Annotated in this window: 53 protein-coding genes and 2 CRISPR repeat arrays (2 of these 55 cut by a window edge); of the genes, 22 read left to right on the top strand and 31 right to left on the bottom strand. The window is 52.8% G+C overall.

The window, feature by feature from the left end; genetic code table 11:
- Window positions 1-7 carry the 5' portion of a transposase gene (locus AWR27_RS14775; RefSeq protein ID WP_077131875.1) on the bottom strand. It extends 614 nt beyond the left edge of the window, so the window shows 7 of its 621 coding nt (coding positions 1-7); its start codon is at window positions 5-7; the stop codon falls past the left edge of the window.
- Between the two features lie 139 nt (window positions 8-146).
- Complete coding sequence (gene lgt / locus AWR27_RS14780) at window positions 147-1,007, bottom strand: prolipoprotein diacylglyceryl transferase (protein WP_077131876.1); 861 nt, start codon at window positions 1,005-1,007, stop codon at window positions 147-149.
- 99 nt (window positions 1,008-1,106) lie between these two features.
- On the opposite strand from lgt, the gene yidD reads away from it, so the two are divergent.
- The 3 genes from yidD to AWR27_RS14795 are packed head-to-tail and all read left to right on the top strand — an operon-like array spanning window position 1,107 to window position 2,174.
- On the top strand, window positions 1,107-1,316 hold the full coding sequence (gene yidD / locus AWR27_RS14785; protein WP_077131877.1) for a membrane protein insertion efficiency factor YidD: 210 nt from the start codon (window positions 1,107-1,109) through the stop codon (window positions 1,314-1,316).
- A gap of 16 nt (window positions 1,317-1,332) precedes the next feature.
- Window positions 1,333-1,710: a co-chaperone GroES gene (locus AWR27_RS14790; protein WP_077131878.1), complete on the top strand. Its 378-nt coding sequence runs from the start codon at window positions 1,333-1,335 to the stop codon at window positions 1,708-1,710.
- Between the two features lie 35 nt (window positions 1,711-1,745).
- Window positions 1,746-2,174: a DUF4174 domain-containing protein gene (locus AWR27_RS14795; RefSeq protein ID WP_335695388.1), complete on the top strand. Its 429-nt coding sequence runs from the start codon at window positions 1,746-1,748 to the stop codon at window positions 2,172-2,174.
- Window positions 2,175-2,309: 135 nt separating this feature from the next.
- Here the strand turns inward: AWR27_RS14795 and AWR27_RS14800 are convergent, their stop codons facing one another.
- Window positions 2,310-4,262 (bottom strand): sialate O-acetylesterase, encoded by a 1,953-nt coding sequence (locus AWR27_RS14800; protein ID WP_077131880.1) that lies wholly within the window; start codon window positions 4,260-4,262, stop codon window positions 2,310-2,312.
- A 73-nt stretch (window positions 4,263-4,335) separates the two neighbouring features.
- On the opposite strand from AWR27_RS14800, the gene AWR27_RS14805 reads away from it, so the two are divergent.
- Entirely contained in the window at window positions 4,336-5,232 is an 897-nt protein-coding gene (locus tag AWR27_RS14805; protein WP_077131881.1) for an SDR family oxidoreductase, read from the top strand.
- A 46-nt stretch (window positions 5,233-5,278) separates the two neighbouring features.
- Here the strand turns inward: AWR27_RS14805 and AWR27_RS14810 are convergent, their stop codons facing one another.
- Together AWR27_RS14810 and AWR27_RS14815 are read right to left on the bottom strand one after the other, a co-directional pair.
- Window positions 5,279-6,136 (bottom strand): hypothetical protein, encoded by an 858-nt coding sequence (locus tag AWR27_RS14810; protein WP_077131882.1) that lies wholly within the window; start codon window positions 6,134-6,136, stop codon window positions 5,279-5,281.
- Between the two features lie 205 nt (window positions 6,137-6,341).
- Complete coding sequence (locus tag AWR27_RS14815; RefSeq protein ID WP_077134009.1) at window positions 6,342-6,866, bottom strand: DUF2911 domain-containing protein; 525 nt, start codon at window positions 6,864-6,866, stop codon at window positions 6,342-6,344.
- Between the two features lie 154 nt (window positions 6,867-7,020).
- Between AWR27_RS14815 and AWR27_RS14820 the strand changes: the two genes are divergently transcribed.
- Window positions 7,021-8,841, top strand: a complete 1,821-nt coding sequence (locus tag AWR27_RS14820; RefSeq protein ID WP_077131883.1) for an acyl-CoA dehydrogenase — start codon at window positions 7,021-7,023, stop codon at window positions 8,839-8,841.
- Between the two features lie 10 nt (window positions 8,842-8,851).
- Here AWR27_RS14820 and AWR27_RS14825 read toward each other — a convergent pair whose 3' ends face one another.
- Window positions 8,852-9,094 carry a hypothetical protein gene (locus tag AWR27_RS14825; RefSeq protein ID WP_077131884.1) on the bottom strand — a complete coding sequence of 81 codons (243 nt, stop codon included), beginning with the start codon at window positions 9,092-9,094 and terminating at the stop codon, window positions 8,852-8,854.
- Window positions 9,095-9,133: 39 nt separating this feature from the next.
- Here AWR27_RS14825 and AWR27_RS25100 point away from each other — a divergent pair, with 39 nt between their 5' ends.
- Window positions 9,134-9,556 carry a hypothetical protein gene (locus AWR27_RS25100; RefSeq protein WP_083732865.1) on the top strand — a complete coding sequence of 141 codons (423 nt, stop codon included), beginning with the start codon at window positions 9,134-9,136 and terminating at the stop codon, window positions 9,554-9,556.
- A 353-nt stretch (window positions 9,557-9,909) separates the two neighbouring features.
- A CRISPR array of direct repeats spans window positions 9,910-10,764; the repeat unit is 37 nt; unit sequence GTTTCAATCCTGCTTTTCAATGGATTAGCTCTCGAAT.
- A 99-nt stretch (window positions 10,765-10,863) separates the two neighbouring features.
- Window positions 10,864-14,067: a CRISPR direct-repeat array (repeat unit 37 nt; unit sequence GTTTCAATCCTGCTTTTCAATGGATTAGCTCTCGAAT).
- A 199-nt stretch (window positions 14,068-14,266) separates the two neighbouring features.
- On the opposite strand, the gene cas4 is transcribed toward AWR27_RS25100, so the two are convergent.
- The 8 genes from cas4 to AWR27_RS14870 all read right to left on the bottom strand — a co-directional run bounded on the left by cas4 (window position 14,267) and on the right by AWR27_RS14870 (window position 22,758).
- On the bottom strand, window positions 14,267-14,854 hold the full coding sequence (cas4, locus tag AWR27_RS14835) for a CRISPR-associated protein Cas4 (protein WP_077131885.1): 588 nt from the start codon (window positions 14,852-14,854) through the stop codon (window positions 14,267-14,269).
- A 43-nt stretch (window positions 14,855-14,897) separates the two neighbouring features.
- The gene (gene cas2 / locus AWR27_RS14840; RefSeq protein WP_077131886.1) at window positions 14,898-15,188 is read right to left on the bottom strand and encodes a CRISPR-associated endonuclease Cas2; all 291 of its coding nucleotides are present in this window, start codon (window positions 15,186-15,188) and stop codon (window positions 14,898-14,900) included.
- Entirely contained in the window at window positions 15,185-16,261 is a 1,077-nt protein-coding gene (gene cas1, locus AWR27_RS14845) for a CRISPR-associated endonuclease Cas1 (RefSeq protein ID WP_077131887.1), read from the bottom strand. Before cas1 ends, cas2 begins: the two co-directional genes overlap by 4 nt.
- A 62-nt stretch (window positions 16,262-16,323) precedes the next feature.
- Window positions 16,324-17,058: a CRISPR-associated endonuclease Cas6 gene (locus tag AWR27_RS14850; RefSeq protein WP_077131888.1), complete on the bottom strand. Its 735-nt coding sequence runs from the start codon at window positions 17,056-17,058 to the stop codon at window positions 16,324-16,326.
- Window positions 17,059-17,066: 8 nt separating this feature from the next.
- On the bottom strand, window positions 17,067-19,358 hold the full coding sequence (locus AWR27_RS14855) for a CRISPR-associated helicase/endonuclease Cas3 (protein WP_077134011.1): 2,292 nt from the start codon (window positions 19,356-19,358) through the stop codon (window positions 17,067-17,069).
- Between the two features lie 4 nt (window positions 19,359-19,362).
- Complete coding sequence (gene cas5, locus AWR27_RS14860) at window positions 19,363-20,076, bottom strand: CRISPR-associated protein Cas5 (RefSeq protein WP_077131889.1); 714 nt, start codon at window positions 20,074-20,076, stop codon at window positions 19,363-19,365.
- 11 nt (window positions 20,077-20,087) lie between these two features.
- Window positions 20,088-20,987 (bottom strand): type I-B CRISPR-associated protein Cas7/Cst2/DevR, encoded by a 900-nt coding sequence (cas7i, locus tag AWR27_RS14865; RefSeq protein ID WP_077131890.1) that lies wholly within the window; start codon window positions 20,985-20,987, stop codon window positions 20,088-20,090.
- Window positions 20,977-22,758: a hypothetical protein gene (locus AWR27_RS14870; RefSeq protein WP_077131891.1), complete on the bottom strand. Its 1,782-nt coding sequence runs from the start codon at window positions 22,756-22,758 to the stop codon at window positions 20,977-20,979. The genes cas7i and AWR27_RS14870 overlap by 11 nt, the downstream gene beginning before the upstream one ends.
- A 203-nt stretch (window positions 22,759-22,961) precedes the next feature.
- Here AWR27_RS14870 and AWR27_RS14875 point away from each other — a divergent pair, with 203 nt between their 5' ends.
- Window positions 22,962-23,174 carry a hypothetical protein gene (locus AWR27_RS14875; protein WP_077131892.1) on the top strand — a complete coding sequence of 71 codons (213 nt, stop codon included), beginning with the start codon at window positions 22,962-22,964 and terminating at the stop codon, window positions 23,172-23,174.
- A gap of 18 nt (window positions 23,175-23,192) precedes the next feature.
- On the opposite strand, the gene AWR27_RS25535 is transcribed toward AWR27_RS14875, so the two are convergent.
- Together AWR27_RS25535 and ggt are read right to left on the bottom strand one after the other, a co-directional pair.
- A complete protein-coding gene (locus AWR27_RS25535; protein WP_077131893.1) occupies window positions 23,193-23,447 on the bottom strand; it encodes a hypothetical protein in 255 nt (84 codons plus the stop codon).
- Between the two features lie 24 nt (window positions 23,448-23,471).
- A complete protein-coding gene (ggt, locus tag AWR27_RS14885; RefSeq protein WP_077131894.1) occupies window positions 23,472-25,283 on the bottom strand; it encodes a gamma-glutamyltransferase in 1,812 nt (603 codons plus the stop codon).
- Window positions 25,284-25,520: 237 nt separating this feature from the next.
- Between ggt and AWR27_RS14890 the strand changes: the two genes are divergently transcribed.
- The 3 genes from AWR27_RS14890 to AWR27_RS14900 all read left to right on the top strand — a co-directional run bounded on the left by AWR27_RS14890 (window position 25,521) and on the right by AWR27_RS14900 (window position 27,412).
- Complete coding sequence (locus AWR27_RS14890; protein ID WP_077134012.1) at window positions 25,521-26,756, top strand: ABC transporter permease; 1,236 nt, start codon at window positions 25,521-25,523, stop codon at window positions 26,754-26,756.
- A gap of 96 nt (window positions 26,757-26,852) precedes the next feature.
- Window positions 26,853-27,062, top strand: coding sequence for a hypothetical protein (locus AWR27_RS14895; protein WP_232325841.1), 210 nt, complete (start codon window positions 26,853-26,855; stop codon window positions 27,060-27,062).
- Window positions 27,063-27,079: 17 nt separating this feature from the next.
- The gene (locus tag AWR27_RS14900; RefSeq protein ID WP_077131896.1) at window positions 27,080-27,412 is read left to right on the top strand and encodes a type II toxin-antitoxin system RelE/ParE family toxin; all 333 of its coding nucleotides are present in this window, start codon (window positions 27,080-27,082) and stop codon (window positions 27,410-27,412) included.
- Here AWR27_RS14900 and AWR27_RS14905 read toward each other — a convergent pair.
- From AWR27_RS14905 to AWR27_RS14920, 4 genes are all read right to left on the bottom strand, one after another.
- Window positions 27,409-28,089, bottom strand: coding sequence for a helix-turn-helix transcriptional regulator (locus AWR27_RS14905; RefSeq protein ID WP_077131897.1), 681 nt, complete (start codon window positions 28,087-28,089; stop codon window positions 27,409-27,411). The two genes, AWR27_RS14900 and AWR27_RS14905, sit on opposite strands and share 4 nt — an antisense overlap.
- A 278-nt stretch (window positions 28,090-28,367) precedes the next feature.
- The gene (locus AWR27_RS14910; RefSeq protein ID WP_232325842.1) at window positions 28,368-28,883 is read right to left on the bottom strand and encodes a MarR family winged helix-turn-helix transcriptional regulator; all 516 of its coding nucleotides are present in this window, start codon (window positions 28,881-28,883) and stop codon (window positions 28,368-28,370) included.
- 94 nt (window positions 28,884-28,977) lie between these two features.
- On the bottom strand, window positions 28,978-29,253 hold the full coding sequence (locus AWR27_RS14915) for a hypothetical protein (RefSeq protein ID WP_077131899.1): 276 nt from the start codon (window positions 29,251-29,253) through the stop codon (window positions 28,978-28,980).
- A 38-nt stretch (window positions 29,254-29,291) separates the two neighbouring features.
- Window positions 29,292-30,068 carry a hypothetical protein gene (locus AWR27_RS14920; RefSeq protein ID WP_077131900.1) on the bottom strand — a complete coding sequence of 259 codons (777 nt, stop codon included), beginning with the start codon at window positions 30,066-30,068 and terminating at the stop codon, window positions 29,292-29,294.
- Between the two features lie 212 nt (window positions 30,069-30,280).
- Here AWR27_RS14920 and AWR27_RS14925 point away from each other — a divergent pair, with 212 nt between their 5' ends.
- The 12 genes from AWR27_RS14925 to AWR27_RS14980 all read left to right on the top strand — a co-directional run bounded on the left by AWR27_RS14925 (window position 30,281) and on the right by AWR27_RS14980 (window position 43,361).
- Complete coding sequence (locus AWR27_RS14925) at window positions 30,281-31,639, top strand: glycosyltransferase (RefSeq protein ID WP_077131901.1); 1,359 nt, start codon at window positions 30,281-30,283, stop codon at window positions 31,637-31,639.
- 58 nt (window positions 31,640-31,697) lie between these two features.
- On the top strand, window positions 31,698-32,201 hold the full coding sequence (locus tag AWR27_RS14930; RefSeq protein WP_077131902.1) for a VOC family protein: 504 nt from the start codon (window positions 31,698-31,700) through the stop codon (window positions 32,199-32,201).
- A complete protein-coding gene (locus AWR27_RS25335) occupies window positions 32,198-32,383 on the top strand; it encodes a hypothetical protein (RefSeq protein ID WP_157579227.1) in 186 nt (61 codons plus the stop codon). Before AWR27_RS14930 ends, AWR27_RS25335 begins: the two co-directional genes overlap by 4 nt.
- Complete coding sequence (locus tag AWR27_RS14935) at window positions 32,334-32,855, top strand: GNAT family N-acetyltransferase (protein WP_077131903.1); 522 nt, start codon at window positions 32,334-32,336, stop codon at window positions 32,853-32,855. Before AWR27_RS25335 ends, AWR27_RS14935 begins: the two co-directional genes overlap by 50 nt.
- Entirely contained in the window at window positions 32,834-33,331 is a 498-nt protein-coding gene (locus tag AWR27_RS14940; RefSeq protein WP_077131904.1) for a hypothetical protein, read from the top strand. The genes AWR27_RS14935 and AWR27_RS14940 overlap by 22 nt, the downstream gene beginning before the upstream one ends.
- Window positions 33,328-34,173, top strand: a complete 846-nt coding sequence (locus tag AWR27_RS14945) for an alpha/beta fold hydrolase (protein WP_077131905.1) — start codon at window positions 33,328-33,330, stop codon at window positions 34,171-34,173. The genes AWR27_RS14940 and AWR27_RS14945 overlap by 4 nt, the downstream gene beginning before the upstream one ends.
- Before the next feature lie 92 nt (window positions 34,174-34,265).
- Window positions 34,266-36,191 carry a serine hydrolase gene (locus tag AWR27_RS14950; RefSeq protein WP_077131906.1) on the top strand — a complete coding sequence of 642 codons (1,926 nt, stop codon included), beginning with the start codon at window positions 34,266-34,268 and terminating at the stop codon, window positions 36,189-36,191.
- Window positions 36,192-36,288: 97 nt separating this feature from the next.
- Window positions 36,289-37,704, top strand: coding sequence for a C10 family peptidase (locus AWR27_RS14955; protein ID WP_077131907.1), 1,416 nt, complete (start codon window positions 36,289-36,291; stop codon window positions 37,702-37,704).
- A gap of 71 nt (window positions 37,705-37,775) precedes the next feature.
- A complete protein-coding gene (locus AWR27_RS14960; protein ID WP_157579228.1) occupies window positions 37,776-38,693 on the top strand; it encodes a hypothetical protein in 918 nt (305 codons plus the stop codon).
- Between the two features lie 43 nt (window positions 38,694-38,736).
- Window positions 38,737-40,986, top strand: a complete 2,250-nt coding sequence (locus AWR27_RS14965; protein ID WP_083732866.1) for a prolyl oligopeptidase family serine peptidase — start codon at window positions 38,737-38,739, stop codon at window positions 40,984-40,986.
- A gap of 239 nt (window positions 40,987-41,225) precedes the next feature.
- Window positions 41,226-42,134 (top strand): c-type cytochrome, encoded by a 909-nt coding sequence (locus AWR27_RS14975; protein WP_077131911.1) that lies wholly within the window; start codon window positions 41,226-41,228, stop codon window positions 42,132-42,134.
- Window positions 42,135-42,317: 183 nt separating this feature from the next.
- Entirely contained in the window at window positions 42,318-43,361 is a 1,044-nt protein-coding gene (locus tag AWR27_RS14980; RefSeq protein ID WP_077131912.1) for a lipase family protein, read from the top strand.
- Between the two features lie 14 nt (window positions 43,362-43,375).
- On the opposite strand, the gene AWR27_RS14985 is transcribed toward AWR27_RS14980, so the two are convergent.
- The 11 genes from AWR27_RS14985 to AWR27_RS15040 form a co-directional block, all read right to left on the bottom strand.
- Window positions 43,376-44,323, bottom strand: coding sequence for a bifunctional helix-turn-helix transcriptional regulator/GNAT family N-acetyltransferase (locus AWR27_RS14985; RefSeq protein WP_077131913.1), 948 nt, complete (start codon window positions 44,321-44,323; stop codon window positions 43,376-43,378).
- A 341-nt stretch (window positions 44,324-44,664) separates the two neighbouring features.
- Complete coding sequence (locus AWR27_RS14995; RefSeq protein WP_083732867.1) at window positions 44,665-46,773, bottom strand: alpha-1,4-glucan--maltose-1-phosphate maltosyltransferase; 2,109 nt, start codon at window positions 46,771-46,773, stop codon at window positions 44,665-44,667.
- Window positions 46,774-46,869: 96 nt separating this feature from the next.
- On the bottom strand, window positions 46,870-48,285 hold the full coding sequence (locus tag AWR27_RS15000) for a phosphatase PAP2 family protein (RefSeq protein ID WP_232325843.1): 1,416 nt from the start codon (window positions 48,283-48,285) through the stop codon (window positions 46,870-46,872).
- 77 nt (window positions 48,286-48,362) lie between these two features.
- Window positions 48,363-49,265 (bottom strand): hypothetical protein, encoded by a 903-nt coding sequence (locus tag AWR27_RS15005; RefSeq protein ID WP_077131916.1) that lies wholly within the window; start codon window positions 49,263-49,265, stop codon window positions 48,363-48,365.
- A 108-nt stretch (window positions 49,266-49,373) separates the two neighbouring features.
- Window positions 49,374-50,585: a DUF3179 domain-containing (seleno)protein gene (locus AWR27_RS15010; RefSeq protein ID WP_077131917.1), complete on the bottom strand. Its 1,212-nt coding sequence runs from the start codon at window positions 50,583-50,585 to the stop codon at window positions 49,374-49,376.
- A 2-nt stretch (window positions 50,586-50,587) separates the two neighbouring features.
- Window positions 50,588-51,160, bottom strand: coding sequence for a carboxymuconolactone decarboxylase family protein (locus AWR27_RS15015; protein WP_077131918.1), 573 nt, complete (start codon window positions 51,158-51,160; stop codon window positions 50,588-50,590).
- A 119-nt stretch (window positions 51,161-51,279) separates the two neighbouring features.
- Entirely contained in the window at window positions 51,280-51,840 is a 561-nt protein-coding gene (locus AWR27_RS15020; protein WP_077131919.1) for a carboxymuconolactone decarboxylase family protein, read from the bottom strand.
- Window positions 51,841-51,976: 136 nt separating this feature from the next.
- Window positions 51,977-53,197: an MFS transporter gene (locus AWR27_RS15025; RefSeq protein ID WP_077131920.1), complete on the bottom strand. Its 1,221-nt coding sequence runs from the start codon at window positions 53,195-53,197 to the stop codon at window positions 51,977-51,979.
- Between the two features lie 115 nt (window positions 53,198-53,312).
- Window positions 53,313-56,096 (bottom strand): TonB-dependent receptor, encoded by a 2,784-nt coding sequence (locus AWR27_RS15030; RefSeq protein ID WP_077131921.1) that lies wholly within the window; start codon window positions 56,094-56,096, stop codon window positions 53,313-53,315.
- 275 nt (window positions 56,097-56,371) lie between these two features.
- Entirely contained in the window at window positions 56,372-56,941 is a 570-nt protein-coding gene (locus AWR27_RS15035; protein WP_077131922.1) for a carboxymuconolactone decarboxylase family protein, read from the bottom strand.
- A gap of 134 nt (window positions 56,942-57,075) precedes the next feature.
- Window positions 57,076-57,671 carry the 3' end of a phosphatase PAP2 family protein gene (locus AWR27_RS15040; RefSeq protein ID WP_077131923.1) on the bottom strand. Its footprint extends 955 nt past the window's final position, so 596 of the gene's 1,551 nt are visible here — the last part of the coding sequence; its start codon lies beyond the right edge, outside the window; its stop codon occupies window positions 57,076-57,078.

Below are 57,671 nucleotides of genomic sequence, written 5' to 3' on the forward strand. Positions count from 1 at the left end.
TAGTCATTCGATTGTTGGTTTAGGAAATTACATATTGGCAAAGTAGGCGTTGCATCGATACATACAGCAGCTTTTTGAGTGAACGCGGCATAAAAGCAAAAAGGAGCCGTAAAGCCCCTTTTCTACCCTTGTCAAACCCGTTTTCGTCAGGATTTTACTCCATCCGGCTCCGATGCTTCTACCAGCGTGACCGGGTTTTGATAGCTTCGTATCACGAAATAAATACCCAGCAGCACTGCCGGAATACTCAGAATCTGGCCCATGTTCAGGAACAGGCTATTCTCAAACGATACCTGATTTTCTTTGGTGTACTCCCACAAAAATCGCAGCGCAAATACCCAGATCAGAAAAATGCCAAGCATACTGCCGCGTGGAGCGCGGCCTTTGTACTTATTCCAGAACCAGAACAGAAAGAAAAAAAGTACCAGACACGACAGCGATTCGTATAACTGTGCCGGGTGGCGTGGCACAACGTGGGGCATCGGAATACCGCTGTAGTCGGCACGGGGAAATACAACGCCCCAGGGCAGGTCGGTGGGACGACCGATGATTTCGGAGTTAATAAAATTACCCAGCCGGATAAATGCCCCGCTCAGAGCAACCGTAATCACGATTCGGTCTGTAACCCACAGAAACGTTTGTCCGGTTGCCCGGCTCGATTTCCGGCGCGAATACAGCCAAAGCCCCGTCAGAATACCGATAGTTGCCCCGTGACTGGCTAAACCGGCAAAGGGGGGCGTAATAACCGTGAGGGGGTTTTTAAGCAGAACTTCGGGTTCATAAAACAGAAAATGACCAAAACGCGCCCCTACTACCGTCGATACAACCATGAAAATCAGCAGCGTATCGGTATCGGCAACGGGTTTGCCTTCTTTTTTGAAAATGTAGGTCATGATCTGCATACCGATCAGAAAACCCAGTGCGAAGAGCAGCCCATACCAGCGTACAGAAAAAGCACCGATGTGAAAAATTTCGGGATCAGCTTCCCAAATAATGTACTGCAACATAGTTTGTCAGCGAAAGTGCCGGTTCGTATCTGAACAACGACCGACAAAGATACAGATTGCGGGAGAGTTTTTGGACGTTTTGCTGTTTATGCCTGTGTGATGAAACACTTGCTCATTGGATTGGTTCGACTGTATCAGGCTATCCTATCGCCCTGGTTGCCCAACGCCTGCCGGTACACGCCCACTTGTTCGCAATACGCTATCGATGCGATTCGCAAATACGGGGCCGTTCGGGGCGGTTGGCTGGGCCTGAAACGAATTGGTCGCTGCCACCCGTGGGGTGGGCATGGCTATGATCCGGTGCCATAAACTGTTTACTGAAATTATGATTGGAATATCTGCTGATAATAAATTGAAACGTCTGATTGTAGTGGGCGACCGTGTTTTAATCAAGCCCAAAGACCCCACCGACCGCACTGCCAGCGGCCTGTATCTGCCCCCTACTGTTCAGGAAAAAGAACAGGTGCAATCGGGCTATGTCATAAAAGCGGGGCCGGGCTACCCCATTCCGGTGGCGACGGAAGACGAACCGTGGAAAGAAACGGAAGAAAAGGTGAAATACATGCCGTTGCAGGCGCAGGAGGGCGATTTAGCTCTGTATCTGCAACGAAACGCCATCGATCTGCAATACGAAGGTGAGCAGTACGTAATTGTGCCACAGGCGTCGATCCTGATGCTTGAACGCTCGGAGGATTTAGCTTAAACCCAAACACTATGCAACGCCGTTGGTTCTTACTCGTGGCAGTCCTCATACTGGGACTCACTCTTGTTATGGAAAGCGTAGCGAATCAGCGAAAGTCGCTCAAAGCGATTTTGTCGGAAAAGAAAGATCATCGGCGTGTGCTGCTGCTCTATGGCCGCGACGGCAGCAGTGGTGGCCCCGGTCAGCGGCTCCTGATCGAGCAACAGGAAAACCTGAACGAACACCGCAACGGCCTGGCCGAGCGCGACCTCGACGTTATTGTATTGATAGCTTCAGAAGTATCTGAACCCGACCGGCAGTTTCTGATGCACGAGTATCATCTTCAACCGTCCGAAGAGTTTATTGGCTGGCTCATCGGCAAAGATGGCGGGCTGAAACATACGTACAAAAAGCCGGTCGATGCCGCCGAACTCTTCGGCCTCATCGACACTATGCCCATGCGGAAGCAGGAAATGAAACAGTAAGTCTGAACCAGGATTAGCCATGATTATCACGATTAAAACAAGATTCTGCGCTGCGCTTTCTGGATTCTGTAAACAAATAGCGCAGCGTTAAATCCTGTTTAATCGTGATAATCATGGCTAATCCTGGTTCAGATATTAAAATGTCTTTCCTTCCGTGACTCCTTTCCACGTATCGGTGCGGAAGGGTACGGCGGGGAAGCCTTCGCGGTTGTATAGGTTTACGTCGCCGTTGTCGTCGGCCCAGCCGTAGCGAACGGCGACGGGCGCAGCTACGGCGTCACAGTACACCACAACCGTGTTGCCCTGAATTTCGGCTTTGGCGTAGTGAAACTGCTGGTCGGTTCCAGCCAGTTCAAAACCTTTCAGATAGCCGTATCTGTCTTTGACCGACAGGCCGCTGCCGGTGTTCCGAAACAGTAATACAGCGCGATTGCCATCGACGGTCATCTTCTCGAATAGCGGCCCCGCACTGACGCCGGGTTTCTGGTAGGCCACGCGCATGGCTTCGGCGGCTAAGCGTTTGCCTACGTCCTGCTTGTTGCGCGGGTGAATATCGTTCGCTTCGCCAATGTCTGAAGTTACGGCCATGCCAGTGTTGGGCAATTGCAGCGTCAGGGTCTGTGCCTCGCGGAGTTCGCCCCACGTGCTTCCTTTGCGGCTGTCGCCGTTGGCCGAGTTGTAGCTGGCTAACTGCACGAACAAGAACGGAAATTCATACCCCCAGTGTTGCCGCCAATCCTGGATCAGCAGCGGAAACGCCCGCCGGTACTGATGCGCCCGCCCCGCGTTCGACTCACCCTGATACCAGATTGTACCGGCAATGGCATATGGAATCAGCGGCTTCAGCATGGCGTTGAACAGCAGCGTAGCGTAGGTGTTTGGCCCGGCGGTATATGAGCTTGGAAACGCCTGCGCTATGCGGTACTGCCACGAGCCTGCCAACGGCAGTTCGGTGGTTCCGAAGGTAAGTTTCATTGCTTCGGGGTCGCCCATTAAACCGCCACTGCCCCCCGTATCTTTTACCCGAACCACAATCACGTTCCGACCGGGTTTGAGCAATCCGTTGGGCAGTTCGTACAGGCGGGGTTTGGTTCTTCCATTAGTTGTGCCAACAAACTGCCCATTCACAAAGGTTGAATCGGCATCGTCAACAGCTCCGAACAACAGTTGAGGATTCAGCAGATCGGTATTGGCGGGTAGCGTCACCTCGCGCCGAAGCCAAACCACCCCGTCGAATACGGGCAACCCGCGCCATTCCCAATCGCCGGGCATTGCTATGGTTTTCCAGTCGGCAGCGTTAAAATCGGGGTTGGCCCAGGCCAGTTCATCGGCGGGCGTTGGTAGGATGCCGCCCTGCACGGTCTGTATCAATTGCCGGATGCGTTCCTGACCACTTTGACGCATCTGTTCCAGGTCGGCAGGCAGGTTGGCTACGGCTTTTGCGAGTTCGGGGTCTGAGGCCATCGCCTGTCGGCTGGTCCAGGTTTCAGAATGTGTGCCACCCCATGAGGTGTTAATCAGGCCAATCGGTACGTTCAACTCCTGCTGGAGTTGCCGGGCAAAAAAATAGCCTACCGCCGTAAACGCAGGGGCTGTACCGGGCGTACATACGGCCCATTCTCCTTCGATGTCATCTTTTGGAGTCAGGCTAATAGCTTTTTTGACCAACAGTTGCCGAATCTGCGGATAATTGGCTGCGTTGATTTCTTTGTTGGCATTGGTCGCCTGTCGTAGCGGCCACTCCATATTCGACTGCCCCGAACAAACCCAGACTTCACCCAGCAGAACATCGGTTAAAACCAGTTCGTTTTTGCTGCCTTTCACCGTCAGGTCATACGGTCCGCCCGCTTCCATAGGGTCGAGTGTTAGCTGCCAGCGGCCATCTTTTCCGGCCTTAATGGTTTTTGTCTGCTTGTTCAGCAACACCGTTACGCGTTCGTTTGCGTCGGCCCATCCCCAGATTGGCAGCGGTTTTCGGCGTTGCAATACCATGTGTGAGCCAAACACGTGCGGCAAGCGAACATCGGCCAGCACAGGCTGCGCCATTGCCAAAAAGATAAATAACCAGCGGTAGCAAAAACTTTTCATCAATCTGGGGCTTATAGTTCTGTTCAAGTAAAAGACAATACCGTCTGTTTACTACCAAACAAAACCACCAGACATGCTGCCCTCTACCGCCGAGCGTATATTGATTACGGGAGCCAGTGGCAACGTTGGCCTGGAAACGCTGCGTGCTTTAGTAAAGCACCCGCATAAATCCCAGATCGAATTACTCGCCGGCACGCGCAGCCCTGAGACTGACATGCGCGTAATACCCATACAACCCGACCGATATGTGCTGCTCGATTTTACCGACCCGGCCACCTTCGACGCGGCCCTATCGGGCGTTCGGCGCGTGTTGCTGGTTCGCCCTCCGCAGTTATCCGATGCTAACCGCTACTTTCGCCCGTTTGTCGAGGCCATGAAACGAGCAGGTGTTCAGCACGTTGTATTTCTATCGCTACAGGGCGTAGAAAACAACCCGGTAACGCCCCATTATACCATTGAAAAACTGATTGTTGAAGCGGGACTGCCGTTTACGTTCCTGCGTCCGAGTTTTTTCATGCAGAATCTCAGCACCACCCACCGCGATGAAATCCGGTCTCGCAACGAGATTTTTATTCCTGCTGGCAATGGTCGAACCAGCTTCGTTGACGTGCGCGACATTGGTGCCGTGGCCGCACTTGTGTTAACCGACACCACGGGCAATCATCTCAATCGGGGCTATGAGCTAACTGGTTCAGAAGCCCTCACGTACAGCGAAGTGGCGCAGATGCTGACGCAGGTGTTGGGACGGAAAATTAGTTATCGCAACCCGTCGGTGGTGCGGTTTATCTGGCGGAAGTGGCTGACGGAGAAAAACCCGCTCGGTTTTACGCTCGTGATGGTGGCCTTGTACACTGTCTCGAAATTAGGAAAAGCGGCCCGCACTACCTCCGACCTGGAACGGCTTTTGAAACGACCGCCCATCAAATTCCGGCAGTTCGCGATGGATACAAAAGCGGCCTGGCTGTCATAAAAAAAGCCCCGGCGTTGAGCCGGGGCCAAATCGTTTCAGTTATTTTTTATCGAATTCGCTGCCTTCCCTGCACCTCCAGTACGTCGGGCTGTTTGCGCCTGAGCGAGAGCGTGTAGCGCAGACTCACGCCATAACTCATGCCCGAACCCGTACCGCGCAACTGTGCCTGCTGCGCCAGCGTATTGTTGATGGTATAGGCCACATCAGTAGTGAGCGACGTACCTAAGCCCCAGAACTTGCGAACCGTGAAGCCGAGGTCAACATTATTACTTAGCCGCACATTGTATTCGGCACCGAGTTCGGCCATTGCCGTAGCCCGGCCATTGACGTTGGTCTGACTGTTAAGGCGCAATGTATCGACGGTTTCGTTCCGCCGGTAGCCAATCAGCGAAAACTGACCCTCGCGCTGCCCGTTGTTTGGCACCAGCCACATACCGCCACTGAGCCAGAAACCTGACCGCAGCCACGGCCCGCTCGTTGACGCAAGCAGCCGTTTGCCACGCAGCATAAACGCGTTGTGCGAATTGGTATAGCGATACACCAACGGCGACCGACCATTGCTTACCGACACCTGCGTGTGAATCGGCATCCGGGCATAGCCTGCTTCTATGGCCCACCGCTCCCGCGCCGACCAGCCAACCACCGCACTCCAGTCGAGTTTGGTAACACGGTCACTTTCAATAAGTCCGTTCAGGGAGTTGTCTAATTTAGCCCGGTCGGTACGCACAAAGGCGTCGAAACTTACATACCACCGGTCGCGGATTTGCGGGCCACCGTAGCGCATCGTCAGCCGGTCGAGCTGACGGCTTCGGTCGGGTAGCCGGTAGTAGTCGGCCATATCCTGCCCAACCGCAGGCAGAGCGGCTAAAGCGAGACAACTATACAGCAGGTAGCGTTTCATCATGCAGGTTGAATTAGTTGAGCAAGCGTGTATGCAAAGAACACGATAAACCGTTGTTTGTTCCAACTACGCAAACCAACCAGCCTATCGTTGCATACGTAAGCACGAATCGGTATAAATCTAACAATCAAGCGGTTAAAAAACAACAAATCCGACTCGTTAGTCGGATTTGCTGGCAAAATCAGTAACTCAGCGTCTTACTCTGACGTTATGAACCGTGTTTGGTCACAGGAACCGATACGGTCATGTTATCCCAGGCAATGGTCAGGCTGCTGTTGGCAGGCGTAATCGTCAGTTTTTCAATGGCGGTTTTGTTCATCGACACCGGCACTTTCACCGAGGCCACGTCGCCACTTTTGATTTTCTCGTAGTCATACGCGCCCCACTGACCGAGTGTGCTGTTGAGCAACACGGTCCATTCTTTTTCGCCGGGAATCGTGTACAGCGTATACGTACCGGCTTTTACCATTTTGCCGCCAAACATCACATCGTTGGCAAACGTAATTTCGGTAGCCTCGTTGGCACCCGTGCGCCATACTTTTCCGTATTTCTCTAACCCGCCTTCGCCAAAAACAACCCGGCCCCGCTTGGAGGGCTGTCCGTAGGCCACTTTAATACTTTTATCGGGGCTTTCGGCAGTAATGCGCGGACTCATAGGCGGTTTTTTGTCCTGCGCCTGTGCCAGCGATACCATCGCAAAGAGGAATGAGAAGACGAATAATAGCTTTTTCATGCGTGAAAATTGGTTTGTTTTGATACCGTCGGTATTAACGACATAAAGTAAACGATAGTTTTTGGTAGCCAATATATATAATGACGCAAAAATTGGTATTTTTACTCGTAAAAGTAGTATGCAAGCATACCGATTTTAAACCAGATCGTCCCAGATGGCAACGACCTATTTCAGCAAGCGAAACCTTCATTTTTTGCTGCACGAAGTCTTCAAAGCTGAAGAACTGACGCAGTACGAGTATTTCAGCGCGCACGACCGCGAAACGTTTAATCTTGTGCTCGATTCGGCCACCTACATCGCCGATACGCTCATGCACCCGTACCTGAAAGAAGTAGATAAAAACCAGCCCGAACTGAAAGATGGGCAGGTGACGGTTCACCCGAAGGTGAAAGAGTTTATGCAGGCAATGGGCGACGCAGGTCTGATTGGTGCGGGCTTCTCGTTCGAGCACGGCGGGCAGCAATTGCCCGAAATGATTAGTTCGTGCGTGGGCTTTATTCTGATGGCGGCCAACAACGGTATGATGTACACGGGCCTGTCGTCGGGAGCGGCTCACCTGATTACGTCGTTCGGTTCGCCCGAATTGTCTGAATTTTATGTACCTAATATGCTTTCGGGCAAATGGCAGGGTACGATGGCCCTGACCGAACCGCAGGCCGGTTCGTCGCTGTCGGACGTGACTACCTCGGCCACACCCCTGACCGACGGCGAATCCGTGCCGGGAAGCTACAAGATTAAGGGTCAGAAAGTGTTTATATCGGCGGGCGACCACGACGCCGTCGATAACGTTGTTCACCTGATGCTGGCCCGCATCGATGGTGCGCCCAAAGGCACAAAAGGCATTTCGCTCTTTGTGGTGCCAAAATACCGGCCTGATGGCAACAATGGCTTCGTTGACAACGACGTGCAGTCAACGGGCGTTTACCACAAAATGGGGCAGAAAGGCGTACCGGCCATGCACCTCACAATGGGGTCGAACGACAACACGATTGGGTATATTGTCGGCGAACCGCATCAGGGCCTGCCGTATATGTTTCAGATGATGAACGAAGCCCGGATTGGTGTAGGCATGACGGCTGCGGCCATTGCTACGGCGGCTTATCACGCGGCAGTACAATACGCCCGCGAACGCCCGCAAAGCCGTCGACTGAACGAAAAAAACCTGCTCGATGCCCCCCAGACACCCATCATCAACCACCCCGACGTGCGCCGGATGCTGCTGTTCCAGAAAGCCGTTACGGAAGGGTCGCTGTCGGTGCTGATCGAAGCAGCGCGGTTGTACGACATCAGCAAAGTAGCGGAAGGCGACGATAAAGACAACGCTTTCCTGCTGCTCGACCTGCTGATGCCGGTAGCCAAAACCTACCCGTCGGAAATGGGCGTTCAGTCGGTAAGCCAGAGTTTGCAAACGTTTGGTGGCTACGGCTTTACGGAAGATTTTCCGGTTGAGCAACTCTACCGCGATATTCGGATTACGCCCATCTACGAAGGCACTACAGGCATTCAGGCGCAGGACTTGCTGGGCCGTAAAATGACCATGAAGGGCGGCAAGGCTCCGCAACTGCTGTTTGCCGAGATGGGTAAAACCATTGCCGAAGCCAGCATGTTCGACGATCTGAAGCCGTATGCCGAGCAGTTAAACGGTGAAATGAAGCGAATTCAGGAAGTGTTTTCCGCGCTGTTGCCCCACGCCATGAAGGGCGACACAGAACGTTATCTGGCCGATGCCACGCTGTTTCTGGAGTTGTTCGGTATTGTGGTGGTAGCCTGGCAGTGGCTCAAGCAGGCTATCGTTGCCAAACACGCGCTGCTGACCCAAAACCCGCAAGGCGACGACCTGACATTCTACGAGGGCAAGCTGCACACCATGAAGTTCTTCTTCCACTACGAAGTACCCAAAACGCTGGGCTTAGCCGTGCGGCTGAAAGACCCCGAAGTACTGACTATTGTTTCCGAAAAAGAACTGGCTCTGTAGAGAGCAGGTGTTACGCGTGTTCGGTAAAGTGTACCGGGTTATGGTTCGCCAACCTGATACACTTTACCGAACACGTTTTATTTTTCAGTGGATTAGCCGGTTGCAGGGCATGAACAACCATGTAGGTCGCCACAGCAGTCAGCACCGCCACCACTACTTCGCGTAGCAGGTTTTTGGCCGTACCGACCTGATAGTCTATTAACTCAACTAACCGGCGACAAGGGAGACAGAAGACCGGAAGAAAAGTAAACATAAACAGGCGGAATTTTGCCCCGCTTTAACCAAACAAACCATGAACACTGAGCAATTAATCAACCTGATTCAAGCGGCCCAAACACCCGACCAGATTCGCGAAGCCAACCGGCTGGCGGCTGCCTATCTGAAAGCCAGTGAAGGGTTGGATAGCTACGAAAAACAGGCCGTTCAGCGGGCTAAGTCTGATGCGCTGAACCGCTTCTTAGATGAAGTTGAGTTTGAGCAACAGGAAACCTTGCGGTTTCTGGCTCTGAACGGCAAACAATACGACCTGAACGAATGGCTTACGCCGATGGAGTACGCCCGCAAGTACAACCTGCGTTCGGTCAATAACGTAACAAACTGGATGATTCGGGGCGTTATTCCGCCCGCCGATATTGTAGACGTGCCAGAACTGAACGGCCTGCGTTTGGTTCGGGATCGGGTCTATAAAGAAATCCCGCAAGGGATGGGCAGCTAACCACTGCCTGCGTTAGAATGCAAATAGCTCGGATACTGTGTATCCGGGCTATTTTAGTTATTGCTGTTGGTTCTGTCTGGCTTGTTCTGCCTGTTGTACCCGTATACCGTAGGCAATCAGGTTGGCCTGCCCAATTCGTTCCCATTCAGTTCCTTGTTTTCGAGTTTCGCGCTCTTCGTCCTGCTTTTCAGTAGATTAGCTCTCGAATATTTCACTCTATGCCATCATGGACCACCTGCACCTATAAAAAAAGCACCCGACGTGATTAGAGGATCTACAATCCAATTCCGTTTCGAGTGCTTCATTTCAAAAACGACGGTTAAACGCATTTCGTTCATGACTCCCGAAGAACAGTTTCAATCCTGCTTATTAGTGGATTAGCTCTCGAATGCGATGTCGAAGCTACCCGCCGTGCTTGAAGCGGGGTTTCAATCCTGCTTATCAGTGGATTAGCTCTCGAATTTTCGGCGGCTTTGCGTTCGATGATACCCACGAAGAGCGTAGGTTTCAATCCTGCTTATCAGTGGGTTAGCTCTCGAATATGTCCTCGGCGCACATTATTACCTCGGCGCGGCAGTGTTTCAATCCTGCTTATCAGTGGATTAGCTCTCGAATGCGCATGTCGGCCTCCGGGTTTGCCAGCAACTGGTACAGTTTCAATCCTGCTTATCAGTGGATTAGCTCTCGAATCGTCAGCAGCCCCGGCATTCGGGCCATTTCCATTCTGTTTCAATCCTGCTTATCAATGGATTAGCTCTCGAATATATGCTTATTGACTATATCCGAAATCCCGATTTAGCGTTTCAATCCTGCTTTTCAGTGGATTAGCTCTCGAATCCTGCTGGCAGTGGTGGCCGGTGGCTTAATCCTTTACGTTTCAATCCTGCTTATCAGTGGATTAGCTCTCGAATCTGGAGCAATACCGAGAGTTTACCATCGGGCTATATGTTTCAATCCTGCTTTTCAATGGATTAGCTCTCGAATCCGGGTAGTTCCGTAATGCACACAAGCCGACAGAAAATGTTTCAATCCTGCTTTTCAATGGATTAGCTCTCGAATCAAAACCAAAGCCGGGGCCAGCATCGACGTAGACGAGTTTCAATCCTGCTTTTCAATGGATTAGCTCTCGAATCCGGCCACGTGGTTGCGCGGCAAGTACGATAACGATTAGTTTCAATCCTGCTTTTCAATGGATTAGCTCTCGAATAACCGACCGCCGAGGGCCGGGCCTACGAGGAAAAAATGTTTCAATCCTGCTTTTGCTCTCGAATGTCGCAGGGCGTCATGGACAAACTCGCTCAGTACACGTTTCAATCCTGCTTATCAGTGGATTAGCTCTCGAATCGTCTTTGCCCGAAAAAAACACGTACAGAATACTTTCGGGTTTCAATCCTGCTTATCAGTGGATTAGCTCTCGAATCTCGATTGAGCCGCTGGTTAAGTTTGTGGAAGAGTAGTTTCAATCCTGCTTATCAGTGGATTAGCTCTCGAATGGCCTACGCCAAGAGTGCACGCAGTTCGGGCATCGAGTTTCAATCCTGCTTATCAGTGGATTAGCTCTCGAATCTGATTCGGGATACCAACGAAAGCCACGGCGGTACGGGGTTTCAATCCTGCTTATCAGTGGATTAGCTCTCGAATAACCGGAACAGCTTCGTGCAGGTTGAAGCCCATGAGTTTCAATCCTACTTTTCAATGGATTAGCTCTCGAATATATACATTTGTGTCAACAAGCCGGGAAACATTCGAGGTTTCAATCCTACTTTTCAATGGATTAGCTCTCGAATAAGTCCAGCAGGGCCAACAGATCCACGCGCTGCTCATGTTTCAATCCTACTTTTCAATGGATTAGCTCTCGAATCTTCCAGATCGTGGGGAGCCTCTTTGGTGTCTACTTGTTTCAATCCTACTTTTCAATGGATTAGCTCTCGAATCGTGTTTGCCGGTTCTTTGTACGTAGGGGCTTCACCGGTTTCAATCCTGCTTTTCAATGGATTAGCTCTCGAATTGGCGGCATCACCAATTGGCGCAGCGGGTAACAGGGGTTTCAATCCTGCTTTTCAATGGATTAGCTCTCGAATTTGTTCCGTCACCCTTCGCGCCCCACAACTGTACGCGTTTCAATCCTGCTTTTCAATGGATTAGCTCTCGAATTTTTTTTCAGGAAAGCATGTCGTCTTCCTGTTGCACGTTTCAATCCTGCTTTTCAATGGATTAGCTCTCGAATCGCGCAGGCGGCAATGGAGCGGGCCACCGCTCCGGTGTTTCAATCCTGCTTTTCAATGGATTAGCTCTCGAATCTACACCGAACGCTTCGTAATAGTCGCATACTCGAAAGTTTCAATCCTGCTTTTCAATGGATTAGCTCTCGAATTACCTGCGCTATGTGGTGGCCGGTGATCTGGGTAAAGGTTTCAATCCTGCTTTTCAATGGATTAGCTCTCGAATGGGCAATTACGTTACTACCTTCATCGAAGCCTAACCAGTTTCAATCCTGCTTTTCAATGGATTAGCTCTCGAATTGATCGTAGATGTGATTCGGGTTACAGTTGCCATCGAGTTTCAATCCTGCTTTTCAATGGATTAGCTCTCGAATCAGGTGGTCAAACCCTCAATTTTTTCTTGGAGTTCTGAGTTTCAATCCTGCTTTTCAATGGATTAGCTCTCGAATTAAACTCCCGAAATTCTTCGCTCATTTGGCGCAAGATGTTTCAATCCTGCTTTTCAATGGATTAGCTCTCGAATCCGGCGTATTGCGCTGAATCCTATCAGCCAAAACCTGTGTTTCAATCCTGCTTTTCAATGGATTAGCTCTCGAATAGGTGAAAAAAGGTACATTACAGGGTACGAGTGGGGGTTTCAATCCTGCTTTTCAATGGATTAGCTCTCGAATCAAATAGTGTTGGCAGATGTTGGCAGGCTGCCGAATGTTTCAATCCTGCTTTTCAATGGATTAGCTCTCGAATCTGGTTGAGAGGTGGTTTACCCACAAATCCGCATACGGTTTCAATCCTGCTTTTCAATGGATTAGCTCTCGAATAACAACGACTCAACCATTTGCTTAGACACTTTCATGTGTTTCAATCCTGCTTTTCAATGGATTAGCTCTCGAATCTGGCCCCCGTCGTCAGCTTTGAGCCGGGGGGCGAAAGTTTCAATCCTGCTTTTCAATGGATTAGCTCTCGAATTCCGTTGTGGACGACGCCATGCCGGGACTACTCGGACGGTTTCAATCCTGCTTTTCAATGGATTAGCTCTCGAATCGTAGGCCAGATTGTACGCCAGTCCCGTTAACGGTATGTTTCAATCCTGCTTTTCAATGGATTAGCTCTCGAATAAGATTGGGTTCCGTTCGACATTGTGTCGAACGACGGTTTCAATCCTGCTTTTCAATGGATTAGCTCTCGAATTTTCTTCCTTTCGCCATAAGCTAAGTAACTTTTTAAGTTTCAATCCTGCTTTTCAATGGATTAGCTCTCGAATGTTGGAGCGGTTAGTTTACGTATGCGGATTTGTGGGGTTTCAATCCTGCTTTTCAATGGATTAGCTCTCGAATACGCTCAAGACCCGCCCCCTGATGGACGATCAGGGGTTTCAATCCTGCTTTTCAATGGATTAGCTCTCGAATAAGCGCGTCGTCTACAGCCGTTAGGCTGACCGTGTGTTTCAATCCTGCTTTTCAATGGATTAGCTCTCGAATCGATGGCCGCTATTGGGGTAAGCAGCTACAATACATAGTTTCAATCCTGCTTTTCAATGGATTAGCTCTCGAATTTATTGCAGGAATGTGCCTCGTCATTATCTTATTAGAGTTTCAATCCTGCTTTTCAATGGATTAGCTCTCGAATGTCGTTTACCAGGGCAATGTACTCTGTCAGGTACTCGTTTCAATCCTGCTTTTCAATGGATTAGCTCTCGAATTTTCTTGTTGTCACCACATATCAGCCCAATGGCGAAAGTTTCAATCCTGCTTTTCAATGGATTAGCTCTCGAATCCAACTGAAGCGATACGGCCATGCGTTGATGCCTCGGTTTCAATCCTGCTTTTCAATGGATTAGCTCTCGAATCAATCCAGTGGCACAGGTAGCAGGTCGCGCTTTTCGGGTTTCAATCCTGCTTTTCAATGGATTAGCTCTCGAATATGACTCGGTTTTTCAGGTCTCTGATTTGCATGGCTTGGTTTCAATCCTGCTTTTCAATGGATTAGCTCTCGAATTGGTGATTTAGTAATCTCAATCCCGTAGTGTTCACTGTTTCAATCCTGCTTTTCAATGGATTAGCTCTCGAATACCGTCTGACAGGTTGCCAACGAGCGCGGCTTAGATGGGTTTCAATCCTGCTTTTCAATGGATTAGCTCTCGAATCCCAATTCAGGGATACCTGGGTGCAACTCTGCCAAGTTTCAATCCTGCTTTTCAATGGATTAGCTCTCGAATTCAGAACGTGTAATTTAGCCGTATGTCCAAACGAACAGTTTCAATCCTGCTTTTCAATGGATTAGCTCTCGAATGCGTCGGGAGTCGTAACTCGCTCATTCACAGAAAGTAGAGTATCTTTCTGCTTTACTTCTTTTCGCCAAAAATCATTTGTCAAAGAACGTAATTCCTCCATAATCTTACCGTTTTCCGAAAACATAACTAACAAACCTTCAGCACGTTACGCAGCATTTTCAGTACCCCTAAAATACATTGCCGAACGGACATGCCCAATCACTTGATGCAAACATTCCGGTATGTGCAAGTTACACATCGCGCTTTAGCTTTTGTAGCTTTCGGAAAGAAGTTACGGTCAATAATCGAAAAAATAGCTTCTGCCGCCCGCCTGACGTCTGCTTTGTTCTCGTCGGTGATTGGCACCTCCACAACCCGATTATTGCTGCGCGTGTAGACCAGAAAGCCCCGGTCAACGCGCCGGTCGAAGTTATCCTCAATTAACCACGCATAACAATAGAGTTGAGTTTGATACGTACTGAAAATCTTGTCTTTGTACTCAGCAAACTTATAATCGAGCGGAGCCATCGACTCATCACCAAACGCCAATACCTCATCGACGACACCCCGCAAAAAGGCATTCGTCAGATACTGATCGACGAGTTTTTCGACAACCGGCGCACCCGGTCGGCCTAAACGTCGGCGTAAGTAGTCTTTGTTGCGTTCCAGCCGCTCATCATGCAGGTGACGCCCCCGCATCACTTTGTAATTTTTATCTTCGTACTGCGGAATACCCAGTACATACTCGAAATACGTAAAACGCGGACAAAACAAGTACTCGATAATATGCGATGGTGTCAGAGTCATAGTCTTGCTCCCCTCTCCCAACGGAGAGGGGCCGGGGGTGAGGTTAAAAAAACAAGGCTCGAATTTCATCCGTCACGAGCTTTCGGTCGAAGGCTTGCCCCAGCAGAACCGTTTGCTGTAACTCGCTCCGGCTCATCGGAAAAATATACACCTTATCGGTCTCCTCGTTGATAAGTTCTTCCAATTGCAATTGCAGCGTGTCTTTCTGGTTTTGCGTCAGCGTACCCAGAAAACACGAAAACTGCACCCGATACAGCCCCGCCTGTTGGCATCGTTTAGCCGCTTTGGAGCGAGCCTTATCGTTCACGATATCATATAAAACCCAGATAGTCATAACATTGTCAGTTCGGGCATACCGCCCGTTTTTCCGATAAGCTCATTGGCAAATTGATGCGCATCGAGTTGAATACAATGGCTGCGAACCAAATTACGGCCTCGGTATCGAATGGGGTCGTTGTCCATAAATTCGTTGAACGCATTTACCAGCAACGGTTTACCTTCGGCATTCAGCGAGACGCCCGGCGTGGATTCGCCCGGCGTGGATTCGCCTGCTTTTGCCCCTCCGTTACGGCCACCCGACACCGCATCGACATGGCTTTTGTTGACTTTTTTAGCCGAGAACAACCGAAATACTACCTCATCGGCCCAGCCGCGATATGGCTCTATAAAATCGTATACCATACTTAACTGATTATAGTCGTCGCGGTGCAGAAATCCCACATACGGATCAAGTCCGGCCAGCATCAGTGTTTTCTCCACTTTGCCATACAGCATCCCATACGCATAATTCAGAAACGCATTAAATGCATCGTGTGCCGGTCGGCTGCTACGCCCGTTAAACTGATAATCAGCGGGTAACACATAACTGAGCGTCTCAAAATAAAGTCGCCCGGCGGTGCCTTCCAGCCCCCGCAGCGTATCGGCCACGTCGGCCACCCGCGCCCCGTCGAGCGTAGAGATCGAAACAGACAGTGCGTCGAGCCGTGCCAGTTTGTCGTCTAAGTAAGCTGAGTGCTGAAGCCGGTGCTTTTTCAGACTACGGATAAACCCCGCCTGATTGTCGAGTTTAGCCAATAACCAGGTTCGCACCCAGCGCAGTCCCTCGGCCCCCAGACTCACTTCTAATTGTCGCTTTCGGATTTTGGTAGTGCTGCCCAATTTGGCGTGCCACACCCGCCCCATCGGATCGCCGTCGCGTTCGAGAAACACAATATCGACGTTATGACGCATGGCTAGCTTCACGGCATCGGTACTGAGGCTCGTGCCAGTCGCCAGCAGGATATGCGTCACCTTCTCTGCCGAGTAAGTCGCGCTCAGCACCCGCCCGTCGTCGCCTTTGCGCCGAACGTCGAACATGCTGTCTTTCACGTGCAGATACGTGCCGTAGGTTGTGATGTGGAGTTGCATTTTTGATAGTGATGAGTGATAAACGATGAGTGATGAGTATGTTGCGTCAGCCCACTTATCACTCATCGTTCATCACTCATCACTACCCCAAACCCCCGCGACACGGCTTTACCCAGCCCCAGGCCATTGGGCAGCAGCACATTGGCCGTGAAGCCGCCCGAAAACGCCACCATTGTCTGGTTTTTAAACTGCGTCTGTCGTTCCTGCACCCGCAAACGCACCATCACGCGCTCGTGCGGTTCGAGCCACAATCCAAACTCGCGGAACGTCGCCAGAATCTGACTTGTCAGTACGCGCTTTAGCTGCGCCTGTTGTTCGGCTTCGGTGTAGTGCCGGTAATCGCGGTAGTTGGTTTGGTTGAGGGCCATCCAGAGCGTTTCAAAGCGATAATCAACAAGGTCGTCTGTCATACCAAGCGTAGCCTGCTCGTGCCGGATGTGCTTACTGAGCACGGGGAAGGTTTCAGCCGGTCGGGATGCCGCATCACCCTCGCTACGGGCAATGTTGATCTCCCGCATTTGCAAAAACAGTTGTGCCAGCAATCCGGCTCCCTCGCCCGCCCCCACGAGCGTAGGTACGTGATTAAGCACCTTGTATTGCACGAGCGGGTAGGCATATCGGTATTTCACGCCCGCGTTCCCATCGGCATCGTCGGCTTCGAGGTGGTTATGCAGCAGGGGCGAATGTTCGCGGAACAACTCGCCGAAATACCCCCGCAGCTTATGCGCGTCCCGCGTTCGGAGCGCAATTTCAGGGAAGGTAATGGTGGTGAGAGGGATTTGGGTGGTGGTTGGCATGGCGGGGGTTAGTGGTGGTGAGTAGTTCCGGCGTGATTCTCCTTCGCCTTGTATCGCAAGCCTTTTTCAAAGCTATAATCACAATCAAAATATTGAAACCAGCTATGTTTCATGTCTTTCTCTTTTCGGCCTGATTTGAAGCGATGGTTGCGTATTGCTACTTCATGCTTACTCTTTTCTAAAATGCTGGCATTTGCTAACTCAATTTGATAACAATTGGGAATCACATTAACTGTATCCAACCCTTCGCGGGTAAAAACCTGCTCCAAATCACCACTAAAATCATACAGATAAGCGCAGTGCTTTTTTAAAAGGCGTTCATACTTTGTCAACGCGTCAATATATTGCTTATCAGCTTCTACGTTCCATCCATCATAAACTACCTCAACCAAGTCAAGCAAATCCTGCTCTGATAAATCAGTTCCCTTGCGTTTTTCGAGTTCATCAAAAGTTTTTTTCAGAATACCTTGGGGTTCGTCATAGACGTGCTTTTCTGTCGTTTCGGAATGCGGAAAGATCACTACTTTTCCCAATGTTTCACTGCGTTTACGGTTAATTCGGCCTGCTCGTTGGATAATGGCATCAATCGGTGCATTTTCAGTGTAGAGTGATTGATAGTCAATATCAAGCGATACCTCTACGACCTGCGTAGCTATTAATAAAAAACCTTGATTCGGTGCCTTTTCCTCATTCTCCAGAATTAGTCTTTCCTTCTCAGTACGATGCTTCACAATAAAGCGGGAATGATAGCACATCCTGTTTTTGACGCTTGCATACTGGTCATAGAGCCGAATAGCTTCATCAACCGTATTAACTACAATCAGCACTTTCTTTCCTTCTCTCAAATCTGCTTCAACATTTGGCCTGAGTTGGTCAATTGTCTTTTCAGTCGTATAGAATGTGTTTCGCTTTTTATCCAACAATTGCTGATCACGTAAAATTTTATCATCACCAATACCTAACTCACGGGCCAATAATACCTGTAATTTTTGGGGCATTGTAGCTGTCATGACGTAAAACTGAGTCTGAAAATTAGCGCGTAGATACCGAATAGTGGCGACGATAAGGCCCAGGGTGTACGGTGCGTAGGCGTGTATTTCATCCAGAATCACCCGCGCCCGAAACAGATGAAATGTCTTCATCTCCCACCAGCCGAGGTTGAATCCCTGCGTAAGCATTTGGTCAACAGTTGCAACAGTCACGGCTTTGAAAAAAGCCGACTCACGCAGGTAATTTAGGTTTTCATAATTCTCATCGAGGTCAAGCCGAAACAGTTTGGCCGATGAGTGGACAACCGCCGTAAATCGTTCAGGCTTTTTATCGGCTGTGTAGCCAAAGAAGCTATCTAAACGTTTGAACAAAGCATTGGCTGTGACCCGCGTAGGGAGTAGATAAACAATCTTCTCGTAACCCTCTCGCTGAGTAGCCCACAGCAAAGCAGCTTCAGTTTTACCACTACCCGTAGGCGCAATTGCCAGAACATTACCCGATAGTTGCCCGCTCCTTTCCTGAAATTCCCGAAACCCTGAGAACGTACCCCCTGCTTTTGCAACCCGTTCGACTATTTTTTGCCGGATCAACTCAACATCGTAAGCCAGTGTAGTTTCCAGCTTCCGATGACCCGAAGCGGTCCAGTCGGCAATCATTAGAAGGGCTTTTTGCAACAGGTACGTTTTACGATAAACATAGTTGCGCTTTTCCTCTAAATCAGCCAGCGTTGACTGAACTACATGGTCTTTCAACATAAGCAATGAACTCGCTGGCTTGTCCTCTATAAATTGCCAAGTTGTCTCAATGTCGTTTAGAAAAGCCCCTTTCTCAGAATAATACATACCAAGCCGCTGACTTGCGTAGGCAAAAAAAGCATCAGCATCGCTCGGTCTTATTTTCCATTGTTTATCAGCGTCCTTACAAAATAAATCAAGGGTAAAATCTTTGTGATGGGTAAAAACCGCAAAGACTTGTGCTGGATTTGGCTGTATATCTTGCCGGGAACGTGCTTTCAGCATGGTGTGAGCAGCCAATAATACGCCAGATAAAAACTCGTGGCGCATTGGCTCATAACCATTTTCCGAAATAGATTCGCCCAATTCTTTGCGAAGCATATTCTGAAAATTCAGCGATGCTTTGCCGAAGTCATGGAACAAGGCGGCAATGAAAGCGTCGAACCAAAACGATTCATCTTCTTCTAACACAGCAGCGTAGCGCGTATGCAACTCCTGCCACGCTCCTAATACCAAATCCGTGTGCGTTGACAGCGATTCGCGGTCTTTCGTCTTGGCTAACAAATGGTCAATCATAGTATTAGAGCGCGAAAAGTGGAACAAACACATCGCCAACCTGAACACCTGGAAACGTCTGATTTTGAAACGTAACCTTTGGCCCTACGAATGAAAATAGTTTTCGTTTGGCTACCGTCCGCATACCGTAATCTGATTTGTATTGAAACCGTGTTGGTAATTGATACGCTATTGGGTCTGACGTACTCAGGCTAAGCGCAAACGTGCCACCATATAGCACTTGCTCCAAAATGGCGGGTACTATATCCCCTTCAACCAGCGTATTCTCCAGCGTTCGGCCATCCGTTACGGCATCTGTCAGCGTAGTTTGCATCACTTTAGCCAATGAATCGCTTTGGCCTAATGTGAGCGCGTAAAAGGGTCGGTCAAACGCCTGCCTTAGTTGCTCCACAGCCGCATGATTTTCGCTCCCAAACACCAGCCTGTAGTGCGTATTGACATACAATTCGCGCAGGATGATACTACTTCCTGTCCCGGTAAGTCGGTCATATTTCCAAAGGTCGCGGGTCATTCCCTCACCTTTGCCAGACACACCCGCGCGAAATCCGTTTGTATCAAAAAAATCCTGCGCCTGTCGGGGCGAGTAGCCCAGTGCAGCCCCCGCCAGCCCGATAAGGGCCGTTGGCGGGGGTAATGGGAACGACTTATGGAAATTTTGAAATTCTGGATTCCGAAACGAGGCCGTAACCGACTTTAACTCAATCGTACAGCACAACATAAGGTAACAGTTTAATTAGCCGCGTAGTAATCCCGAATCCACTGCTTAATAGCCGAAAAACCATCTTTCAAACTCACTACCCCTTCCGCTTTACCAAAAACGCCTTCCTGCGTTGCCAGCACCGACGAAGTAATAAATTGGTCGTAGTCCGAAAGCACGGTTTGCAAAGCCGCTACATCCACCTGCCCATTTCGGTCTGTTCTCACTGCTTCCAGAAAAATAGGATTCTTTGAGTTCATACAGGCAGCCGCCATAAACTTTGGCGATATGTCAGCCAGAAACCGCGACTGACGCCCCGAACTCCACATGGTTTGGAACGCATCGATTAAGCCCTGAACTCGTTTAGCCCGCTCATCGGCAGACAATTTACCTGTTTTCTCAAAACCTTCACCCGCACCAACGCGGTCGAGTTCAATCAGGATGGTTCCCCGGTAAATGCCCGAATGGATTTCCGTCTCAAAAATGTTTGGCTGTCCGCCTTCCACTTTTTTAGCCATGTAGTTGGTGCCAAAGTCCAAATCTTCCTGATACTTCGTTAGCGCAAGTAAGGCTTCTACACGCACGGGCGACGTGCGAACGGTCGCTTTGCCTTTTTCAGCATCTTTCCCTTTGGCCGCGTCCATGAAACCGAACAAATCATCGTCAATGTACTGCGCCGGGTCAAGGCTCGTTTTTGCGGCTCCTTTATCCTCACTGGCTTTTGCAACCGGTGAAACCGCCCAGCCAAGTTCTTCAAGCTTGTCACGCAGCGCACGGCGCACAGCTTGCGAGGATAGGTAGGGTAGTTGGTCGCCGTTATCAAGTGTGACTTTTTTAATTGTCACGATGTTATCCACTTCTTTATCGCCCCCATTTAGGCTGGCAAACGACACTTTGGAAAGGTAGGTGATGGTCAGGCTGTTAGTTTTCATTGGTTTGCGATTTGGGACTGAGTTCGGGATTGATTTGGTTGAGTGCCGAGATAATTACAAATTGTTTAATCCAGGCATAATTGTCTTCATTGATGCCTTCAAGCAGGTCGCGACTAATGTTGAGCGTAAAGCGCGATTGTACACGCGACAGTTGGTCCATAAAACCCGCAAACTGATTCGCTTTGCGAAGGGCGATGATGTACTTTCGGCCTTGTCGGGCATTAGTTTTACGGTCATTCTGATTATAATTCAGAATTCCTTGCCCTACTTGTGCGCCCAAGCCGAGGGCGCGTTTCTGCAAGTCTTCGTTCTGCATAACTTCTTGATTAACAATTAATTCGTACTGTGTAATGAATTTAACAAGGTCGTTGTAGCGTTTAAAGCCGATGCTTTTTCCCGGCTCGTTCAGCACATCAAGCAAATAGCCGTAGCAGTCATTGAAGAAGCCTTCCATATCAGACAAAATGCTTTGAGCATTCAGCACCTTTCCGACAAATTTTTCCCGAAACTGGCGTTCCATACAATATCGGTCGCGGTTGCTTTGTAGTGATGGCTTAATGATTTTCAGGCTCTGCCAAACGTTGGGGATAGACACGCCCTGTTGCCTAAACCGATGAATGAGGGCGAACACAAATTTGACATGATGAAGATTTTCAAACTGATTGGGCCGCATAGTGGCGGCAAACGATTCTGCCCGAAGGGATACAATACCAATACTTCGATCAGCTATTCCAAGCATTTTAAGCATTTCCAATTGCTCAAAGGACTTCCTATCTTTCATCACACTGTTATAAAGTGTGTGGAGCATGTAGAAAAGGTTTTCATTTCGTCCGATAAAATCGCCAGCCCGCCCAAGCGCATTATTTTCGTCGGACATGGGGAAATTAGCAATGTATTCCTGCTGCCGAAGCAAATCGGCGGGGCGGGTGATTTTATCAAATTTATCCCGAAGAAGCTCATACAGATTCTTCAGATTATCCGAGTAAATCAGATACACATTCAGCGCATCGCGTAGCTTACCTGGGTATTGATAGAAGCAGGCTGCAGCGGCAAATCGGCTCAAATAAAGGGCTTTCCAACTTACCTTCTTGTCGTTTGTGCTTCGATGCGAACTAAAGGCACTTATACCAGAGATGAATGGCGAAATATTTTGAGCATCAACCAATCGCTTTACAGACTCGCCCGTCAGATAGCACGGGTTTGGTCCCGGCTCGAAGTAGGCGTTTTGGGGTGGTTCTAAACGGGTTAGCTTAGTATATGGCTCATTGAAGTACACCTTACTCAATAACTTTAGCTTACGGTTGTTAAACTCAACTTCAATTTTATCAGCCAATGCCGAATCCCGTTTACGTATCGATTCTATCTTTTCAGTATTAACTTCTTTTGAGGTAGTTCCCTGTGCATTATTGGTCAAAAGTTCTGTCAGACCATAGGTATTCATTTTAGGGAACGGTGTGGCTGTTAACTCTCCGTTTTGACCAACCGTAAAGAAGAGATTTCCACCCTCAGCTAGTTGCTTATCTGTGTAGGTATCATACACCTCGCGACCCATTTCATAATACAGGTCTTCAAGCAGACCAAATAAATCGTGATGGTTCAGCCAAAGATTATCTGGCTCCAAACCAAAGTGGGTTCCTTCAGTTAGGCTAAACTTTTTTAGTTTGCCTAATTCACCATCCTCTATTCTTCGCAGATAACGATACATTGCCACGATGCCGTTATCCAGAAAAACGTTATGGGTTTGGTTAAAGGTTATTTTTTCTACACTCATCGTTTTTTCCGTTTCAAAGTCAAACCTTAATGTTTCTCAACAACAGCCCTTTGCCGTCTTCCAACCCTTAATCGGGCGAACTCGAAAAAGGTCAGTGATTTATTTTTTTGTCAGCAAAGCAACATCAGAAAAGTGACGTATTCTGTCACAAAACTTTATTGGTTAATTGGTTGTATCTTCGTTGATCTATAATCCGTTTTGCCATGACTATCCTGCAACTTCCCGTTCCCGAAACAACTGCCGAACGTTTTCGGGCCTTGTCGGAGCAACAGCAAACATTTGTGTCACAATTGGTGACCGACTGTTTATCCGAATCATCAAGTCTCACACAGGTCATGGACTACATTAGCTTCAAAGCTGCACAGCGTGGATTAACTCCCGAAATTTTACAGGAATTACTTTCTTCCCATCCCTAACTCACGACACAAACTCCCCTACCCGCCCCGCACATACGCCCGCAATTTATCCGGGCTGTCGATACGTATCTGGCCGGGTAAGCCCAGAATAAACCGGCCTACACCTATCCAACTGCGCACTTCGCCCGTGTAGCGGTACGAGAACGTTGCGTCGTCGGGTACAGGGTAAATGTTGGGGCGGGTGGTTGGGCGTTCTTCCAGCAGCAGGTGGCGGCTTCCTTCTTTTTCTACCGGAAAACCCACTTCTTCGAGCGTGACCAGAAACCGGCGCACGTGGCGTGGGTGGCAGTCGAGGAGTTACCAGCCGCGTGCGGTGTTGTCGGCGCGGGGGTCGGAGGCTCCTTCGTAGCTGCCGTCGGGCCGAACCATCACGCAGTCCATGCGGCCCAGCGTGTTGGTTAATTTCTCCAGTATATAGCCCCGTTCCTGTAATTTTAAAACAGTGTTATCAGAAAAAGCACCGTTTTCAAAAATGGTTTTGTCGGGCAACCATTGATGATGAAATTTCAGCGCGTTAACGGCCTGCTGCATGCTCATGCCATGTTCAATGACGTTCAGAATGGTCTGATACACCGACGTGATGATGGTAGAGCCGCCCGGCGTACCGACCACCATAAACAGTTTACCGTCTTTTTCCACAATTGTCGGCGTCATACTCGACAGCATCCGTTTGTTGGGCGCAATGGCATTGGCCTGATTGCCAATCAGTCCGAACATATTGGGCACGCCCGGCTTTACGCTGAAATCGTCCATTTCGTTGTTCATAAAGAATCCGGCACCGCCCACCACAACCCGGCTGCCATAGCCCCCGTTAAGCGTGGTAGTGATGCTCACGGCGTTGCCTTCCTTATCGACAATGGAGAAATGCGTGGTTTCTAAACTTTCGTAGCCGGGAATAGTACCGCCCCGAACGGCCTTACTGTCGGTAGCGCGGGCAAACGAGAAGTCGGTCCAGCGGGTGCGAAGGTAGTCGGGACTCATCAGTTCGGCCATCGGAATTTTCACAAAGTCGGGGTCGCCCAGAAACTTTGAACGGTCGGCATATACGCGCCGTTCGGCTTCGATCATCACCTGCACGGTGCTGTCGGCGTTCCAGCCCCACTTTCGCAGCGGATATGGCTCCGTAAAGCGCATCAGTTGCACTAAGGCCACGCCCCCGCTGGAGGTTGGCGGCATCGTGATGATTTTGTAGTTTTTATACGTCGCCTGAATCGGGTCGCGCCAGGTGGCGTGGTAGTTTTTCAGGTCGTCTTCGGTAATCAGGCCACCGCCCCGGCGCATTTCTTCGGCCAGTAGCCGCGCCGTTTCGCCTTCGTAGAAATCGGCCCGGCCCCGCGTTTGTATGCGCTGCAGGGTTTTGGCTAAGTCGGTCTGAACAAGCCGGTCGCCTTTGTGCCATGTCACGGTGTCGCCGGGCGTAGTGCTGCGTAGAAAGTACGTTTTGTCGGGGTTAATTTTAAGCAGATCGCCTTTGATCCGGTTCAGGCCGGTGGCGTCGCGGTCGGTCAGCAGAAATCCGTTGGCCGCTAAGTCAACGGCGGGTTGGAGCACCTGCGCCCACGTCAGTTTACCAAACCGTTTGTGGGCTTCTACCATGCCATCGACCGTTCCGGGCACACCGCTTGCCAGATGCCCCAGAATACTGAGCGATGGCCGCACGTTCCCTGCCGAATCGAGGTACATGTTCTGCGTAGCCCGGCCCGAAGCTTTTTCGCGGTAATCGAGCGTATAGGCTTTCCCGGCCTGATCGCGGTAAACCATGAAACCGCCCCCGCCGAGGTTGCCCGCAAACGGATATACCACGGCCAGCGCGAAATGCACGGCTACGGCCGCATCGACCGCGTTGCCACCTGCCTGCAAGATCGACAGCCCCACCTCCGACGAAATCGGGTGCGCCGTTGCTACCATACCGTTCCGACCAACAACGCCTTTTTTATCGGAGAAAAACGCGCTGGCCTGTGTACCTGTCCGGGTCGGAATTTCTTCAACGTATTGATAGACGCCCTGGCTTTCGCGCACTGCCGGGGTAGTTGAAACGGGTGGTTTGGTCTTGCAGGCATACAGGCCAACCGCCAACAGTAGAGAGCCGGAGAGAATACGTTTTAGCATATAGATAGCGCAGGTTGCAGAAACAGCAAAAGAAGCCATTGAATTGGAAGAAACCAAACCCATCTGGCAGGGGTAGTTGACCTGAGCAAAGCGGATCGCCACTTATCCGCAGATTCCCCTGCTCGTCCGAAATTGTTTGGTCGATATGGATGCTTGTACGAAATTAGCCTGCAAAAGGTTGAAGAGTGGCTCTATCACGACGCTCTTTCGTTCTTTCACTTTTTCGCTCTTTCACGAATGCTTCGTCAGGTATTTGAAAGTTTCCGGTTTGCGTGGCAGGCGCTGCGTTCGAATCTGCTTCGCACCACGCTCTCGCTGCTGGGCGTAACGGTCGGTATTTTTGCCATCATTGCCGTGTTTACGCTCGTCGATTCACTCGAACGGAACATCCGCACCAGCCTGTCGTTTATTGGCGACAAGGTGATTTACGTGCAGAAATGGCCGTGGAATTTCGATGGCGAATACCAGTGGTGGAAGTATTTTCAGCGTCCCGAACCCAATATGAACGAGTACCGGTTTTTATCGGCCAAACTGGAAAACGCACAGGCGGTGGCAGCTATGGATTTCAAAGGGCGGCAAACCGTGAAGCAGGGCAACAACAGCATGACGTCGCTGATTCAGGGCATTACGTTCGAGTATAATCTGATTTCCGACGTTCCTGTGGCGCAGGGCCGCTATTTTACCCAGCAGGAGATCGACGTGGCCCGCAACGTAGCCATTATTGGCTCCGACGTAGCCCAGAACCTGTTTCCCGGTATAGACCCCGTTGGCAAAAGTTTTAAAATCAACGGGCTGAACTACGTAGTCATCGGCATCCAGGAAGCCAAAGGCGAGAGCCTGCTCAACTTCGGCGGCAACCCCGACATTAAATGCCTGATTCCGCTGGGCGCATTTGCCAAGATGTACCACTCGGTTAACCCCAGCATCGACATTGTGGCGAAGGGCTACGACACCGACGAGGGGCTGCTTGAACTCGAAAGCGAAATTCGCGGGCTGATGCGCACCCGACGCGGTCTACGCCCCCTACAGGCCGATAATTTTGCGATGAACCGCCCCGAAGCAGCCGCGCAGGCCATCAGTGGTATCTTTGCCGTGTTGACCATTGCGGGCTGGGTTATTGGTGGTTTCTCAATTCTGATTGGCGGCTTTGGCATTGCCAACATCATGTTCGTAAGCGTGAAAGAACGTACCAACATCATCGGCATTCAGAAATCACTGGGGGCAAAAAACTATGTGATTTTGTTTCAGTTTCTGTTCGAGGCTGTGCTGCTGAGTTTGGTAGGCGGGCTGGCTGGCATTCTGCTGGTTTACCTGCTGTCGTTTATGCAGTTAGGCAGTTTAGATCTGCAACTATCGGCGGGTAACATCGCGCTGGGGTTGGGCGTTTCGAGTGTGATTGGCGTGTTGTCGGGTATTATTCCGGCCTTTTCAGCCGCCCGTATGGACCCCGTTATTGCCATCCGCTCGAAATGAGTAAACCCGTATATTTGTTTCCATAGAAACAATTCGTAGCCAATGACGTACACTGTTGAAGTTACCAGCAAGCATGCTCTTAGCATGTTGAAAAGCATGGAAAAAGCCGGTATGCTTACCGTGAGGAAGGAGCGTAATCGGTCGATAAAACAGAAGAAGCTATCTACAGCACAACAACATGCATGGAACAGTATTCAGCAGGGTTTGGCTGAAGTGAAAAAGTTTGAAGACGGTACAATTACGCTATCGACAGCCGACGATTTTCTTGCTGATTGGGAAAAAGAAATTCAGGCTCAATCAGAATAAATACCGGATAACCCACTATGTCGTATACGGTTATTGTTACTGACTCCTTTAAACGCGATGCCAAAGCGTTACAAAAAAAGTATAAATCTCTGCCCAGCGAAATTCGATCAATCATTAATGTGCTAAAGGAAACACCTGAAACAGGTCAGGCTATCGGGAAAGCCTGTTATAAAATTCGATTAGCAATCAAAAGTAAAGGCAAAGGTAAACGGGGTGGTGCCCGACTAATAACATGCGTCAGGGTTGTGAATGAACATGTTTTTCTACTCGCTATTTACGATAAGGCTGACCAAGCCGATATTGCAAACGCTGACCTGACTGACCGCCTAAATGAATCGGACTTACTTTAAGCCGGTACGCTGTTGAGCAAATCGACCATGTTGCGGGCGTTGGTTTTGCGAAACAGGTTGCTGCGGTGATTGCGAACGGTGTTGATGCTGATAAACAGCCGAGTGGCGATTTCTTTACTGCTTAGTCCTTCTTTGATAAGTTCGATAATCTCAACCTCACGCGAGGTGAGCGGCTGCTCGGCCTGCGTGGGAACGTAAGTGCTGATTTTGCGATACCCCAGCGGATGCACTTTATACACGTCGAGCTGCACCCGAACAAATGGTCGTTCGGCAGACAAATCGCGGAAAAGCACGAGTTTTTCCAGATTGCCCTGTCTGTTCACGTAAAACTGCTTCTCATCGTGCAGGCAGAAATAATTGCCCTGCCCGCGACGAATCCGGTAATGCACCACAAACCGATACAGATGGATTTCGGCGGGGTCGATTTCGTGGGCATAGGCATCTATTTTCTGCCGGATACGACTATACGGTTCACGGTCATCGGGATGAACGAGTGCGAGCAGATCAGCCAGTTTCTTGGTGTTTAGCTCGTGATTGGAGTGCCCAAACAGTGCGGCTCCGTTGCCGCTGATGAACCGATGGCTGTGGCCTCCATTAAAGCAGTGTAATACCACCCAGCCCGGAAAAAGCCGTTCTATGAGCTGATTGCCCACTTGTTTGTCAACTACATCCTCCATAATCAATCGCGCTTAGTAGCTGCCCTGCTAACAGGTCGACTACAATCCTGTTTGACAAAAAAATAATGTGTACGTACTCGTAAATAGCAATGCAATTGTAGGACTATATCCGGTAAATCCAAGGGAAAGATGATTAAACGGTATTAGGAAATGCATTATTTATGAGTACGTACACATAAAATAGCGTTCTTTTATCACTTAAAATGAATGCCATTACGTCGAGTAATGGCATTCATTTTAAGTCAATCGGCATGACTACATGCCGTTAACGAGGTACGTTAACGAGTTTCCGCGTTGGGTGGGGTGCGAATTTTATCGAGCAGCAGGTTTAGTAATATCAGCTCGCTGGGTTCTAAATGTGCCAGCATGTTGTTGATTTCGTGAACGCGGGTTTCTACCGCAACCAACAAATCCAGCCCTTTCTGCGTAATAGTGATATCGACAGCACGTTTGTCGGCTTCAGACGGGCGGCACTCGATGAGTTTTTTCTTCTGGAGTTTTTCGGTAATTCTCGATACGTTTGAGGACTTGTCCATCATACGCTCTTTCACGGCGTTGACATTAATCGGGTTTCCTCTCTGTCCGCGCAGAATCCGCAACAGGTTGTGTTGGGGCCACGTAATACCAAACGATTTAAAGAAGTCGCTGTGGGCTGTTTTGAGCCAGGTGCCGGTATAAATCAGGTTGATGCCTGCTTTCGAGAGTTCGTTACGGAACGTAGCCTGCTGTATTTCGTCTTCGATACGGTGGTACGGATTGTTCTCGCTCATAAGTAGGCTCACAATCGTTTTCAAGTCGTGTGTTTATCGACAAACTTACGATTTAATCGAAAACGTTGAGACACTCCCAAAGCTTGCTTCCATTTCTACAACTAATCCAGCCGATACGTTATTGATTTGGATTATCTCCAAAAACGCGGTCGTAATCCCAGCGAAACAGGCCCCGCCCGTAGCTCCGCGTCCAGGCATTGGTTTTATATCGATAAAATAGATGTAAGCCCACGCCACCAACCACTGCCAGCGCAAACAGACCCCAGAACGTAGTGCTATGCCAAAAGATATATACCAGTGTGGTCAGGACGGTGTATTTGACCAGCCGGAACCACACCGGCTGCGACCGGCGATGAAACGCCACCCGAAATTCACGTTGCAACACCTTATTCATCTGTTAGCGCGTTTTTCAGGCGCAGCAAACATACCTGATTAATTCGCTTTCGGTTCGTCGTACAGGAAATCGTCCATTACCACTAAATCGTATTGCCCACCGTCGGTAAAGCCGCCGTTAATGGCCGCGTTCCCCGACCGGATTATTACTTTCGAGATTTTATTGTCAGGAAATACAACCCCCACAAACGACAACCCGGCGGCATCGGAGCGGACGGGGGCTTTGACTACGCCCAAACTTTTGTCGCCCTCAAAAAACTCCATCGTCGTCGCGTTGGCATCGTCTACATCGGAAAACACAACGCCAAAACCTTTCACCGTAGCCAATGTAGTAGTACCCGGTACGCGGAACGTGTTTTCGGTAATAACGCTGCCCACCGGCGCAAAAGTACGCACGGGACTAAACGCATTGAACTGATCGCCATAGGCTGGCACGAGGTCGGTGAAGTCATTGTCGCTGATGCGGAAACCCGCGCCCGGCGTCGTATTTACAAGCCCCCGTTTACGACCGTTCGGCCCAGCCGGGTCGGTGTTGTTGAAGAAATCGCCGGGAAACGTATTTGTATTCGTCAGGTTGGCCGGTACGCCGTCCCAGTTCACCTCCCGCCGACCCGCCGTCTGGTTCGGGGTAGTGTTGAGCGGGTCGCCGAGCAAAGCCCGAAACTCATTCACTTTCGCAGTAATATCACCGCTACCGCTCACCTGTGTAAAGCGAACGGTAGGCGCAGGCGGTGCGTCCTGATGATCGTCGCAGGCGGATAGCAGAACAGTACCGGCAAGGCCAATTGTCCAGTTAAAAACAGCATTTACTTTCATGACTTGCATTGTTTTTTGGTTAAAAAATCAGCGCAAAAGTCTCTAATCTGCCTGCCTGCCGCAATGGTCCTTTTGTACTATTTCGCGCTCAACTGATTGCTAATCAGTATTTAGTACTAAAGCACTATTTACCTCTCCCATCCCAACCCGGTACCTTTGTAGCGAAAATCAGCCCATAAAAGACGGGCAGATTCAGCAACTGACTTTTAAACATGAGTACCCTGCCAACCTATCGAATTCTGATCGCCACTGTCCCCGCCGACGGACATTTTAACCCGCTGACGGGTGTGGCTATGTACCTGAAGCAACAAGGCCATGACGTGCGCTGGTACACCGGGCTGAACTACCAGCAACGGGTTGACAAAATGGGCCTGCCGTTCTACTCGTTTCGGCAGGCGCGGGCCATCACGCAGGATAATCTCGATGAGGTGTTCCCGGAACGCGAGAAGATCAAAGGAACGATAGCCAAGATTAAGTTCGACATTCGGAACGTGTTTCTGGGCAACGTCCCGGCCAATCTGGAAGACGTTCGGCAGATTAAGCAATCGTTCGACTTCGATGTACTACTGTGCGACGTTGGGTTCATTGCCGGGCACCTGATTCAGGAAGTACTGCATAAACCGGTCGTTGCGGTTGGCGTAGCACCACTGGGCGAAGCCTCGCGCGACCTGCCCCCCACTACGCTGGGACTGACACCCGGTCGGGGGCCGCTGGGCCGGATGCGCGACGCGCTGCTCCGGGCCGTATTCCCCAAACTGATTTTCGGCGATAGTCTGACGTACTACAACGAGCTGATACGCCCATACGGTCTGCCCGAGATGCCCGACACGATTCTCGATATGATGATCCGCCATAGTGCGCTGTATCTGCAAAGTGGCGTACCCGGTTTTGAATACACTCGTAGCGACATGAATCCAAACGTGCGGTTTGTGGGGCCGCTTCTGCCTTATAAAAAAACGGCAGCCCCGCCCTTTGCGTACGCGAACCTGGCCCGGACATACGAGAAAGTCGTGCTGATTTCGCAGGGAACGGTCGATAACAAAGACCCCGAAAAGCTAATCGTACCCACGCTCGAAGCCTTTAAAGACAAGCCCTATCTGCTGCTGGTGGCTACGGGCGGCATGCACACGGCGGCTTTACAGGCCCGTTACCCACAAATCAACATCATCGTCGCCGACTTTATTGATTACGACGCTACGTTACCCCACACCGACCTGTTCGTGACCTGCGGAGGCTACGGCAGCGTGTTGCTCAGCCTGAACTACGGCGTTCCGCTGCTGGCAGCGGGCAAGCACGAAGGCAAAAACGAGATCGTGGCCCGCATCGGCTATTTCAACGTGGGTGTGAACCTCGGCACCGAAACGCCGACGAGTAAACAGATTGCTGCGGGGGCGCGGGAAGTCTGGCAAAACCCGGTTTATAAGCAAAATGGGGCGCGGTTACGCCAGGAGTTCAAACAATATGACCCGAACCGGCTGACGGAACGCTACATCCGCGAAGCTATCGCCCGGTTCAACATCCGACCGATAGAGTCAAATTCCAGTCGTCCTTCGCTGGCATCATCGGTATAGTAACCAATTAAAAGTGTACAGTTTTGCCTTACCCAGGTGACATAAAACAGTCAGAATCATGATAACGGGCTTATTTGAAACGCATATTTTGGTCAGTTCGCTGGATACCTCTATGCACTTTTACGGAACCGTGCTGGGTCTTGAACTGGGTCGGTTTGAAACCGAACGACGCGTGGCCTTCTATTGGCTGGGCGAACGGGGAAAAGCCATGCTGGGTCTGTGGGAAACACCAGACGCTCCGATAAGACCCCAGCATTACGCCTTCGAGAGCACGATAGAAGCCGTCACCCAACAGTCGGTCCGGTATCTTCAGGATCGGGGCTTATCGCCTTATAATTTCCTGCGGCAAGGTAGAGGAGAACCAATGGTGTTTGGCTGGATGCCAGCCGTATCAATCTATTTCCGCGACCCCGATGGGCATGAATTAGAGTTCATCGCCATGCTGCCTGACCCGCCCCAACCGGAGTTAGGCGTTGTTTCCTACGCTGCCTGGAACCAGCAACGCCAGCAGATTCATGATCTACCAATTCCAAATCAGCCAACTACTAAAAACTTGTCATGAATTTACAACTCAATGCCGGTAAAGACCCGGCACTGATTCAGCAGGTTATGGACACCAACCGGCTCCGCATTTCCCTCGAATCAGCGCAGGCTTTATCTGCCTTTCTCATGCTCCAAAAACTCCTTATCAATCATGACAGCGAACATCATACAAACCGCCCGGCTGACGCTGACGCCCATTGAGCCGTCGATGCTGGCCGAACTACACGACTTGTTTACGAACCCATCAGTCCGGCGTTACCTACTTGACGATCAATGCGTTGCTCCAGAATGGACTGCCGACGTGATTGCCACCAGTCAGCAGCAGTTTGTCGAATCCAACTACGGTCTGTGGGCCGTACAGCAGGCCGGGTATCGCCCCATCATCGGGGTTTGCGGCTACTTCACGTTCGACCAACTACAGTTGCTCTACGCCCTCTTACCCAACTACTGGGGGCAGGGTTTCGCCACCGAAGCCGCCCGCGCCGTGATCGATTACGGGTTTCACAGAACGAACCTGACCGAAATCGTTGCAGCCGCCGATTTGCTCAACACAGCCTCATTTGGCGTGATGGAGCGGCTGGGTATGACGTATCAGCAAGCCAAAGGCGGGGTCATTTATTACCAACTACCTAAATCACAACCCCACTCGCTATGGAACGAATTGACCGTTTGACCCAGCCAATCCTTGCCGTTTTCTTTTTGTTGACCTTTTTCAGTGCGGGTGGAGCGGCTGTGGAAGGGTTTGTTAATTACCCCACCTGGCTGCTCATCGATAAGTCTGATTTTAAGGCTTATCACAACGCCTTGGGGCCACGGATTGTCGTTACGATGGTCATCCCGTTTGCGTTATCTACCGTTTTCAACGTCTTACTGTTCTGGTTTCGTCCGCCGTCCGTACCACGCTGGTCGGTGTGGGCAACAGTAGTGCTTGCGTTGATTGGTTGGGTAGCTACCGCCACCGTTCAGATTCCAATTCAAATACAGTTAGGAGAAACCGGTTATTCAAAAGAGGCTATCGAACAGCTTATTCGCACAGACCTTCTCATGCGGAGTGTTCCCGGCTATAGCCGACTAAGCATTGCGTTCTGGATGCTGCTACGCATCCTGTCGATACGCTCTTTTTCTCAAGTAAACCGACTGCAACCATGAACGTCCTGCTCAAAACAATAGGCTTCTTCCTGAACGTACTGGCGGTAATTTTTCCGCGCCGGGCCGGACGATTGGGCTTTGCGATACTGTGCCGCCCCGTGCGGACCAAAATTACCCAACGACACCGCACTTTTTTCGATTCGGCTGACCAGTTTACTCTACAGCACGGCAACGATACAGTACGGGGCTACCGCTGGGGAAACGGTCCGCAAACCGTCTTGCTGCTGCATGGCTGGCAAAGCCATTCATATTACTGGAAACAGTACGTTGACACGATTGACTTGTCTCGCTATACGCTTTACGCCTTCGACGCGCCGGGACATGGACTGAGTACGGGAAACTTCCTGACGATGCCTTATTACAGCGACGTAGTCGAGAAGGTTATCGAGCAGATTGGCTCAGTAAATTCGGTGGTGGCTCACTCCATCGGCGGCCTGACGGCGATCTACACCTTCTACAGAAAGCCAACTCTAAGCCCGGCCCGGCTCGTTACATTGTCGGCACCGGGGCAGGTTCAGGAGTTTTTTGACTTATTCAAACGGCAACTGGGCCTTACTCAACACTGCGTCCGACAAGTAATGACTTGTTTTGAAGCCCTGGTACAGAAACCAACCGCTTATTACTCAGCCGCTACATTTGCCAGGTCGCTCATCAGCCGGGGATTGGTTATACATGATCAGAACGACCGGAACACGCCGGTAGCCAATGCCAGAGCGATTCACGAGAACTGGAAGCAGGCGACGCTAATGGTTACCAACGGCAACGATCACAACCTGCGGTCGGCGGACGTGGTGAAGCAGGTGAGCGATTTTCTAAGCAACAAAATAACTCAGCCTTACTAAACAGGCCACGCACAACACCCGAACGCCTATGAACCCACCGCTACCCTCACGAGTGTGAGAAATTCCTTCCTCTTTTTTAAACTGATTCAACTATGATTACCGAACAAGCAACGAGTGAGCAGGTGTTCCCCGAAGACATGGGTCTGGGCGGTATCAACCTGGAAGCCGCCGACAACGAGGTTAGTCTGGCCGCAGCCGAACCGGAGGTGCTAATCAACGGCGACAAACTTTTTCACGTCCAGAGTTACGACATTGGCGGAGGGCAACGACGCTACGACGGCATCTGGAAACCGGGCAACGATGGTCGGCCCGTCGTATATGGATGGACGTTAGCCGATCTGCAAAAGAAAAACGGCGAACTCTGGACGCAGGGTTTCCGCCTGTCGCACCAGCAGAGCTACGACATTGGCGGGGGGCAACGACGGTACGACGCCATCTGGACGCCCGGTAATGATGGTCGCCCGGTGGTGTGGGGCTGGACACTCGACGATCTGAAAAAGAGAAATGGCGAGTTGTGGCAGCAGGGATTCCGCATGACTCAGCAACAAGCCTATGACATCGGGGGCGGACAATGGCGGTACGACGCTATCTGGCAACCCGGCAATGATGGTCGGCCCATCGTCTGGGGCTGGACACTGGCCGATCTGCAAAAAAAGAACGGTGAGTTATGGCAGCAGGGCTTTCGGCTGGCCCATCAGCATAGCTACGAAATCAGTCCGGGCCAGCGACGCTACGATGCCATCTGGATGCCCGCCAACGACGGTCGCCCGGTGGTGTGGGGCTGGTCACTCGCAGATTTCCAGAAAAAGAACGGTGAACTTTACGCACAGGGCTACCGGCTGGAGCATCAGCACAGCTACGACATTGGTGGCGGACAACGTCGCTACGACGGTATCTGGTTGCCGGGCAACGATGGTCGCGCGATTGTGTGGGGCTGGACGCTCGATGATTTTCAACTTCGGCTTGGCGAACTCTACAACAAACGCATCGCCGTAGGCAATCAGGCTCTGTCGCTGCCGAAACTCCTGAGTGGTATCCGGCAGAAGTTAGACGGCAAGTGTGTGGGCTACGGTGTTGCCATTTCATACCGGGGCAACAACGAATTCCGCTATGACGCCGGGCTGGCCCGCACGGCTACGAACCCGCCCCAGCAGGATTTTTCGGTGTACCGCCGAACGAACCTGGCAAGCGTGAGCAAAACGCTGACGGCAGTCGGGGCCATTAAGCTACTGACCAGCAAAGGGTTGACTATCGACACGCCTATTGGCGCGTATCTGCCCGCCGACTGGCAGCGTGGCCCGAACATGAATGCCATCACGTTCAAACAACTGATGACGCATACCAGCGGTATCCGCAACCCGAACAAGTTGGGGATGGATTATGAATCGCTGAAGAAAATAGTGGCCGAAGGCGTCGGGACAGACAAGGCTTACCAGTATCAGAACCACAACTTCGCCCTGTTTCGAGTCATTATCCCGTACCTGAACGGGTTCAACCCACAGGGCGTAACGGATCGGGGTGCTGCACTGGCCCAGGCGTATATGAGCTACATGAATGCCAACGTATTCAAGCCAGCGGGCCTTAAAACGGTGACGGGCAAACCCGACGCAACCAATCCAACGCTGTTCTATCCGTTTCCGGCAGGCAACGTCGGCGGCTGGGATTTCGGCGATGCCTCGCTGGTGGTGGGTGGTGAAGGCCTACACCTGTCGATGGACGAACTGAACCAGTTTTTGAGCCGACTGCGGTACACCGATACGGTTCTGAATGCCCAGCAACGTAAGCTGATGGAAGACCATCAACTTGGCTGGTTCCGGGGCAACGTGACAAACGGCACGCAGTTTTCGCACGGCGGCTACCTCTGGTTCCCGACCGACAAGGGTACGGCCTCGCTCAATACATCGTACTACGCGTTCTCGATAGGTGTGGTCGTAACGCTGATTCACAACTCGCCCGTTTCGCCCGATCCCGGCAATTTCGTGATCGACGCGTTCAACGGAGCCTGGGGTCCGCGTTGATCCAGTTTGAATTCGACACCGCCCGTAGCGTCTATCTTTAGGGCTACGGGCGGTGCTTAATCTTTCTCTTTTTTAATCCATTCACTTTTTATCACTCATGAAGTACGACAGAAAACCTGTTGCCGGGTACGTTGTTGCCCTATTATTCGCCGGGATGGCAATCTCCTGCTCCAAAGACCAGGTTCTGGAACCAGTATCAACAACGCCCAATGTAGCCCCTGTTCAGTCTGTTCAGGAAGGCGATTACCACGGCGAAATCATCTCGCAGGCATTGGCGAAGCAGGTAGCCGAAACCAGCGAGTTTCAACAGCTATTCCTGCGCTCGTCTGCTGCCGCCAGTGGCGCACGCAGGAGTCAGGTTAAACGAACGGTTCGCCGGGCCATGACCCTGAACGATAATCACAACCACCCGGCGGCTCACGTAATGAGCTATGAACAGGGCGGCTTTGCCATTCTCTCAGCCGAAAAATCGTTTGCTGCCGTACTGGCCGTGGGCGACGAGGGAAACGTTGATCCCAATCAGATGCCGGAGGTGGTAAAAGACTGGCTAAACCAAACCCGCGACCAGATTGGCCGCGCACGGATAAGCCGCCGGGGAGCACGGCAAAGTGCAACCAACCAGAGCCTCTCCTGGGCAACCCTGCTGGCGAATACGGGTCTAAACGGCCAGAACTCAGGCGCACGCAGTGCTGCTCCTGCGCCCGAGCCTGACCCGATTAAATGCTCGGATTGCCCTGACCCTGAGCCGGGTGGTAATCCGCCCTGCCAGCAAATTGGCGAACCAGCCTTTTTCGGGCCTTTGGTTAAGACAACCTGGAATCAAAGCGAGGGAGATTTTTTATGGCCGTATAACAAGTTTGCTCCTAATGGGGCTTTAGCCGGGTGTGGCCCCGTAGCGGCTGCCCAACTGATGCGCTACTATCAGCATCCCAGCACCTACGTCTGTCATATTCCTGGTGCTTCTTACGGTAAAACATTAGCTGCTATTTGGGGCAATAACTACAATAGCTCCAGTTTTTCAACAGCCAATATAATGGCTTCTTTTGGCTATTCGGCTAATGCGACCTGGGGGGGAACGCCGGGTGCGGAAACCAGCACGAATACCGACAATATGGCGGCTGCATTGAAGAATAATTTTGGCTACAAAACAGTGTATGTGAAAACCGGGCCAACGTTGAGCGATATCCTTTCTCAGCTTAGCAGTTACCGGCCCGTCTTGCTGAGGGGGTCTAAATACTCCGGCGGTTCTGGCGGGCATATCTGGGTTGTTGATGGTAGTATGACAATTAAGTCAAATTGCGCTGTTCCTGAATTCCATTGGATGCACATGAACTGGGGCTGGGGCGGTTATTGGAATGGCTACTTCTCAGACAGCTATTCGAGTGGCACGACCGGAACCACGTATTACACGGAAACGGGTACTAAAACTCATACGGCGGATAGTGACCCTGGGACAAGCCAAAATTCAGACATGTTCTATTATGGCCGGCGAATGATTGTCGCTTATCCTTAGGCGTCTATGTCACTGTCACTACTGACTTTGGCTAACCTTCCTCTTTTTAATCTCCTCAATTTTTATCAATCATGAAGTACAACAGAAAACCTGTTGCCGGGTATGTTACAACCCTGTTATTCGTCGCGATGACGATTGCCTGCTCAACCGAGCCAACTTTAGAACCGGCAAACCAGTCACCAGATGGCGCAGAGAGCCGACTCGATAATGCAATAGTGGGCGATACATTGGCCGTAGTTAAGTACGCCAACGGAAACTTCGTCAGCTTCTACGAGTTTGCGCCCGGCGAAGTGGCGATACGTCACTCACTGGTTTTACCTGATAAACCCGGTGCCGAGCGGGCCAGAATGGCCGCTACTGAACACATCGATGACGTACTGGATCAGCTAAGTGCAGAAAACAAGTCGCTGGTGGACATTTACAAAGCGATTTCGACCACCCCTGAGTCGGACGTAATGAATCGGCTTGCGAAAGCACAGGCCCGGCTGACCACCGCAAAGGCGGCTCCCAAAGAACCGCAGTCGTTCCCTGATGAGCCAGTTCCTTCTCAACAGGCACGCGCAGCATCGGCCCGATCAGCGGCAGCCGGTTGCGCTCCCGATTACTACAACGACAGCTACGGCGCACAGTGGTTTATCGACCACTACATCAACGAAAACCGCTTCCGCAAATCAATGACGAATGAAGCTTACGCCCGCATTCGAACCGAAAACGATTCTTGGACAAAGGTAGCGGCTATGGCGGCTGACTTTGGGACGGGTATTCACTTCAGCGGTGAGCGTTTTCTGCCCTGTCCCCTGTTCGGTATTGGCGGTGGTTGCCGCTGGGAACACCGCTGGGGATTCGACATCGCGCCACGCGGGGTCGAAGTCTGGTACATCTACAGTGACAAAGCGTATTCGTCCAAAGCGGCTGGTTACGACCCCTGCCGACGCGTTCACCTCGGCGTCTGCAACGATACGCCGAATATAAACGCCTGGAATTTTTAGCGGACGTAGTCTCGCAACTCGTCTGCGTCAAACAGCATCATCCATGTGTACTCAATTGATCCGAGTAGCGGCCACCGCCCAGGTGGTGGTCGCTACTTGCCTGACGCACGTTGGGCATACCCAACCCGTCCCGCTTCCCGCTGCCCCTGTACGGCCAGTAGTGGACGATTATTTTGGCACGAAAATCACCGATACGTACCGCTGGATGGAGGATATGAAAAATCCCGAACTCCTGAACTGGATGAAAGCGCAGGCCGATTACACCCGTGCGGCACTGGACCAGATTCCGGGTCGGCAGCGGGTTCTGCACCGGCTGACAACGCTCAGCAACGCCGTGCCGTCCCGCGTGAGCAGCGTACTGCGGTTGCCCGGCGAACAGTACGTGTACCTGAAAACCAACGCCAACGAAAACATAGCCTCGCTGTACGTTCGGCGGGGTCTGAGCGGACCCGAAACGCGTTTGGTTGATCCGAATCAGCTTAAACCAACTAACGAGCAACCGGTGTCGATCAGTTACTTTACTCCCTCATGGGACGGTAAGCTGATTGCCGTAGGGCTGGCGTCGGGTGGGTCGGAGAACACCTACATCCGCATCTACGACGTAGCAGCGGGCCTCGAAACCGGCGAAACCATCGACCGGGCGCGGTACGGAGGCATCGCGTGGCTACCCGACAATCGCTCGTTTTTTTACACCCGCCTGCAACAACTGCCCGCCGACGCACCCGTGACCGAGTACCGGAAAAAGCCCCGCGTCTATCGGCATGTCGTCGGTACGTCGGCAGACGAGGACCGGGTGGTGTTCGGTAACGACGTCGATCCAGGCGTCGAGGTCGGGCCGACGCTGCTGCCCCGGCTGCACACGTTTCCGAACTCAGACTACGTACTGGCAACGGTGCAGACGGGCGTTGGCGGTGGACAGGCAATGTATGTGGCCCGGCTGACGGACTATAATCAGACTGCTGATGAAGTTGGTCCGTCGCCGTGGCGCAAAATCTGCGACATGACCGACGACGTAACCGACGCGGCCATTCACGGCGATGATCTGTATGTAGTGACGCACAAAAACACGCCCCGCTACAAGGTCATCCGTACCAGCGCGAAAAACCCGAATCTGGCAACCGCAACGGTGGTGTTGCCAGCGGGCGAAGCCATCATCATGGGCAGCTACATCGCCGGTGAAGGCGCGTTGCACGTAGCGCAGGACGCGCTGTACGTGCAGCAGTTGGACGGCGGGCTGGGCCGCATTCGTCGGATTCCGTTTCGGAAGGGCGAGCGGGAATCGTATGTAGTGACGCCCTTCGACGGAACGCTGACCGAGGTAACTGCCGATGCGCGGGTACCTGGCTTGCTTTATTCGCTTACGTCGTGGACTAAAGCGGCTCGCCCCTACGCCTGGAATCCTGCGGTACGTCGGAGCGTTGAGTTGGGTCTGCAACCCAAAGGGCCGTTCGACGACTTGAAAGACGTAGACATACGCGAAGTCAAGGTTCGGGCCGCTGATAGCACGCTCATTCCATTGTCGATCATTCACAAGAAAGGAATGAAATTAGATGGATCGCACCCGACCTGGCTCAACGGCTACGGTGCGTATGGTATTCCGTCGCTGTCGGGGAGCAGTCCAATGAGTACGACCTGGCTTGAGCAGGGCGGCATCTACGCCGTAGCACACGTGCGGGGCGGGGGCGAGTACGGCGAAGAGTGGCACCGGGGCGGCTACAAAGCCACCAAACCCAACACATGGCGCGATTTTATCGCCTGTGCCGAGTACCTGATTGCCCAGAAATATACGTCGCCGAAGCACCTTGCCGGACTGGGTATCAGCGCGGGCGGCATCCTGATTGGTCGGGCCATGACCGAGCGACCCGACCTGTTCCGCGCCGTGGGTATTGCGGTGGGGCTGACCGACATGCTGCGGTTTGAAACGACAGCCAACGGTGTGCCCAACATTCCAGAATTCGGCAGCGTAAAAACCGAAGAAGGTTTTCGGAATCTGCACCAGATGAGCGCGTATCACCACGTTCGCGACAGCACAAGCTACCCGGCGGTGCTGCTCGCAACGGGCATCAACGACCCCCGCGTGGACCCCTGGCTGATGGCGAAGATGACCGCTCGGTTGCAGGCTGCCAGCAATAGCGGTCGACCCGTCATGCTACGCGTCGATTATCAGACCGGCCACGGTCCCGGCGTAACGAAACAACAGCGATTAGCCACCTATGCCGATGCCATTTCATTCCTGTTCTGGCAACTGGGCCACATTGATTTTCAACCGCCCTGGCCGGGGTGTTCCGATTAATTTATACCCTATTGACATTGATTTGTCGTATGGCTGGCGTATGGCTGGCTGGCGCGAAGGAGACGCAAAGGGTTGCGTCTCTACAGATACCATCCGGCGGGCGTAGAGACGCAACCCTTTGCGTCTCCTTTGCGTCAGCCATCACCCTTTGCGTCTCTGCGTCAGCCATCACCCTTTGCGTCTCCTTCGCGCCAGCCATACGCCATACCTAATTCAATATCGTATTAACGAATTTCGCTATGAAACGAAACATATTCAAATGGCTCAAGCGCGGAGCCATCGCGCTAATTTGCCTCATCTTGGCGGCCATTGCAGCCATATACGGCATTAGCAGCTACCAGCTCAACCGCTCGCACCCGGTTACCGAACTGCCTAAACTAACGCTCGCCAACAATCCAGACGTGCTGGCGCGGGGTGGTCACATTGCCACAAGCATCGGCATGTGTACTGAATGCCACGGCGGTGATCTGGGCGGCAAAGTAATAGCCGATGCCGGACCACTGGGCATCGTTGCCGCGCCTAACCTGACGAGCGGCAAGGGTGGCATCGGGGCTACGTACACCAACGACGATTGGGTACGGGCCATCCGGCACGGTGTCCGGCGCGATGGTTCGTCGCTGCTGATTATGTCCAGCGAATCGTTCGTCCACATGACCAAAGAAGACCTCACAGCGGTAATCTCGTATCTGAAACAGCTAACGCCAGTTGACCGCGACGTACCCAAATCGCACCTGCGCTACCTCGGTCGAACCTTGCTTGTAACGGGCGAATTGGATGTGTTATCTGCCGAAAAAACGCCGAATCTGCCTTTAGTGAAGACCATCAACCAGAAGCCTTCAATTGAGTACGGCATGTATCTGGCTACCATCGGCAATTGCCGGGGCTGTCACGGTGCAGACCTGTCAGGGGGTGAGGTACATGGCCCGCCCGGCACGCCCCCCGCAGCGAACCTGACCCCGACGGGCATCGGCACCTGGAGCGAAGCTGACTTTGTCCGAACGCTACGCACCGGCAAACGCCCCAATGGGAAAGACCTGCACCCATCAATGCCCTGGCCCCAAGCCGCCCTGATGACCGACGACGAACTGCACGCGATCTGGCTGTATATGCGAAGCGTACCGCCGAAACCAATTGTGGATAATTCTTGATAAGCAATTGTAATAGCTAAACTACATAGCTGCCTTCCAGTAAATCTTCAGCCAATAATTCGACTGAAGATTTATTATTGTTATGCCATTCCAGTAAACAATTCATTATCAAGTTAAGACTATACTCATTTACAAGTAATCTGTTTTTACTTTTTTACTACACTATTTTAACCATAAATCCATATGAACACGCCCTCCTTTGCTACCGGCTACAGCCTGGCCGAAGCGCAACTGACCATGACGCTCTCGACGCTGGCCTACATCGACGAAACGCCCCTGCCTTCCGACACGACTCCGGCCATTCAGGCCGCCCGAATGCGCGCCGACATTAACGCGGCACTGGCCCAATCGACTTACTCCGGCTGGCAGGTAGCCTGGGGGCCGGGCCTGAGCAGCGACCGCAGCAACATGCTCTACATGGCTCAGAACGGGAGTCAGTACGCCGTTGTGATTCGCGGCACCGACTGGTCGTTTTTTATGAACTGGGTCGAAGATTTTGCTTCGGTGCTTGGTTTAACGGCCTTTGGGCCAGCCAACGACGCGTCGGTGCAGATTGCCGATGGCACCAGTGCGGGGCTGGATACCCTGCAAACCCTGTTTGGCACCGCCCCCGATGGCACCCAGACCAACCTGTTGTCGTTTCTGTTTCAGATTGATACCAACGCCAGCGTATTCGTAACCGGACACAGCCTCGGCGGGTGTTTAGCCTCGGTGGTGGCGGCCTGGCTGGGTTCGGGTCAGGGGCTGGGCAATGCCAATTCGTTGAAAGTCTACACGTTTGCGGCACCATCGGCGGGCAACGCAGCTTTTGCGTCGTACTACAACCAGCTCTTTACCGATTCAGCCGGTAACAGCACCGCCTTCCGGGTCTACAACTCGCTCGACGTGGTGCCCAATGGCTGGGCGTCGCTCGAAACGGTTACGACCTATTACCCCGGCTTTGTGAACTGCCCAACCGATATTGTGTCGGCTATCAATACCGTCCAATCATACATCAGCAATGATGCATATACGCAGGTAGGCGAGGCCAGTAATCAGAGTGCCGTCGAATTGCCGGGGCATCTTCTGTTTGGTTCGGTCCAGCCGTCGCTCGATCCAATCAGCGACGTGTTGTTCGGGCTGGAAGCGGGCTGGCAACACGAAACCGCCAATTACCTCAACCTGCTGAATGCCAAACCAATACTGACCACACTTCCCAAACGAACGGGAGCCAGTAGCGGGGGATAACAAGGCTGCGTTGGTCATAGGTCAACCCGCATTTGAATGTTGCTGCGCTCGTAGGGCGAAGGCGGGCCAACCACCTTTTTAAACCCCAATTTGTGGTACAGATTAATGGCGGGCGTCAGTTTGGTATTGCTTTCTAAATAAACGCCCGGTGCGCCGAGGTCGCGGGCGCGCTGGAGGGCGGCCATGCCCAACCGATAGCCGATGCTGCGGCCCTGCACCGTGGGCGAAACGGCCATTTTAGCCAGTTCATACTCGCCGTTGGGCATCGGAATCAGCGCACAGGTACCAACGGGTTCGCCCTGATACAGTGCCATCAAAATCTGTCCGCCGGGTTTCAGAATTTTCTCGTCGGGGAAGTCGAGGGCTTTACGGTCCTCGGCTTCTACCGTAAAATACTGCTCAATCCAGGCGTAGTTGAGCTGGCGGAAGGCATCGTGGTAAGCAGGTGTATACTCAACAATCTCTACCTGTTCGCCTTCGCGTTGCTTCCGTTCGGCCTGTATTCGGTCGCGTAATGACCGCTGATCGAGCAGGAATTCAAATTCAGTGAGAGCTTCGAGCAGGTTGTACTGACTTTCGGCCTGGAGTTTCTGCATAGCCGCGTCGAGGTCGGTGAGTTGTTCGTTCAGGGCCGGTATCAGGGCGCGTCCGGCGTCGGTCAGGCTCAGGTGGCTGCATCGGGCATCGCCCGGCTGCTTTATCACGGTTACTAATCCGTTCCGCTGCATTTCCTTCACCACCTGACTCACCGATGCGTGCGTTTGACCAATGCGTTCGGCCAGGCCGGTTGTGGTTTGTCCGTCCTGCTGCATGAGCGCGTAAAATACTGGGAACCAGCGGGGTTCGAGCGTGGAGCCGTATAGGGCGTAAACGGCACTATTCTCATCAGTCATCCGGTCGCCCAGCCGACGGATGCGGCTACCGAGCGCGATCCGGCCCAATTCATCGTAAATAGTAGGCATATCTTAACAGTTTACGTAAGTACTTACGCAAGTATAAACACTTCGAGCGTAATGTCAAAGCACTGGATTAGCTGTAAAAACGCTCCGACCTTTAAAATTTTTACCAAGTTGACATTGCCTTGTCGTATGGCTGGGGTATGGCTGACGCAAAGGGCGATGGCTGACGCGAAGGAGACGCAAAGGGTTGCGTCTCTACGCCCGCCGATGGTATCTGTAGAGACGCAACCCTTTGCGTCTCCTTTCGCGTCAGCCATCACCCTTTGCGTCTCCTTCGCGTCAGCCATCGCCAGCCGCACCTCACACCTGATTCAATGTCGTATTAGATAAAAAAATCGTTCTGTCTACACCTCAATTCGGAACAGGTGCATGGGCAACACATAGGGGTCGAGATCAACAAAATTCCACTCGCCTTTCCAGGGGTAGTACGCGCCCGTCAGCAGGTCGTGTACCTGATACGTCTGATCGGGATGAATACCCAGTTGCCAGATCGGCACCTGCACCAGTGCGGCCCGGCGTTGGTAGGCATCGGTATTTACCACAATCAGCAGCCGGTTGGCGTCTACGGTCGATTCGCCCGATGTTTTCAGATAGGCCATCACCGCGTCATCGTTCACGGTGCAGAACGTAATGTTGTTGGTTTGTTGGAGGGCTGCATTTTCGCGCCGAATGCGGTTGGTCAGACCAATCAAATACGTCAGTTTATTGGTTTTTTCCCAGTCCCAATACTTGATTTCGTACTTCTCTGAGTTCAGGTATTCTTCTTTGTTTGGGAACGGAATATGTTCCATCAACTCGAACGAGGGGCCGTAGATACCGTAGTTACTCGATAACGTGGCGGCCATAAAATAGCGAATCAGGAACTGGGGTTCGTGACCTCCCTGCAAGCTATATGGGTTGATGTCGTGGGTGGTGGGCCAGAAGTTCGGGCGGAAGAAATACTTCATTTCACCCTGCGTCAGCTCGGTCATGTACTGCTGCAACTCGGCTTTGTTATTGCGCCAGGTGTAGTAGGTGTACGAATGCGCGAATCCGCGTTTCGCCAATTCCTGCATCACCTTCGGCTTAGTGAATGCTTCCGACAAAAATAGCATGTCGGGGAACTCCTTCTTGACCTCGGCAATGACCCACTCCCAGAATGCAAACGGCTTGGTATGCGGATTATCGACCCGCACGATACGCACCCCCCACGACGCCCACACCAGCAAGACCCGCTTCAACTCCTGCCACAGATTTTGCCAGTCTTCCGTCTCGAAATACACCGGGTAAATATCCTGGTATTTTTTTGGCGGATTTTCGGCGTACTGAATGGTGCCATCGGGCCGTTTTTTGAACCATTCGGGGTGCTCTTTAGCCCACGGATGATCGGGCGAACATTGAATGGCGAGGTCCATCGCCACTTCCATACCGTAGTTGGCGGCAATGGCAATCAGGTGTTTAAAGTCCTCGACCGTACCGAGTTCGGGGTGAATGGCATCATGACCGCCCAGTTCGGAGCCAATGCCGTAGGGCACACCCGGATCGCCGGGCTGGCAAACTACCGAATTGTTTTTACCCTTGCGGTGGGCCATGCCAATCGGGTGAATCGGCGGCAGGTACAGCACGTCGAAACCCATACCGGCAATGCGCGGCAGCAGAGCCTCCACGTCGCGGAAGGTACCGTGTTTGCCCTCCTCGCGGGCGGCAGAACGCGGAAACAGGCAATACCAGGTGCTGAATCCAGCACGGGCGCGGTCGACCTCAACCCCCAGCGAATTTTGCGAGTCATGCATGTAGCGCGTAGGGTGCTGCCGTTCGGGGTAAAGTTTTGTATAAAACGTAAACTGATCGCTTTCGGCTACCGACACGGCTTCGTTGTATTGCGCGTCGGCAGGGTCGGCGGCACCAGCCCGAAACAGCGCGGCCATCTCGCGCAGGGCGTCGGCATCGTGTTCGTTGCCGGCACGTTCAGCCCGTTGCGCCATGCCGTCTACATACTGCGCCCCGGCCAGCAGTTCGCTTGTAATGGTCTGACCATCGGCTACTTTCAGGTGAATTTCGTGCTGCCACGATCCCGGATGATCGACCCACGCTTCGATGGTATACGTGTATCGGCCCTGCTTCTCGACCACGAACGATGCGCCCCAGCGGTCGTTTACCAGCAACGCCATACTGGTTTCCTGAAAAGCGTCGTCGTCGGTATGTTTGTAGAGCAGCCGGGCCAGCAGGTAATCATGTCCGTCAGCAAATATATCGGCTTCTACGGCGATGACGTCGCCCGGAACGGCTTTGATAGGGAAACGCCCACCGTCGATTTCGGGGACAACTTTTTCAATTACCACCCGGCGTTGCCCGTTGGTGGGTAATGTATTGCTTATCGGAGCAGTTGGGAGGGAGACGGTTTCCTGCGGTATGGTTGCAGAGGTTGAGCGCGAACGGGTCGACGGTTTCTTCGGCGATTTGGGCGAGTTCATGCGGGATTCAGTCGGTTGGTTATGTCAGGCTCTTGAAAATAGCCTGACAATGTTACGAAGAAAACCCGCATACGCCGTTCCTTTTCAGCCGGTCATTTACTTCGCTCCGTCGGCTTTGGACCAGTCGGCAGCAATTTTACCGACAGCCGCGCCGGTTTTCGCGCCTTCATCTACATCGAAGCGGTAGTTTGTTCCAGCATACACCCGCGCCAACCCCGCTTCATTGGCCTGCCCAGTCAACTTCGATGCATCGCCGGGAAACAAATGGCCCAGCACTACAGCCGCCGAAGCCGCGCTGACGGCGTGATTGGATGGATAGCCCGGCGAGTTGGGTATCAGCGCAACTGTTTTAATCCGGGCGTCTATCTGTGATGGGCGCGGCACAAAATAGCGGTATTTGGTTTGCCACGTTACCGTCGTAGCGTCGTGCAGGGCGCGGTTGAGCAGGGCGTAGGTGCGGGCTGCGCGGAGTTCGTTCTGCGCAGTCTGCTGAATCAGTTCTTCGGCAATACGATTCCAATGCCCGGCCACGGCATAACTGCCCACACCATCGCTCCAGAAGTCGGCAATGCGCCACTGTTCGCGGCTGCGCGTGTCTGATATTGTACGTATTTCGGCCAATGCCTGCTGAAACGCGGGCGAGGTGGTTGCTGGGGGTGGTCCGGGAGCCGTTCGGCCAACCGCCGTAGCATCGAACCACGTTTGTACCGACCCGGCCAGCGGCAACACGGGCGCACGAGCCGGAATCTCCAGACTCTGCCACTTAGTATCATAAGGCGCACGGGCCAGCAACGTCGGCCACGTATTAGCGGGGTCGTGGGCCTGCGCAAATCCGTCGGTGCGGGCGCGGCTGACTACCGAAGTAGCTACCGTTGCACCCAGCGTTTCGCCCGCTTGCAGGTCGCTCGGCACGCACGCACCGGCCCACACGCGGCTTTGCTTATGTTCGGTGGCTTTCGCTTTTAGCCAGTCCGCTTCGTTCGGAAACAAAAACGTCAGCATCTGGTAGGACGCTTCGGCTACGGCGGCATCTTCCGACGGGTAACTGGGTACGTCGGCCACAGGAATACGCGGCTGTACACCCTGTCGTTCGAGCGCGGGGCGGTTATATTGAAATTTGGCCCGCCAGGTCATCACGAGCGCGTCGTACTGCGCTACGCTCAGATAGGCCAGCAGCCGGGCGGCAAACGGCGCATCAGACATTGGTTTTGCAACATCATACGCTGCATAGCGGCCCGTAGCGGCATCGTAAGCAGGCATCACATTGTACTTGGCGATGAGTTGCCGGGCAATCTGATTCCAGCGTTGTACACCCCCGTAGGCCCAGTACGTAACGGCGGTATTCTGCTCCGGCGTGGTGCCTGCCAGTCCGTTTTTTACTGCCGTCAACTCGCGCTGATACGCATCCGACGACACAGCCGCCGGAGCCGGAACACCCACGCCCGACCGTAGCACCACCGTTTGCCAATTACCCCCGTCGGGGTCGGTCGTGGCTGGTGGAGTCAGCGGCAAAATACCTTCGCTGATCGTCGGCTCTTTACAAGCCGCGAGCGCGAAGAGGAAAGATATACTATTGCTTTTTTCATTAATCAAATGCCGATCACCAGCCCGCCACTTACCCGCGAGGCTTTGCCGATGTTTTGTCCGCTAAGTGTAGTGCTGTATCCCGCCGTTAAACCGAGTTTACCAATCAGTCGCAGGTAGGCGTTGGCACCTGCCCGCGTAAAGCCAACGGCATTGGTCGGAAATGGAATGCCGGGGCCGATGTCGGTGCCACTGCTGTAGGGCGTTTGCTGCTGAAACCAGCCATCGACATAAAACCGTTTGGCCGACACGCCCCCGCGCAGCACAAATTCAGTTACGTCGGGGACGTTGACTTTGTAGCCAGTATTGGGGTTGAGTTGAGCCGGGTCGTAATAGCTCACGATACGGTCGAGGGTGACGGGGCCGCGCCGGATGTAGCCATACTGACCGGTCAGGAAAAACGCGCCTGATGTAAAGTGCAACATGGTGCGCCCGTCGAAGTTGCGCGAACCCCGCCCGATGGTCACGAGCGCGTCGGTAACGTAGTTTTGCAGCGGCAGCGAATACCCCACCGCAAACAGCCACGACAGCCGCGCTTTACCGAGTTTGTAATCATACGCTTCCCAGCGCAAAGCTGCCGACAAATCCTGCAACCCCTCCTGTTTGGGCCAATAGCCCGCGCTGGCTTCGGCCCGCACATACGACGCGTTTACGATCAGGTCGAGGTCGTAGCCGAGGCCATACACGCCATAGGCATTGAGCGACTGCGTGGTGACGGTGCCCAGATTCGGATTACGCGTTTCGGTAGTGCCGACGTAATACGTATCGAACGATTCGGTCGAAGCCGTAAGGGCTAAACTGGCTTTCCGCTGCCCGCGCATAAAGCCATCGACCAATCCCTGCGCCCACAGTTGACCGCTGAAAATCAGGCAAAAAACTATAGCAACGGTAAGAATGGAAATGCGCATAAAGTCGGGTTAGTTGGGTAAAGATAGCCCCTTTGGTCCAACCGATGTAGCTGACATGCTTTTTTCTGTGTTAACGGGACGGTTGTTTCGCACCATCGACTGTACAACTTACCGCGCTGTTTCAGGGTGAAACGATTTCCACGAGTGCCAGAATTCCTGATAGGCGTTTGGTATTGGCCCCAGTTTACGCCCGCGCAACGGCCCGGCTATGCAATGACCGCGCCAGGTCCAGACGGAGCCGGTTTCACGGTCGATCAGTTGGCAGTTAGCATAGTGAAACGTGAGCGTTTTCACACCCACCCGCCGACTCCAGACGCCAAACGAAACACTATCTGAAGCCATCGTAAGCAGCATCGGTTCGCCCCCCAGCACATCGCTCAACATACGCTGTTGCTGTAGCGCATTCCAGTCGTAGGCTTTGGCAAAACCGGCCCGTTCTACGCCAATCACCCACGATTTGGGTTGCCACGAGGCCGAATCGCGTTTGGTCAGGCTCCCCGTCGAGCGGCCCCGTTCGTAGTTTTTCATACTGTCAAATTCATCGGCAAAAATCGAATCGGCCTGCAACACGCGCGTGTTGGGGTGTTCAGCGGCCCACGCCCGCAGGGTCATCTGCCGGGCGGGGAGGTCGGCCATCGTTTGCCCTCGCAACGGTCCTACGATGGCTTCACCCGTAGCCTGCCGCCACCACGTGCCAGTGCGTTTATCTTCAAACATGGCATTGAAATGGTCCATGCCAACCAGCCGGAATTCGTCGGCCTGCCCCTGCACGAGTGGGCTAAATACCCGGCCCGTGCGACAAACGGTACAGTACGTGACCATAATCGGTTGTCCACCCACCGTGTCGCGTACCTGATGGTGGTAGCCAATGAGTTGAATCGGGTAGGCCGTAGCTTCGCCCACTGATTCGAAACCCAGCACAAGGTTATCGAGCGGAATTTTGTTCTCACTCATGGGCACCACGCGCTTATGAATCGGCTGCAAAAACATCCGGTCGGCCAGCATCTCGCGGTTCACTAAGTACAGCACTACGCCATAAGCCATGAGCAACCCGCCTGCTGCAAAGCGATACCAATTTTTCGTTGGCCGAAACAGCACCTGCCAGGCCGGATAGGCCAGCAGCAACAGCCCAACCGCCCGCAGCCAGCCGATGTTATGGTGCAGCCAGTAAGCCTGTTCGACCCGCCGGAGAGCCGACCGGGCCGCGTCGCCATCCAGCCCCAGTTGACTACCCGGAAACGGCATGATAAAATACACGCGGGCCGCTTCAAGCAGGATAAGCAGCAATGCACTGACAATGAACCAGATAAACTTTTCCATAATCACTTCACCGTATAAATTTCCCCATCGACATACCCCGCTTCGGCGACATGGGCGGCTCGTTGGCGATACAGGTCTTCATCGTGGTGGGTTAACGTTGCCAGCCCATCGACGTAGCGATTGCAAAGACAGAAAAAAGCCGCAATCAACACCGTATCGTGAATGTCGCGGTCAGTAGCTCCTTCGGCGCGGGCCGCTGCTACCTGGTCGGGCGTGACGTGCTTACCCCCTTTCTGTACGCTCGCAGCAATGGTAAGCAGGGTTTTCAGCCGGGGCGAAATATCGGTTTGCTGATAGTCGCACTTTACGGCCTGAATCAGACTCCAATCGTCGTCGCCGAGGTGGTGGCTGGCAATGGCCCCGTGAATCGTCTGGCAGAAATGGCAGTCGTTCAGGGCTGAAACATGCGTTCCAATTAACTCACGTTCGCCCATGCTCAGGGTTTGGTCGGGCAGGCTGGCGTTGGCACGTAAGAGCGTGTTGGCAAGGTCATTGATAGGGCTTGCCGTTTCGGGGCTGAACAACATTGGTCCGCGAATGCCGGGAACGCCGGGCGTAAAGTCAATATGTGGCATTTTTTTCGTTGTTTTGTGATTGTAACGATGCCCCCGGTCGGCAAGGCCAGCCGGGGGACATGTACTACCAACCTATGATGAGTTTGAAAGCCCGGTCGGTTTGGCCGGGTTTTCATGTTTTATCGAGTTGCCGACTCTGGTGTTATGTAGCCCAGCGTCCCCATACGTTCGCCCATTGCGTCGTAAGCTGCCGGGTCGGTGGGCGTGAGCGTGGCAAGGCCATCGACGTAACGATTGAACATACAGAATGAAGCCGCAATCTGCACCGTGTCATGGATATCGCCGTCGGCAGCTCCTTCGGCACGGGCCGCAGCCACTACGTCGTCCGATACCGTTCGGGCATCGGTGGCTACGCGTTCGGCAATGGTCAGCAACGCCCGTAGTTTAGGCGAAATGGGTGCCGATTCGGGGGCTGTTAGTGTCGCATCGACCAGGTCACGTTGCTCGCCATACAGGTAGCGGGCCGCAGCCGCGTGGCTGTTCCTGCAAAAATCCGTGCAGTTCTGGCTTGATACATAAGCCGCGATAAGTTCGCGCTCGGCGTTGGTCAGGGTGCTATCGGGCGAACCAGCCCGGAGCAGAGCCTGCGCCAGATTGTACAGGTGTTGACCGGTATCGGGGCGGTACATCGCCAGACCGCGAATACCGGGCGCATCGTTGTTGAGTTGAATATGAGGCATAATTTTTTAGGGACACAGAGATGCACAAAGTTTACACGGAGATACACAGAGGTCATAGTCTCAAACACAAATAGCTTTTAAGAAAAAATCTCTGTGAAGCTCTGTGCCTTCTCTGTGCATCTCTGTGTCATAACCTTTAATCCGTTTTATACCGAGCCAGCACCACCAGCAGTGCTACCAGGAACGCCACCGAGAACACCAGCAGGGCATTGCCGAAGCCGCCGAGAGCCGCCACCATCGCACCCACGAAAAACACCGCTGTTGCCGTGAAAAACCGGCCAATGTTGAAACTGATGCCAGCCGCCGTTGCCCGAATCCGAACCGGAAACAGTGCCGGAATAATGCTCGACAACGAACCCTGACTGATGCCAAAAAACAGCGCAACGAACGCCGTTTCGGCATAAATCACGGGCGAGAACGTCTGGTTGGTCAGGAACAGCAGCGCACAGCCGCCCGCACAGCCCGCAAACGTCAGCAAAAGCGTTCGGCGCGAACCCAGCCGGTTCAGCAGCCCCCCCGACACCATGCCGCCCAGAATACCGCCCATACCGAGCAGCATCATAGTCAGGCCGCGTTCGCGTTCGCCCGTTTGCCCGGCGGGAAGCAGCGTTTGCACCCAGGTCGGAATCCAGGAGAACGTACCCCACAGACCAATCAGCACCGCGCCGAACACCAGCACGCCCGTGAGTAGGTTGGCCCGGTCGGTGGGCGTCCAGTCGTTAAATTTCGTAGTAGACTGTTTGCGGCTGGCCTGTTGCCAGCTTGCCGATTCGGGAAGCCGGAACAGCATCAGCCCAGCCACAACCAGCGGCACTGCCCCCAGCCAGAACGCCTGCCGCCACGGTACGGCTCCTACGTTCAGCCCGCCCGTTGCCACGATGCCCACCGGAAACATCACAGCCAAAACGCCCAAAACTACCGCCCTTCCGCGCTCCGGCCAGATTTCGGACAAATAAACGGTCGTGAGCAGCAACACGCCCCCCACGCCCGCGCCCGTCAGAAACCGGCACAGCAGCAGCACCGGCCAGTTGGGCGCAAACACCGTCAGCAGCATAGCCGCGCCGTAGAGAGCCGTCACAAAAGCCACCGCCCGCACCCGCCCGATGCGGTCGCCCACGACGCCGAATGCCAGCCCGCCCACCATCCAGCCATACAGAAAAGCCGCGCTGATGTAGGCCCCGATTTCGCCTAACCGCTCTTCTGAAACAGATTGGCCCAGCACGTCGGGCACGGCCACGGGCAGCACCGTTGCCATGAGCGTTGAGGCCGTACCGCCCAGTCCATACGACAACGCACACAGCGCAAAAGCCAGCCAGTTGGCGGTCAGGGCTTCCGATTTTGTTTTTAGTGCTTCCATAAGTGGTTGACGGATAGACTGATTGAATGATTGAATGGTAGAATGATTGAATGGGGTTACTACCTAACTACTCCATTCAATCAGTCTATCATTCTACCATTCAATCATTCAATCATTATTTGAGTCCTTGATCAAACGTCAACGATACGTAATAGAGACCGCCGACGGCGGCTGAACCGTATGCCTGCACTACGTAGTTGTTGAACAGATTACTGCCGCCTACTTTCAGAATCGTTTTCAGGGCGGGCATCCGGTAGCTTGCCTGCGCATCGACTAATGAGTACGACGGAATCCGACCGGGGCGATTTTCGGTAAACGTGCCGAACCAGTCGAAGGCTTCCTGCCAATGCCACGCCACGCTGAAGCCCAGCCGGTTGGTCAGGCGGTCGTTGCTCAGGATTACGTTGCTTTTGAAACAGGGCGTATTGAAGGCCGGAATGTTGTTGGGATTGGCATCCATGATGTTGAACCTCGCCCAGGTGCCATTGGCCTCTACCCGATAGCCCCGGTTCAGCAGAGCCGTCAGACCCGCGCTGACCCCATCTGCCGATACGCGGTCGGCGGCATTGGTATAGAGTTGAAACGCCTGCCGGTTGGCGGCTGTCAGGATATCAGCCGCAGCAGCCGGGTTGACCGTACCGTCGGGCAGCAGCACCGCGCTATTGGGCCGAATCACCACCTGATTCACCAGAAAATTACGGTATTGGCCGTAGTAATAGCTGACGTCGAATAACAGCCGCGAGGTAAGCATACCCTTGTAGCCTACTTCAAACGATTGCGATTGCTCGGCCCGGATGCGCGGCACGTCCGACTTCACTAACTTGTCTTTATTCGCCATCAACGCCTGCTGGAACGGCGTACCCGACCCAACCGCCTGCCCGAAAGCAGCCCCAAACGCACCCACCGAAGCGGCAGTAAATGAGTTTTCGTAGGCATTCAGCCCCGCTGTGTTGTCCGGTGCTGCGCCCAGAATGATAATCGGGCCTACGTTCAGCCGAATGTACTGATCGGGTACGGTTGGGTTGCGGAAACCCGTCTGGTAACTCGCCCGGAAGTGGTGAGCATCCGAAGGCGAAAACACCGCCGACGCACGGGGCGTAAAGTTGCCCACGAAATTCTGATTCTTGTCGTAGCGGCCCGAAACGGTCAACTTCAGTTTATCCTGCAACAGCGTTTTCGACGCCTGCGCAAACGCGCCGTATTCGGCCACCCGAATCTTATTCACCTTATCGTCGAACAACGTGCCTTCGCTGTTCATGTCGTAATAGCGCACGTTGCCACCCGCCTGAACGCTCATAAATTTCAACGCTGACGTGAAATCATATAACCCTTCGACGTGATACAACTTACTCTTACTCAGCACACCCGCCCCCTGCAACCCGGCAATGCCGATGTATCGCTGCTTCTCGCGGTCGAAGTCTGTCGAACCGGGCAAAAGTCGCCCCTGATCGGCGAAGGCGCGGGCCATGTCGTGATTCCGCGCCGTTTGGCCCGAAACCTGCCCGTTGAAGGCAGCCGCGTAGCGGGCAAACCAGGTAGCGTCGGCCTTGTCGGGCGTAACCACGTTGCCGTTCAGATCACGCACCCACGTCCGGTTAATGAGTTGCCCCAGCGAACGGGTGTTATAGGAATTCTGCGAATTTTCGGCAGTAGAATAAGCCCTGACGAAGAAGTTTTTGCCCTGCAACTCAAGCCGGTGTTGTGTCAACTGAAAATCATTGAGCATAAACCGGCTGCTGCCTGTGTAGTTGGTAGTGGCCTGCCCGAAGTTCAGCGCGTAAATCAACTCGGTTTGCTTCCCGATTCGGTAATGAACCGCCCCGCCTAACTTCAGGCTATACACGTCGTAGTTGGTCAGGTCGATTTCGCGGTAGCCTGTGCGCGACACCCGCCCAATGCCCGGCAGCGTTTGCGCCACTTCATCGCCGTAGATATTCAGCGCGTTCCGCCCCGGATTGGTAGCTCCGCGCAGTTCGGGGTTGGTGTTCGGGTCAATGTCAGTATAATCGGCGGCATACCAGTCGCGGCCTTTCAGATACGACGCATTCACTTTGAACGCCAGCCGGTTGCCGATGACTTTGGCATACCGAACGGCTGTCTCCGTGTACGGTTTCGGACTGTCGCCCGTTGGGTCGTTGACGTGGTTGACGCCCACTTTCTGTTGAACGCTCAGCCCCTGATGCTGGAACGGGTTTTTGGTGCGGATATACAACAACCCGTTGAAGGCCACCGGGCCGTAGAGAGCCGAAGCCGCCCCCGGAATCAACTCCGCCGATTCGAGGTCAAGGTCCGACGTGCCGTACTGATTCGCCACTGCCCACCCCAAACCGGGCGATTGATTGTCCATACCATCGATGAGTTGCAGAAAGCGCGTGTTGCCGGTCGAGTTAAAGCCGCGTGTGTTAATCTGCCGGTAGGTGAGGCCACTCGTCACCATATCCACGCCTTTGAGGTTGTTCAGAGCCTCGAAATAGTTCGGTGCCGCCGACCGCTGAACGGCCCGTGCATCGAGCTTTTCGATACTCACCGGCGACCGCAGGATACTTTCTTCAACCCGCGAAGCTGCTACTACCACATCGTTTAGCTGATTTTCAGCGCGTTGCAAAGAAACCGTCAGCGGTTTGCTATCGGCATTTACGCTAACAGTCTGCGTCTCCTGCCCAACCATCGAAACGGCCAGCGTGAGTTTGCCTTGTTTCGTAGTCGTAATTGTAAAACGACCCCCGGCATCAGTTGCCGTGCCGGTAGCCGTACCCCGCACAGTTACCGATGCGCCAGCCAGGGATTGGCCCGTTTGGGCGTCGCGCACCACGCCCGACACCTGCCGCGATTGGCCCAGTCCGGGCAAAGCGGTAGCTAAAGTCATCGCCAATGCGACAACAAATGATATAAGTTTCATAGATGTTCGATCAATATGTTCCCATGTAGAGACGCAACCCTTTGCGTCTCTTTCCCGGATGGTTTTGCGTCTCTTTCCCGGATGGTTCTGCGTCTCTTTCCCGGATGGTTTTGCGTCTCTTTCCCGGATGGTTTTGCGTCTCTTTCCCGGATGGTTCTGCGTCTCCTTCCCGAATGGTTCTGCGTCTCTTTCCCGGATGATTTTAAAAAATTGCTGACGCTCAGATGATTGCTGACGCGTGATGAGACGCAAAATCTTGCGTCTCTACATGGGGGTTACGTGACCTGCACTGGCGCGGGGTAGCCGCCCGGTGGACGGACGTAGCCCCGACCCGTGATGCGTTCGCCCAACACGTCGTAGTAGCCCGATTCGAGTGCGGGTGCTACCGTATTCAGCCCGTCAACGTATTTGTTGTACAGGCAAAACAGGGCGGCAATCAGCACCGTATCGTGAATTTCGCGGTCGGTAGCTCCGGCAGTGCGGGCGCGGTCGACGACCTCCGGCGTGACGGCCCGGCCCGACTGCTGCGTGAGGGCGGCAATCTGAAGCAACGCCTTTAGCTTCTCGCTGATAGGCGCGGTTTCGAGGTCGGCTTTCACGGCGCGGGTCGTGTCGGTTTCGCCCAACAGCAGGTCGGCGGCTTTGGTATGGGCCGCTTCGCAGAAGTTCGTGCAATTACGCGACGATACCAGCGCGGCAATCAGTTCGCGTTCGCCCGTACTCAGGGTCGATTCTCCGCGCAGCAAAAGCTGCGTGAGTTCGCGAATGGGTGCGGCAGTATCGAGCCGGTATTCGAGCAGGCCCGTAATACCCGGCAGGTGCGGTGGCAGCGGAATGTGTGGCATAGGTTTCAGAACCAGGATTAGCCGGGATTTGCGAGATTAAACAGGATTTTACGCTGCGCTTTTTCGATCACATAAAGAAGCACAGCGTAGCATCTTGTTTTAATCTTGGCAATCCTGGCTAATCCTGGTTCTGATTAAAGTCCCGACCCGTCGGCTTTGCCGCGTAGTACGGCGTAAGAACCGATGTTTTTGCCACATTGCAGACCCACTTCGCAATCAGAGCGGAAGTGAATCATGCCGTATACCCGCGATTCAGACGCTTCTTTGGCGGCTGCCGTAAACTCATTGGCCCGGTTGGGGAAGATATAGCCCAGCACCTCAGCCGCTGCCCCGGAGAACGTGGAGTGCCCCGACGTATAGCTGGGGAAGTTGGGCAGGCCAACCGACGTTTTGACGCCAAACTGCTGTGGGCGGGGCGTGTAGTAGTAGAACTTTGTTTCCCAGCAGCAGACGCCCGCATCCTGCAACGTTGTACCCAACAAAGCCAGCGTCCGGGCCATGCGTACTTCGCTGAATTTAGCATCGTGGGCAGCATTGGCAGCATAGCGATGCCAGTGGCCGGGGGGCGTGTAGCTACCCGCGCCATCGGCCCAGTAGTTGGCAATTCGTGCCTGTTCGCGGGTTTGGTTTTTCTGGATGTTTTGCAGTTCTTCCAGTTCTTTCCTGAACTGTTCAGAGCCGGGTTGCGGAGCCACACCAGGCCGAATTTTCACCAGCGTAGCCCGGTCGA

The organism is Spirosoma montaniterrae (assembly GCF_001988955.1).
Classification (GTDB): Bacteria; Bacteroidota; Bacteroidia; order Cytophagales; family Spirosomataceae; genus Spirosoma; species Spirosoma montaniterrae.

Bases quoted from the DNA above. Each gene is read 5' to 3' on its own strand.
- lgt (WP_077131876.1), bottom strand. From the start codon at position 1,007: ATGTTGCAGTACATTATTTGGGAAGCTGATCCCGAAATTTTTCACATC.
- yidD (WP_077131877.1), top strand. From the start codon at position 1,107: ATGAAACACTTGCTCATTGGATTGGTTCGACTGTATCAGGCTATCCTA.
- AWR27_RS14790 (WP_077131878.1), top strand. From the start codon at position 1,333: ATGATTGGAATATCTGCTGATAATAAATTGAAACGTCTGATTGTAGTG.
- AWR27_RS14800 (WP_077131880.1), bottom strand. From the start codon at position 4,262: ATGAAAAGTTTTTGCTACCGCTGGTTATTTATCTTTTTGGCAATGGCG.
- AWR27_RS14805 (WP_077131881.1), top strand. From the start codon at position 4,336: ATGCTGCCCTCTACCGCCGAGCGTATATTGATTACGGGAGCCAGTGGC.
- AWR27_RS14810 (WP_077131882.1), bottom strand. From the start codon at position 6,136: ATGATGAAACGCTACCTGCTGTATAGTTGTCTCGCTTTAGCCGCTCTG.
- AWR27_RS14815 (WP_077134009.1), bottom strand. From the start codon at position 6,866: ATGAAAAAGCTATTATTCGTCTTCTCATTCCTCTTTGCGATGGTATCG.
- AWR27_RS14820 (WP_077131883.1), top strand. From the start codon at position 7,021: ATGGCAACGACCTATTTCAGCAAGCGAAACCTTCATTTTTTGCTGCAC.
- AWR27_RS14825 (WP_077131884.1), bottom strand. From the start codon at position 9,094: ATGTTTACTTTTCTTCCGGTCTTCTGTCTCCCTTGTCGCCGGTTAGTT.
- AWR27_RS25100 (WP_083732865.1), top strand. From the start codon at position 9,134: ATGAACACTGAGCAATTAATCAACCTGATTCAAGCGGCCCAAACACCC.
- cas4 (WP_077131885.1), bottom strand. From the start codon at position 14,854: ATGACTCTGACACCATCGCATATTATCGAGTACTTGTTTTGTCCGCGT.
- cas2 (WP_077131886.1), bottom strand. From the start codon at position 15,188: ATGACTATCTGGGTTTTATATGATATCGTGAACGATAAGGCTCGCTCC.
- cas1 (WP_077131887.1), bottom strand. From the start codon at position 16,261: ATGCAACTCCACATCACAACCTACGGCACGTATCTGCACGTGAAAGAC.
- AWR27_RS14850 (WP_077131888.1), bottom strand. From the start codon at position 17,058: ATGCCAACCACCACCCAAATCCCTCTCACCACCATTACCTTCCCTGAA.
- AWR27_RS14855 (WP_077134011.1), bottom strand. From the start codon at position 19,358: ATGATTGACCATTTGTTAGCCAAGACGAAAGACCGCGAATCGCTGTCA.
- cas5 (WP_077131889.1), bottom strand. From the start codon at position 20,076: ATGTTGTGCTGTACGATTGAGTTAAAGTCGGTTACGGCCTCGTTTCGG.
- cas7i (WP_077131890.1), bottom strand. From the start codon at position 20,987: ATGAAAACTAACAGCCTGACCATCACCTACCTTTCCAAAGTGTCGTTT.
- AWR27_RS14870 (WP_077131891.1), bottom strand. From the start codon at position 22,758: ATGAGTGTAGAAAAAATAACCTTTAACCAAACCCATAACGTTTTTCTG.
- AWR27_RS14875 (WP_077131892.1), top strand. From the start codon at position 22,962: ATGACTATCCTGCAACTTCCCGTTCCCGAAACAACTGCCGAACGTTTT.
- ggt (WP_077131894.1), bottom strand. From the start codon at position 25,283: ATGCTAAAACGTATTCTCTCCGGCTCTCTACTGTTGGCGGTTGGCCTG.
- AWR27_RS14890 (WP_077134012.1), top strand. From the start codon at position 25,521: ATGCTTCGTCAGGTATTTGAAAGTTTCCGGTTTGCGTGGCAGGCGCTG.
- AWR27_RS14895 (WP_232325841.1), top strand. From the start codon at position 26,853: ATGGAAAAAGCCGGTATGCTTACCGTGAGGAAGGAGCGTAATCGGTCG.
- AWR27_RS14900 (WP_077131896.1), top strand. From the start codon at position 27,080: ATGTCGTATACGGTTATTGTTACTGACTCCTTTAAACGCGATGCCAAA.
- AWR27_RS14905 (WP_077131897.1), bottom strand. From the start codon at position 28,089: ATGGAGGATGTAGTTGACAAACAAGTGGGCAATCAGCTCATAGAACGG.
- AWR27_RS14915 (WP_077131899.1), bottom strand. From the start codon at position 29,253: ATGAATAAGGTGTTGCAACGTGAATTTCGGGTGGCGTTTCATCGCCGG.
- AWR27_RS14920 (WP_077131900.1), bottom strand. From the start codon at position 30,068: ATGAAAGTAAATGCTGTTTTTAACTGGACAATTGGCCTTGCCGGTACT.
- AWR27_RS14925 (WP_077131901.1), top strand. From the start codon at position 30,281: ATGAGTACCCTGCCAACCTATCGAATTCTGATCGCCACTGTCCCCGCC.
- AWR27_RS14930 (WP_077131902.1), top strand. From the start codon at position 31,698: ATGATAACGGGCTTATTTGAAACGCATATTTTGGTCAGTTCGCTGGAT.
- AWR27_RS25335 (WP_157579227.1), top strand. From the start codon at position 32,198: ATGAATTTACAACTCAATGCCGGTAAAGACCCGGCACTGATTCAGCAG.
- AWR27_RS14935 (WP_077131903.1), top strand. From the start codon at position 32,334: ATGACAGCGAACATCATACAAACCGCCCGGCTGACGCTGACGCCCATT.
- AWR27_RS14940 (WP_077131904.1), top strand. From the start codon at position 32,834: ATGGAACGAATTGACCGTTTGACCCAGCCAATCCTTGCCGTTTTCTTT.
- AWR27_RS14945 (WP_077131905.1), top strand. From the start codon at position 33,328: ATGAACGTCCTGCTCAAAACAATAGGCTTCTTCCTGAACGTACTGGCG.
- AWR27_RS14950 (WP_077131906.1), top strand. From the start codon at position 34,266: ATGATTACCGAACAAGCAACGAGTGAGCAGGTGTTCCCCGAAGACATG.
- AWR27_RS14955 (WP_077131907.1), top strand. From the start codon at position 36,289: ATGAAGTACGACAGAAAACCTGTTGCCGGGTACGTTGTTGCCCTATTA.
- AWR27_RS14960 (WP_157579228.1), top strand. From the start codon at position 37,776: ATGAAGTACAACAGAAAACCTGTTGCCGGGTATGTTACAACCCTGTTA.
- AWR27_RS14965 (WP_083732866.1), top strand. From the start codon at position 38,737: ATGTGTACTCAATTGATCCGAGTAGCGGCCACCGCCCAGGTGGTGGTC.
- AWR27_RS14975 (WP_077131911.1), top strand. From the start codon at position 41,226: ATGAAACGAAACATATTCAAATGGCTCAAGCGCGGAGCCATCGCGCTA.
- AWR27_RS14980 (WP_077131912.1), top strand. From the start codon at position 42,318: ATGAACACGCCCTCCTTTGCTACCGGCTACAGCCTGGCCGAAGCGCAA.
- AWR27_RS14985 (WP_077131913.1), bottom strand. From the start codon at position 44,323: ATGCCTACTATTTACGATGAATTGGGCCGGATCGCGCTCGGTAGCCGC.
- AWR27_RS14995 (WP_083732867.1), bottom strand. From the start codon at position 46,773: ATGAACTCGCCCAAATCGCCGAAGAAACCGTCGACCCGTTCGCGCTCA.
- AWR27_RS15005 (WP_077131916.1), bottom strand. From the start codon at position 49,265: ATGCGCATTTCCATTCTTACCGTTGCTATAGTTTTTTGCCTGATTTTC.
- AWR27_RS15010 (WP_077131917.1), bottom strand. From the start codon at position 50,585: ATGGAAAAGTTTATCTGGTTCATTGTCAGTGCATTGCTGCTTATCCTG.
- AWR27_RS15015 (WP_077131918.1), bottom strand. From the start codon at position 51,160: ATGCCACATATTGACTTTACGCCCGGCGTTCCCGGCATTCGCGGACCA.
- AWR27_RS15020 (WP_077131919.1), bottom strand. From the start codon at position 51,840: ATGCCTCATATTCAACTCAACAACGATGCGCCCGGTATTCGCGGTCTG.
- AWR27_RS15025 (WP_077131920.1), bottom strand. From the start codon at position 53,197: ATGGAAGCACTAAAAACAAAATCGGAAGCCCTGACCGCCAACTGGCTG.
- AWR27_RS15030 (WP_077131921.1), bottom strand. From the start codon at position 56,096: ATGAAACTTATATCATTTGTTGTCGCATTGGCGATGACTTTAGCTACC.
- AWR27_RS15035 (WP_077131922.1), bottom strand. From the start codon at position 56,941: ATGCCACACATTCCGCTGCCACCGCACCTGCCGGGTATTACGGGCCTG.